Source organism: Bradyrhizobium huanghuaihaiense, from assembly GCF_007830635.1.
Taxonomy (GTDB): domain Bacteria; phylum Pseudomonadota; class Alphaproteobacteria; order Rhizobiales; family Xanthobacteraceae; genus Bradyrhizobium; species Bradyrhizobium huanghuaihaiense.
This window is the reverse complement of sequence record NZ_VLLA01000025.1, coordinates 1-57,671: the sequence shown is the minus strand read 5'-3', so window position 1 is coordinate 57,671 and position 57,671 is coordinate 1. Positions and strand designations below refer to the sequence as shown.

General features: G+C 60.7%; 42 protein-coding genes, 1 tRNA gene and 5 pseudogenes (1 of these 48 running past the window's edge). 42 read left to right on the top strand and 6 right to left on the bottom strand.

Annotation, left to right across the window (positions count from 1 at the left end):
• The 3 genes from IQ16_RS35745 to IQ16_RS35730 all read right to left on the bottom strand — a co-directional run.
• Positions 1 to 232 carry the beginning of a hypothetical protein gene (locus IQ16_RS35745; RefSeq protein ID WP_011084410.1) on the bottom strand. Its footprint begins 338 nt before the window's first position, so only the first 232 of its 570 coding nucleotides appear in the window; the start codon lies at positions 230 to 232; its stop codon lies beyond the left edge, outside the window.
• Positions 229 to 1,941, bottom strand: a complete 1,713-nt coding sequence (locus tag IQ16_RS35740) for an SIR2 family protein (protein WP_014498099.1) — start codon at positions 1,939 to 1,941, stop codon at positions 229 to 231. The genes IQ16_RS35745 and IQ16_RS35740 overlap by 4 nt, the downstream gene beginning before the upstream one ends.
• A gap of 873 nt (positions 1,942 to 2,814) precedes the next feature.
• A tRNA-Ile gene (locus tag IQ16_RS35730) sits at positions 2,815 to 2,890 on the bottom strand.
• A 680-nt stretch (positions 2,891 to 3,570) separates the two neighbouring features.
• Here IQ16_RS35730 and IQ16_RS35725 point away from each other — a divergent pair.
• The 17 genes and pseudogenes from IQ16_RS35725 to IQ16_RS35640 all read left to right on the top strand — a co-directional run bounded on the left by IQ16_RS35725 (position 3,571) and on the right by IQ16_RS35640 (position 26,609).
• Entirely contained in the window at positions 3,571 to 4,905 is a 1,335-nt protein-coding gene (locus tag IQ16_RS35725) for an NtaA/DmoA family FMN-dependent monooxygenase (RefSeq protein ID WP_038968054.1), read from the top strand.
• Between the two features lie 32 nt (positions 4,906 to 4,937).
• Positions 4,938 to 6,626, top strand: coding sequence for an ABC transporter substrate-binding protein (locus IQ16_RS35720; RefSeq protein WP_011084417.1), 1,689 nt, complete (start codon positions 4,938 to 4,940; stop codon positions 6,624 to 6,626).
• On the top strand, positions 6,623 to 7,585 hold the full coding sequence (locus tag IQ16_RS35715; RefSeq protein WP_011084418.1) for an ABC transporter permease: 963 nt from the start codon (positions 6,623 to 6,625) through the stop codon (positions 7,583 to 7,585). Before IQ16_RS35720 ends, IQ16_RS35715 begins: the two co-directional genes overlap by 4 nt.
• Entirely contained in the window at positions 7,582 to 8,463 is an 882-nt protein-coding gene (locus tag IQ16_RS35710) for an ABC transporter permease (RefSeq protein ID WP_011084419.1), read from the top strand. The genes IQ16_RS35715 and IQ16_RS35710 overlap by 4 nt, the downstream gene beginning before the upstream one ends.
• Entirely contained in the window at positions 8,460 to 10,187 is a 1,728-nt protein-coding gene (locus IQ16_RS35705; protein ID WP_014498066.1) for a dipeptide ABC transporter ATP-binding protein, read from the top strand. Before IQ16_RS35710 ends, IQ16_RS35705 begins: the two co-directional genes overlap by 4 nt.
• 288 nt (positions 10,188 to 10,475) lie before the next feature.
• Positions 10,476 to 10,658: a hypothetical protein gene (locus IQ16_RS46005; RefSeq protein WP_014498065.1), complete on the top strand. Its 183-nt coding sequence runs from the start codon at positions 10,476 to 10,478 to the stop codon at positions 10,656 to 10,658.
• 407 nt (positions 10,659 to 11,065) lie between these two features.
• Positions 11,066 to 11,359 (top strand): annotated as a pseudogene (locus IQ16_RS47815) (hypothetical protein); the annotation flags it as partial.
• Positions 11,360 to 11,409: 50 nt separating this feature from the next.
• Positions 11,410 to 11,559, top strand: a pseudogene (locus tag IQ16_RS46360) (TrbI/VirB10 family protein); the annotation flags it as partial.
• A gap of 821 nt (positions 11,560 to 12,380) precedes the next feature.
• Positions 12,381 to 13,217, top strand: coding sequence for a HAMP domain-containing protein (locus IQ16_RS35685; RefSeq protein ID WP_014498064.1), 837 nt, complete (start codon positions 12,381 to 12,383; stop codon positions 13,215 to 13,217).
• Positions 13,201 to 14,067: a PAS-domain containing protein gene (locus IQ16_RS35680; RefSeq protein WP_028175396.1), complete on the top strand. Its 867-nt coding sequence runs from the start codon at positions 13,201 to 13,203 to the stop codon at positions 14,065 to 14,067. The genes IQ16_RS35685 and IQ16_RS35680 overlap by 17 nt, the downstream gene beginning before the upstream one ends.
• A 1,070-nt stretch (positions 14,068 to 15,137) precedes the next feature.
• The gene (locus IQ16_RS35670) at positions 15,138 to 16,100 is read left to right on the top strand and encodes an ArdC family protein (RefSeq protein WP_014498063.1); all 963 of its coding nucleotides are present in this window, start codon (positions 15,138 to 15,140) and stop codon (positions 16,098 to 16,100) included.
• A gap of 105 nt (positions 16,101 to 16,205) precedes the next feature.
• A pseudogene (locus IQ16_RS35665) lies at positions 16,206 to 18,320 on the top strand (ParB/RepB/Spo0J family partition protein).
• Between the two features lie 184 nt (positions 18,321 to 18,504).
• Positions 18,505 to 22,812, top strand: a complete 4,308-nt coding sequence (locus IQ16_RS35660) for a strawberry notch-like NTP hydrolase domain-containing protein (protein ID WP_145832032.1) — start codon at positions 18,505 to 18,507, stop codon at positions 22,810 to 22,812.
• Positions 22,812 to 23,873, top strand: a complete 1,062-nt coding sequence (locus IQ16_RS35655) for a DUF7146 domain-containing protein (RefSeq protein WP_145832031.1) — start codon at positions 22,812 to 22,814, stop codon at positions 23,871 to 23,873. Before IQ16_RS35660 ends, IQ16_RS35655 begins: the two co-directional genes overlap by 1 nt.
• 330 nt (positions 23,874 to 24,203) lie before the next feature.
• A complete protein-coding gene (locus tag IQ16_RS35650) occupies positions 24,204 to 25,127 on the top strand; it encodes a DUF2493 domain-containing protein (protein ID WP_041957484.1) in 924 nt (307 codons plus the stop codon).
• 42 nt (positions 25,128 to 25,169) lie between these two features.
• Positions 25,170 to 25,748 (top strand): hypothetical protein, encoded by a 579-nt coding sequence (locus tag IQ16_RS35645; protein ID WP_244464103.1) that lies wholly within the window; start codon positions 25,170 to 25,172, stop codon positions 25,746 to 25,748.
• 543 nt (positions 25,749 to 26,291) lie between these two features.
• Positions 26,292 to 26,609, top strand: coding sequence for a DUF736 domain-containing protein (locus tag IQ16_RS35640; RefSeq protein ID WP_041957482.1), 318 nt, complete (start codon positions 26,292 to 26,294; stop codon positions 26,607 to 26,609).
• 55 nt (positions 26,610 to 26,664) lie between these two features.
• Here IQ16_RS35640 and IQ16_RS35635 read toward each other — a convergent pair whose 3' ends face one another.
• Entirely contained in the window at positions 26,665 to 26,901 is a 237-nt protein-coding gene (locus tag IQ16_RS35635; protein WP_041957481.1) for a helix-turn-helix domain-containing protein, read from the bottom strand.
• A 1,343-nt stretch (positions 26,902 to 28,244) separates the two neighbouring features.
• Between IQ16_RS35635 and IQ16_RS35625 the strand changes: the two genes are divergently transcribed.
• Both IQ16_RS35625 and IQ16_RS35620 read left to right on the top strand, forming a co-directional pair.
• The gene (locus tag IQ16_RS35625; protein ID WP_041957479.1) at positions 28,245 to 28,526 is read left to right on the top strand and encodes a helix-turn-helix transcriptional regulator; all 282 of its coding nucleotides are present in this window, start codon (positions 28,245 to 28,247) and stop codon (positions 28,524 to 28,526) included.
• 22 nt (positions 28,527 to 28,548) lie between these two features.
• Positions 28,549 to 29,430: a replication initiator protein A gene (locus IQ16_RS35620; RefSeq protein ID WP_145832030.1), complete on the top strand. Its 882-nt coding sequence runs from the start codon at positions 28,549 to 28,551 to the stop codon at positions 29,428 to 29,430.
• Between the two features lie 587 nt (positions 29,431 to 30,017).
• On the opposite strand, the gene IQ16_RS35615 is transcribed toward IQ16_RS35620, so the two are convergent.
• Positions 30,018 to 31,067: an IS110 family RNA-guided transposase gene (locus tag IQ16_RS35615; RefSeq protein WP_145832034.1), complete on the bottom strand. Its 1,050-nt coding sequence runs from the start codon at positions 31,065 to 31,067 to the stop codon at positions 30,018 to 30,020.
• A gap of 278 nt (positions 31,068 to 31,345) precedes the next feature.
• Here IQ16_RS35615 and IQ16_RS35610 point away from each other — a divergent pair, with 278 nt between their 5' ends.
• The 20 genes from IQ16_RS35610 (at position 31,346) to IQ16_RS35520 (ending at position 50,902) form a co-directional block, all read left to right on the top strand.
• Entirely contained in the window at positions 31,346 to 31,810 is a 465-nt protein-coding gene (locus IQ16_RS35610) for a DUF2840 domain-containing protein (protein WP_041957475.1), read from the top strand.
• A complete protein-coding gene (locus IQ16_RS35605; RefSeq protein ID WP_052435618.1) occupies positions 31,807 to 32,319 on the top strand; it encodes a S26 family signal peptidase in 513 nt (170 codons plus the stop codon). Before IQ16_RS35610 ends, IQ16_RS35605 begins: the two co-directional genes overlap by 4 nt.
• Before the next feature lie 2 nt (positions 32,320 to 32,321).
• Entirely contained in the window at positions 32,322 to 33,152 is an 831-nt protein-coding gene (locus tag IQ16_RS35600; protein ID WP_052435617.1) for a lytic transglycosylase domain-containing protein, read from the top strand.
• Positions 33,153 to 33,868: 716 nt separating this feature from the next.
• Complete coding sequence (locus IQ16_RS46355; RefSeq protein ID WP_200890034.1) at positions 33,869 to 34,180, top strand: transposase; 312 nt, start codon at positions 33,869 to 33,871, stop codon at positions 34,178 to 34,180.
• Entirely contained in the window at positions 34,177 to 34,932 is a 756-nt protein-coding gene (locus IQ16_RS35595; RefSeq protein ID WP_244464104.1) for a transposase, read from the top strand. The genes IQ16_RS46355 and IQ16_RS35595 overlap by 4 nt, the downstream gene beginning before the upstream one ends.
• 545 nt (positions 34,933 to 35,477) lie before the next feature.
• Positions 35,478 to 37,241: a relaxase/mobilization nuclease domain-containing protein gene (locus tag IQ16_RS35590; protein WP_041957472.1), complete on the top strand. Its 1,764-nt coding sequence runs from the start codon at positions 35,478 to 35,480 to the stop codon at positions 37,239 to 37,241.
• Positions 37,242 to 37,277: 36 nt separating this feature from the next.
• A complete protein-coding gene (locus IQ16_RS35585) occupies positions 37,278 to 39,263 on the top strand; it encodes a conjugal transfer protein TraG (protein WP_041957470.1) in 1,986 nt (661 codons plus the stop codon).
• A 6-nt stretch (positions 39,264 to 39,269) separates the two neighbouring features.
• Positions 39,270 to 39,695: a CopG family transcriptional regulator gene (locus IQ16_RS35580; protein ID WP_041957469.1), complete on the top strand. Its 426-nt coding sequence runs from the start codon at positions 39,270 to 39,272 to the stop codon at positions 39,693 to 39,695.
• Between the two features lie 135 nt (positions 39,696 to 39,830).
• On the top strand, positions 39,831 to 41,150 hold the full coding sequence (locus IQ16_RS35575; protein WP_041957467.1) for an MFS transporter: 1,320 nt from the start codon (positions 39,831 to 39,833) through the stop codon (positions 41,148 to 41,150).
• 227 nt (positions 41,151 to 41,377) lie between these two features.
• Positions 41,378 to 42,292 (top strand): P-type conjugative transfer ATPase TrbB, encoded by a 915-nt coding sequence (gene trbB / locus IQ16_RS35570; protein WP_041957465.1) that lies wholly within the window; start codon positions 41,378 to 41,380, stop codon positions 42,290 to 42,292.
• Between the two features lies 1 nt (position 42,293).
• Positions 42,294 to 42,617 carry a TrbC/VirB2 family type IV secretion system protein gene (locus tag IQ16_RS35565; RefSeq protein WP_038936972.1) on the top strand — a complete coding sequence of 108 codons (324 nt, stop codon included), beginning with the start codon at positions 42,294 to 42,296 and terminating at the stop codon, positions 42,615 to 42,617.
• Positions 42,617 to 42,880, top strand: a complete 264-nt coding sequence (locus tag IQ16_RS35560; protein WP_041957462.1) for a VirB3 family type IV secretion system protein — start codon at positions 42,617 to 42,619, stop codon at positions 42,878 to 42,880. The genes IQ16_RS35565 and IQ16_RS35560 overlap by 1 nt, the downstream gene beginning before the upstream one ends.
• A gap of 10 nt (positions 42,881 to 42,890) precedes the next feature.
• Positions 42,891 to 45,332, top strand: coding sequence for a conjugal transfer protein TrbE (gene trbE / locus IQ16_RS35555; protein ID WP_145832029.1), 2,442 nt, complete (start codon positions 42,891 to 42,893; stop codon positions 45,330 to 45,332).
• Entirely contained in the window at positions 45,329 to 46,060 is a 732-nt protein-coding gene (gene trbJ, locus IQ16_RS35550) for a P-type conjugative transfer protein TrbJ (RefSeq protein ID WP_041957460.1), read from the top strand. The genes trbE and trbJ overlap by 4 nt, the downstream gene beginning before the upstream one ends.
• Positions 46,060 to 46,431 carry a putative entry exclusion protein TrbK-alt gene (gene trbK-alt / locus IQ16_RS35545; RefSeq protein WP_041957458.1) on the top strand — a complete coding sequence of 124 codons (372 nt, stop codon included), beginning with the start codon at positions 46,060 to 46,062 and terminating at the stop codon, positions 46,429 to 46,431. Before trbJ ends, trbK-alt begins: the two co-directional genes overlap by 1 nt.
• A complete protein-coding gene (trbL, locus tag IQ16_RS35540; protein WP_041957456.1) occupies positions 46,428 to 47,654 on the top strand; it encodes a P-type conjugative transfer protein TrbL in 1,227 nt (408 codons plus the stop codon). Before trbK-alt ends, trbL begins: the two co-directional genes overlap by 4 nt.
• A gap of 92 nt (positions 47,655 to 47,746) precedes the next feature.
• Positions 47,747 to 48,430: a conjugal transfer protein TrbF gene (gene trbF / locus IQ16_RS35535; RefSeq protein ID WP_011084433.1), complete on the top strand. Its 684-nt coding sequence runs from the start codon at positions 47,747 to 47,749 to the stop codon at positions 48,428 to 48,430.
• Positions 48,427 to 49,461 carry a P-type conjugative transfer protein TrbG gene (gene trbG / locus IQ16_RS35530; RefSeq protein WP_014498060.1) on the top strand — a complete coding sequence of 345 codons (1,035 nt, stop codon included), beginning with the start codon at positions 48,427 to 48,429 and terminating at the stop codon, positions 49,459 to 49,461. The genes trbF and trbG overlap by 4 nt, the downstream gene beginning before the upstream one ends.
• Positions 49,458 to 50,660, top strand: coding sequence for a TraB/TrbI/VirB10 family type IV secretion system protein (locus IQ16_RS35525; RefSeq protein ID WP_011084435.1), 1,203 nt, complete (start codon positions 49,458 to 49,460; stop codon positions 50,658 to 50,660). Before trbG ends, IQ16_RS35525 begins: the two co-directional genes overlap by 4 nt.
• A 5-nt stretch (positions 50,661 to 50,665) precedes the next feature.
• On the top strand, positions 50,666 to 50,902 hold the full coding sequence (locus tag IQ16_RS35520) for a DUF2274 domain-containing protein (RefSeq protein WP_145832028.1): 237 nt from the start codon (positions 50,666 to 50,668) through the stop codon (positions 50,900 to 50,902).
• A gap of 112 nt (positions 50,903 to 51,014) precedes the next feature.
• Here the strand turns inward: IQ16_RS35520 and IQ16_RS46000 are convergent, their stop codons facing one another.
• Positions 51,015 to 51,209 (bottom strand): hypothetical protein, encoded by a 195-nt coding sequence (locus tag IQ16_RS46000; protein WP_162131539.1) that lies wholly within the window; start codon positions 51,207 to 51,209, stop codon positions 51,015 to 51,017.
• A gap of 4,243 nt (positions 51,210 to 55,452) precedes the next feature.
• On the opposite strand from IQ16_RS46000, the pseudogene panB reads away from it, so the two are divergent.
• The 3 genes and pseudogenes from panB to IQ16_RS35470 form a co-directional block, all read left to right on the top strand.
• Positions 55,453 to 56,339 (top strand): annotated as a pseudogene (panB, locus tag IQ16_RS35485) (3-methyl-2-oxobutanoate hydroxymethyltransferase).
• Positions 56,293 to 57,158, top strand: a pseudogene (gene panC, locus IQ16_RS47555) (pantoate--beta-alanine ligase). Before panB ends, panC begins: the two co-directional pseudogenes overlap by 47 nt.
• A gap of 338 nt (positions 57,159 to 57,496) precedes the next feature.
• A partial coding sequence (locus IQ16_RS35470) for a transposase (RefSeq protein WP_488226078.1) occupies positions 57,497 to 57,671 on the top strand: 175 nt, incomplete at its 3' end.

Sequence of the window (57,671 nt, the reverse complement as noted above, 5' to 3'; positions counted from 1 at the left end):
AGCCCATCATATCGAGGGCGCGGCCAGCTCCCTCGACGACCTGCTGCAATCGCGCGGGTGTTTGGGCGAGTGAATCTCCGACCACGATAAGATCCGGGATCGGCGGTTCACCCACGAAGGCCGCAGCCGCGTCTATCTCAATTCCACCAATTTTCAAGGGCGTAGGGACGCGCTTGAAGTGCGCCGCTTCAAGCACGCTTGCGACGCGCTCGACGGGAATCGTCGTAGTCATACAGCGATCTCCGCTCGAAGATTCTTCAAAATCTCGTCAAGACTGTTGGAAGCGCCAGACAATCTGGACAAGCTGATCTCCCGCCGCCTCCTTCGCAAAGTCCGACCAGGTGGTGAGGTCGGGTGTCGGGCAGCACGCGCAGGCGCCTCATGGCTATGCAAGATAATAGTATCACTATCCTCTGCCGCGTATCCACCGGCAATCAGTCGGCTCGCCGATTGATTGTTTGCTGCGAAGAAGACTTCTGCAGAGCGCACCGCGCCGGCGAGCCGCAGCGCCCCACCCCCGGGATCGCTCAGGCCGCTCACCCTGCATTCCCAGAATCCCTCCGTCGCTGCGAGTGCCACGAGGGCAATCCCCAGTGCAAGCTCTTGAATCCCCGAACTGGAAAATCCGGGCTCGTGTAGCGATTTCGGGACGCTCGACATCGAGAGCGGACTATACAGCCCAGCGGCCGCATTGATTCGCCGGCCATCCCGAAAAAAGTTCATAGCGCGTCCCGCGAGCGAGAGCGCAGTCACCATGAACTGCTCGTACTGGTCCGGCAAGGCAGTTGCCGCAACCCCATTACGCAAGGTTCTCAACGCCGATCGCAACCGAGACTTCTCCGCGGCCGTCAACCCGGATGCTGATCCTTCAAGGAATGTTTCGAGCTTCGAGCAGACGACATGTAGCCAGAGGGCTGGCAGCAATGATCGACTGTAGGCCCGGAGCAAGGCCGACTTTTCGATTTCCTCGGACTTCGCAACATAGTCTGTCTTATAGAAATTCTGCAGAAGACTGAGCTGATCAGCCCCGACGGAATTTTCTGAAAGAACAACCGCGGGAGGATGAGTTGGGAACGATGCCGGCAGACTCTGCTGCGCGACGACAAAGATGTTTTGAATATTCGTGTCCTGCGCGGACAGCCCCAGCATCAATGTTGATTTTGAAATCGCAAGATCCAGGAGTTTGCCGGCTATGACCTTGTTTTCTGCCTTGTCAGCCCAGCCGTGGATCTGCGAGGCGCGACCAACGATGCGCTCTCGGTATCGCGCCTCGTCCTCGCCTCCGAGGACGGCGCAGCCATGAAATTTGTAGAACCTGGCCCTTGCGCTACTGTCCCTGACGTCCTCGGGTAAAATCCGGACCTGAAGCAACCCCACCGGAGAGCCTGCGATTGCGACAATTGCTTTTTCGATGAGCGCGTCCCAATTGGCGCTAGCAACATCAGATGCGACGCCCTCTGCAATTAAGGCTGCCAAACCGAAATGTTCCGGGCCAGGCGTAATTGAAGGGTCGCCGTAGCGTTCAACGACCTTTACCGCGTCCCAGACAAGATAGTCTGGCAATTCTCCCTGCGGATGCTGGTCTAGCATTCGTGAATAAGCGCCGGTCAAATTCTTCTTGATCCGGCCGAAGATCTTCCAGTCTGTTGCCGACTTGGCGTAGTCAATCTCCTTCCAATCCTCGGGCGAAAGGATCAAGTTAAGAATGCGGTCTAGGCTCCGGCGAAACTTGCAGGCGGCGTTCGTAGAATCAATCCGAATGCGCAAATGCTCGAGCACTTCACCAGCGACGCCCTCAAGACCGGGAAGCTTTCCAAGCGAGACGCCCGCACCGAGCCAAATCGCGTATTGATCATGCGCGATCCCGGCCGCAAACTCAGCGAAATCACCATCCAACAGAGCAAGGGTTTCGACGATCGTTATATCCAGGGCCGTCGGCACGGTCAGATATCCATGTCTCGTGGTCGAGCAAACGCGCATTCCATCATCACCGCTAGATCTCTCCCTCCCGTGCCTGCTTCGTTCATTCGACTACCGCATCAGCTTGGCAACTTACCTCCTTGTTAGCAAACCTTTTTGTCCTTTGAAACTGATCCGGAATTGGCTCCTTGTAACGGCCGACGATTCATCGAGACCTTCGAACCAAACCAGCCAGTGCCCGAGCAGCGCGGACGATAAAAGCGGATCGATCTGAGAACATTTACTCCGCCGAACAATCGTCAATATCTTCCAAAATTGTGCTGCTATTCAGAGAAGCGTCAGACGTCGACGCATTCGTTAATGTTCGGAAGCGACGATTGCCTGGTTCGAGACTCTGAACGCGAGCTTCCATGTTGAAAAGTGATTCGGTCAGGTCGGTATCTAGATTGTCATCAGCACTGCAGAGGCAGGGCCTGAACCGCCTTCGTATTTCACGCAGTCGTAATGAAAACTTGGTCAAATTTGGTCGGGGGACGATCGTAGGTGACTCGCCCGCCGCCCGGCACTGCGTCTCTTTGGCCGTCGCAGCGGTCCTGACTGATGAGGTTCAAGCACAAATTCGATGCGGGTCTATAGGTATGTCTTTCGGTACGGGAAAATGGGCGTTGAATTTCTGAGGTTCATACGTTTCTTGATCAGCTTCTCCGTCGGAGCACCATCCAACCGATGAGTGAACGACGAATACATCCAAGATCAACCAAGTCGGTCCGGCGCCATCAGGTGGATTGCAGTGTGCGAACCCGCGTGCGAACGAAAAGTGCACGTATCTGGTGCGGTTTCTGGTGCGGTCGTCGCGCTGAGGGCAGCGGAGAGCAAGCAAATTATTGATATTCTTGGTGGGCCCGGCAGGACTCGAACCTGCAACCAGACCGTTATGAGCGGCCGGCTCTAACCATTGAGCTACAGGCCCCGCCGCTGAAAGGCGACCGCGCGGCGGCGCCGGGATCGTCTACAGGTTGGCCGGCATTCCGGCAATCCCATATCGCTTCAAGCGAAATAGGGACTAGCTCGCAGTCGGCATTCAGCTTTGCAGGTCAAAGCTCGCGAGCCGCCGACCGGTCGAGGATCCTGATCCCGCGTTGCGTATTGTCGCCGTCGGACGCAGAATTCCTGAATCGAAAGCCCGAAAACAAAGAACTTCGACTTTGGCTCTACCGCGGCGAGCCGAAACAGTAGCGCGCGCTCAATCGGTCAGGGAACAGGCGCTCGTAGGCGGCAACACACGAGGTGCAACCCTGCGATGGCGCTTGAATTCGGCGTCCGGGAGCTCGTTTTTGTAGCGCATTCGTGTCCACGCGACTCTGAGTTGGTCGCTGCGTCGGTCCGTCGATGTGATGCAAACCAGATAGATGGGGCTTCTCAGTCACGGAGTTTATCGTTCCGCGCCATGAGGCATTCCCAACAGAAATTAATTATCTGGCGGCACGAATTGAAACAGGCATTCTTATTTTTCCTCCGCGGTTGACGCTGGTCGGCTACTCTACAATGTTGGAGTGCCATGACGCGTTCATGGCTACCGAAAATTGAGAAGAGTGCGATGCCGTTTTTGACCTTTCGGTGCACCTCTACACGAACCGCATGTGCCGCGTGATGACGTCAGTGCTTGAACGTGAGCTTCACCTTGGCTTGAACCTGCATGGCGCTGGGGGACATACCGCAGCGTGGCGGTGGCCCGGAAATTCTCCCGGCGCATTTTACGATATTGAGCATTACGTACGAGCCGCGAAGCACGCCGAGCGTGGAAAGCTCGACGCGGTTTTCCTCGCCGACACGCCAGCGCTCGATCCAGCAATCGACAAACACCCGCCGCTCAACGGCATCGAGCCGACGATTACACTTGCCAGCATTGCCCGAGAAACAAAATTTGTCGGCCTGATCGGCTCGGCATCCACCACCTACAACGAGCCATATAACCTCGCGCGCCGATTCCAGTCGCTTGACGTTGTCAGTGGCGGCCGTGCGGCCTGGAACGCAGTTACGACGTCCAATGTCTATACGGCCAGGAGCTTTGGCGGCGACGAGCTGTCACGTGATGACCGCTATCGCCGCGCCGAAGAATTTGTGGAGGCGGTGCGAACCCTTTGGCATGGCTGGGGAGAAGGCGCTATTATCCTGGATCAGGCCGCGGGGCGGTTTGGTGATCCGAGCAGGCTGCGGACGACGAGGCATGCCGGCGAGTTCTTCGACATCAGCGGGCCACTGACACATCCCGGCTCAAGACAGGGGCAGCCGGTTATTTTCCAGGCCGGCGGATCGGATCAAGGGCTTCAGTTCGCGGCCCGAAGCGCCGATGCCGTGTTCTCATCGACAGGCGATTTGGAAATCGCCCTGCGCGAGGCCGATCGCCTCAGGTCGTTTGCTTCTCAACATGGACGACGGGCGCCCCTTGTGCTGCCGGGTATCGTCACGTTCGTCGGCGGAACCGAAGAGGAAGCAATCAAGCGCAAGGCGGAGCTTGACGATCTAATCAACTTTGACGTTGCCCTTGATGCGCTGGCCAGTCGTTTCGGCTTTCCTGCCGAAAGGCTGAAGATCAACGAGCCAATCGACCTCAGCTTACTGCCGGGACATGCGGACGCTGCTTTTTCCATTGGCCAGCATCGCACTGTGGAAGCTCTCGTGCGCTCCGGCAAAACAGTCCGCCAGATCATCGTAGAGGCGCCTGCTTACGGGCACCGAGTGCTGGTCGGATCGCCGGAACAGATTGCCGCATGCTTCGAAGAGTGGTTCCGGGCTGGCGCAATCGACGGGTTCAACGTCATACCTGATGTTCTGTCCGACGGTACGCCTGCGTTCGTCGATCACGTTGTTCCCGTTCTTCAGCGGCGCGGCTTGTTCCGCTCGGATTATCGCGGCGAAACGCTGCGCGAGCACCTCGGCATCCCACTGCAGGGCGAGCGCACCGACCAGGTCTCCGCCGCCTGAGTGCTTCTCCTTTATCACATTCGGAGCTTATCATGTCCAAGCCGGCTGCCGCTCATGCGGCGTTTCTTCTCAAAAGTCTGAATCGTCGTGTGAAGTCTCGCGCCGCAGTCATCGCCATCGCGATGTCTGGCCTTTCGATTGCGGATCCGGTGCACGCGGAGGGCGCTTCGGCTGGCAAGCCGCAATCGGGTGGGACTATCCGGTACGGACACTTCCAGGAGCCGCCGTGCCTCTATGGTGGTTGGGTGCAGCAGTGGTACCTTCAGCGTCAATTCAGCGACAATCTGGTCGCCAGGGCTGAAGACGGAAGGATCCTGCCTTGGCTTGCGACCGCCTGGACCATCTCGGATGACCGCAAAACTTACACCTTCCAGATCAAGCCCGATGTCAAATTCACGGACGGGACGTCTCTGGACGCCCAGGCGGTCGTCGATAATATCAATGGATGGCTGAGCGACAGTCCGGAGCTCGAGAACCCCACAGCCGGTCCTTATCTCAGGGGCATCTTCGAGTCCGCGGCGGTTGCCGACCCGCTGACGTTCAAAATCACGTTGAAGACGCCGTTCGAGCCGCTGCTGAATGTCTTTGCGCAGTCCTCGCAAGGCATCTTGTCGCCGACGGCGCTTAAGCGTGGCAAGGCCGTGAACTGCGAAAGCCCAGTTGGTTCGGGTCCGTTCATCGTAGAGAAATGGAACCGCGGCAGGAACGTCATATTCCGTCGAAACCCAAACTATAATTCGGCGCCGGCCACTGCCAAGCATCAAGGCCCAGCCTATGTCGAAGGAATTGAGTGGCGTTTTCTCGCTGACCCCACGATACGCTACGGCTCACTTCTGACCGGCGAATCCGACGTTGTCTATCATATCCCTGCCGTCAACTGGCAGGATGCCAATTCCCGGTTCAAGATCGTGCGCCACCTCACGGGTGGAACGCCGCTTCGGCTTGCGTTGTTCTCCGAGAGACCGCCGTTCGACGACGTGCGTGTCCGGCAGGCTTTTGCTTACGCCTCGGACCGACGTGCTGCCGTGCAAGCGGCGTTTCTTGGCTCACTGCCCTATGAGGGCAATTTCGCTTTGAGCCAAAGCTCGCCGGAATATGTCAGCGAGCTCTCAAAATCCTATTCCTATGACATCGAGAAGGCGAACAAGCTGCTCGATGAGGCTGGCTGGGCGGAGCGCGATGCAAACGGCATTCGCAGCAAGAACGGCAAAGCGCTGATCATACGCATCACCTACACCAATGCCTTTTCGCCTCCCGACGGCGATCAGGTCCTGCAGATCATCCAGCAGCAAGCGAAGGCCGCAGGGTTCGACGTGCGGCTCCAGCCGACCAACCAGGCTGATTTCTGGGCAGGAAAGAATCTTGGTCCAAATGACTATGAGGTCGTTCCACTGTATTGGGTTGCGCCTGGCGCCGAGATCTATCGTATTTCGTACAAGCCTGACCTGAATGGTGTCCGCAATCCCTTCAATCCATCCCGCTATCAGGATCTGCCCCTGTGGGACATCATTCAGAAGGCTGAACAGGCTGGTGACAAGGCGCAACGCACCGCGCTTTATCAGCAGGCGGAACGGCGGATTATCGAGAACGCGCCGTCCCTGAGCTACACGGTTTTGGACGTCACCCTCGCTTTAGCCGATAATGTGAAAGACATCTGGCTCGACAGCGGGTCGGTGGGCGAGCCCGTTTTCTCGGACGCATATTTCACCGACAAGAAATGAATGCGGTGAAGACGATAGGCCATCAAAGCCTTTGGCTAGCGCGCCGGCTCTTGTCCGGCCTGATCGTGGTTTGGGCCGCGGCGACATTCACCTTCTTTGTGCAGTTTCTGATGCCCGGGGAACGCGCCCAGATCATCTTCAATGCAAATAGCGGAAACGTGGGAGAGATTCCTCGGGACCAGCTACTCGCCATCAATGCCAAATATGGCTTCGATCAACCCGTCTTCGTGCAATACGGAAAGTATGTAAGGGATGTGATGCACGGAGACCTTGGGCAGTCCTACGTCCAATATCAACCTGTCACAGACCTGATTGCGCGCCAGATCGGACCAACGATTGCGCTCGCTTTTGCCGCCATGTTGACCGCCTGGATCATCACCATCACGACCACGGTTCTTTTCGCCGGGCGTAACAACATATGGTCCAAGGCGCTAGGCGGGTTTCAGGTCTTCCTGGCAACCCTGCCGCCCTATTGGCTGGCGACAATCCTGCTGGTCGTTTTCGCGATCCAGCTTCGCTTGTTTCCTGTCGTGGGCGGCAACACCCTCATGGGCCTCGTTCTGCCTACGATGGCCCTGGCCTTGGAAATCTACGGCTTCCTTGGTCAAGCGGTCTTGAGCGGATTCACGCGGGTTCTTGATCAGCCTTTCATCACCTCATCGAGAATGCGCGGCACAGGTGATCTCAGCCTCCGTCTACGTCACGCTTTGCGCCATGCGGCCTTGCCGGGGATCACCCTTTCCGGCTGGATCATAGGCAAGCTGCTGTCGGGCGCCGTATTGATTGAAGCGGTCTTCGGCCGTCAGGGGCTCGGCGGCGTCCTTGTCGCAGCATCGTCCACACGCGATGTCCCGGTCGTGTCAGGGGTGATCCTGGTTTCAGCTGCGCTGTTTGTCGCCGCCAGCTTGATCGTGGATCTCACGATACAACTCGTCGACCCGAGGATGAAAGAGGCATGAGTTTCGCCAATGGCTCCCCGGGACATACAAAAGCGTTCATCACTGCAAGAGTGCTGACGGGCGCCCGTATGTTTCCGGTTCCGGTCTATATCGCGACTGTCTTCACGGCCTTCTTCCTCATCGCGGCGATTGCGCCGAAACTGCTTCAGACGCATGATCCGTTGGCGCTGAGCTTGATGTCACCTCTCAGGGCCCCTTCATTGACGCATTGGCTGGGGACGGACCAGTCCGGACGGGATCTCTATTCCCGCATCGTGGCGGGGACAGGTCAGTCTCTCTCCATTGGGCTGGGTGCGACTGCGCTCAGCCTTGCCATCGCGCTCATACTCGGCGTGACGGCGGGCCTGTCTGGCGGCTGGATCGACAACGTGCTCAGCCGGCTCTTCGACGCCCTGTTCGCTCTCCCCACTCTGTTCCTTGCGCTTCTCTTCGTTTCGTTGTTGGGCACCTCGGTCTCGACACTGATTATCGCGGTCGGCCTTGGAACATCGCCAGGATATGCACGCATGGTGAGGGTGCAGGTTCTGAGGGTCAAAGCTACTGGTTATGTTGAGGCGGCAAAGGCGTTAGGCCACTCGCCCAGGGGCATCCTGTTCAAGCATATCCTCCCCAACGCAATCAGCCCGCTTGCGACAATGTTCACGCTCGGTATCGGGCAAGCCATCATTTGGGCATCCGGCCTTTCGTTTCTCGGCTTGGGAGTTGCGCCCCCGTCATCGGAATGGGGCGCACTGCTCAATGCCGGGCGCAACTACGTAATCTATGCATGGTGGCTCGAGGTCATGCCCGGGATCGCCATCGCTACCTTCGCGCTCTCAGTGACTGTCATCGGCCAGTACGTGCAGCAACGCCTGGAAGGAAGGATCGAGCTTCCATGAACGTGACCTATCCCGCAGCTTCCTTCCGGCAAAATGCCACAAAGCCCCCGGCTAGCGACCCGTTGCTCACCGTACAAAACCTCAACGTTTCCTTCGGGCCGGCGCATTCGCGGCGAGCTGTGGTCAAGGGGGTCTCTTTCAGGGTTGAGGAAGGCCGGTGCGTCGCGATCGTCGGTGAATCGGGATCAGGCAAAAGCGTTACGGCCCGGACGCTGGTTGGTCTGACCGGGGCGCGATCTCATGTCCAAGCTGACCGCCTGACTTTTCAGGGGAAGAATATCGATCGACTCGGTGACAGGGAATGGAGAGCCTTGCGCGGCAAGCGCATTGGCTTTGTGTTACAGGACGCGCTGGTGTCGCTCGATCCGCTGAGACCGGTTGGCAAGGAGATCGGTGAAGCACTAAGTGTTCACCGTGCAATCAGGACACGCGCAGACTTGACGGAACGGGTAGTTGAGCTTCTGAATCTCGTGGGCGTGCCCGAGCCGGCGGTCAAGGCGCGGCAGCTTCCACATGAGCTTTCAGGCGGGCAACGGCAAAGAGCCTTGATTGCGACGGCAATCGCACTCGATCCAGCTCTTTTGATCGCAGATGAGCCCACGACGGCGCTGGACGTTACGATCCAGGCGCAAATCCTGGATCTGCTCAGCGAAACCCGCCAACGCGGCAAGGCCATGATTCTCATCAGCCACAATCTTGCCGTGGTATCGCAGATGGCCGACGAGGTTATTGTGATGCGACACGGCGAAATCGTCGAGCATGGCTCATCAGAACAGATTTTTGGTGACCCGAGACATGATTACACGCGGGGCCTCCTCAAGGCGATCCCATCCGTCCGGTCACGCGGGAGCCGTCTTTCGTCCTCGACGGCGCCGCGCTTCATCTCGGCTGAAGGAGAGACCAGAGCGCTGACCCAGTCGAATATGGCACAGCGTTGTAGTCCCCTGCTTGAGGCGGAACGGCTCGTCAAGCGCTTTCGCGGACCGGATGGCAAGCTGCGTACCGTCGTCAATGACGTCTCGTTTCGCCTCGGCCATGGAGAGACGCTAGGCATCGTCGGCGAGTCAGGGTCTGGGAAGACGACCGTGGCACGCATGGCGCTCGCGCTCGAAAGGCCGGACCAAGGAGAGGTGACACTCGAGGGTTCGCCGTGGACTGCAGCGACTGAGAAAGAGCGCCGCCAGCGGCGATCGGATATCTCGGTCATCTACCAGGACCCACTAAGTTCATTCGATCCGCGTTGGACCATCGAGCGTGTCATTGATGATGCCTTGGCCAGACGTAGCGGAAATCCCCTCGACAGAGCCAGTCGACAATCGGAGGTCAGCGAGCTGCTTGATCTCGTGGGTCTGTCACCAAACTTCAGGACCGGGCGTCCACTGGAACTGTCGGGCGGTCAACGCCAACGGGTTGCGATCGCGCGCGCAATTGCTCCGCGCCCCAAGATCATCGTGTGTGACGAGCCGGTCGCGGCACTTGACGTATCCATTCAGGCGCAAATTCTCGATCTGCTTGGAGATCTCAAGTCGCATTTGCGTGTCAGCTATCTATTCATCTCGCATGATCTCGGCGTCGTGCACCACCTCAGCGACCGCGTTCTTGTCATGCACCATGGCGTGGCCGTCGAAGCCGGTGGAGCGGACGACGTATTTTTACGGCCTTGGCAACCCTATACGAGGAAGCTGGTCGCGGCCGTTCCACAATTGCACTTCCAGGCGGCATAAATTTCAGAGGCCAGCCGCACATGTCGGCTCAGCGGGAGGGTGACTGCGCGGGCCAGTGCTGTGGAAGGCAGGAATGTCGGGCCGTGTCCATGCAGCATCCGCGCTGGCTGAAACCCCGTCCCCCTGTTCGGACCATGCAAATGCCCGTCCTCGAAGGGCTCCACTGCGAGACGTCAATCCACAAGATGCGACGACCGATCAGCGCACCGGGTCAGGTGGGTCTGGCGTCGTTTGGGCGACTCACGTTACCCATCATTCCCGACCACATCACTGCACAATGGGAATGAAATGTTTGCAGCAACCCGTGAACTGCCGGCCTCTGGTTACGCACTTGAAGTGGATGGCCGACTCAAGGCCGAATTTGCAACCAGAGACGGCGCCAGGGCAGGCGGAGAAGAACTCAAGAAGCGCTTTCCCATGCTTCAGATCAGGATCTATGACGCGCAGACGCAAGCGCGCGAGGACATCTAGATCCGCGGACTGGCGGATTTTTCCGATTCGCGTGTGCGGCTTCCGCCGCACCGGGCTCTCGTGGACCGAGCTGCCTTGCGTCTCGGCCGCCGTGCGGCGTCGATCCCTCGCGCTAGGAGATGCGGAGCTCCCCGCCGGGGGCACTCGGGAAAGGGGCTCGCCTCTCGGCGATCGCTATCACTGCCCCGTTCCCGGGTGCCGCTATTGAACCGGTCTCGTCGCTGCACTCGGACCCGCGTGCCCCTTCGGGTCGCTATGCTCACGCTCTCCGGGTGCCATTTTGCCTTGAGGCGATGCGCCCTTGGCGCACGCCTGGTAGGTTTGGGCCCCAAGGCACCTAAAGGCCAAGTCCCGAAGAATGAAATAGAAGGCCGAGCGCGTCGCAGATTTTGCATTCTGTCATCTGTGTGCGTGCAGCGCGCTCGCTAACCGAACCACGCGGCCGCTTGGTCAAGTGGCGTCGCTTCCGTCCGAAGAGGCTGAGAATAAGAGTTTTGGCCGGGTTTGCCGTGACGGGTCACAGGCCGCGAGAGAGGCTCGCGGCGCCCGCCGCGGAGATCCGCGATGCCCAGACACTATCTTCGGGCGTGCACTGGCGAGGACCAGACAAGCCTTTAAGGCAAAATCACCACAAAATTATCGGCGAGCTTGAAGCCGGCCACGTGCCGTGGGTGCAGTCTTGGGGGAGCCCAGAGGCGACGGCGTGCTTGGCCATGCCGAGAAGCGCCACGACTGGCCGTCAACATAGCGGCCTCAGGGAGCAAGGCTCATCGGCGGGTACCACAGCCAGGTCGCTTTTGGCCAGTCGCGCGTTCTGCTGGACTGGACGAGGCTGATCATGCCGAACGGACGTTCAATCGTCTTGGAGCGGCAGCCCGGCAAGGATGCAGCAGGCTATTCTGAACACAGCAGACTGTTCGAACCCATCGGAACCGCGGCATTGATACCGCACATGCTGGCTGGCGCAGTCGAAAACGGTCGGTGCGAGTACGAAGTGGTCAACGCAGAGCCGGTCGGGCCCGGGAAACCCCTGGCGTTGATTCGGAAAGCTCAAGCTGAGCAAGCGTCAAGATGAGCGGTGGCCAACGGGCCCGCGCGGAGCGCAGACCTGTTGACAGGGGCTATGGAGCCCCAGTTTGCCTTCGCCTTCACATTCGAAGGAACGAGCACACCGTCGACGCGAGGTGAAATTGCCTCCTGGTCGGAACTACCCGAGAGAGACAAGGTCGCGATTGGCGCCCTCAGTGCCGCGCAAAGAGCTCGCCGAGCGTTGCCTTGCGTCGACCAGGGAATCCTACGCGCTATTCATGCAAATCCTCGGAAAGAACGCGTTTTTCCAGCGTGATTGTCTGATAGTTCACCACCTTATCTCTCAGTCGTTGCCTGTCCCGCGCCATCGCGGCTGCTCTTTCAGGTGACGTCGCCCACTTGCGCGCCTCAGCAGGCCGGCCACTTGCAAGCGGACCAGCAGCCGTTATCGCGCGCCGTTGGAGTGCCTTGTGCGTTCAGGCCATCATCCCTGCCTACGCCGGCTGCCCTTAGACTTTGATCGCGGGGGCGACATATCAACCGGTGCAGCCGCAGCGCAGCCTCCTCAGACCGTTTCGCGAAGAGATGCTCTGGCGCGTGGGACCTTCGAAAGATAAACCGAGGCGAGGCCGTGAAGTCTCCGCTAGCCCTGCGGGACCAATTCTCTGCCATTCTAGACCGGATAGGTGCATCATGAACGCAGTGACGGTGGGCTTTGGGGCGCAGACCGCGACCACGACGCTGCAAAGGTTTGTCCGCTTTGTGCGCGGCTCCGGTAGCCTGAGCGTGGCCGACAAAGTCTATTCCATCGCCGGATTTTTGACGATCGTCACAATGTTTCTGTTGGTGATGTCGGTCCAATGCGTGCGCCTGCAGACGAACTATCGGCACATGCAGATCGATTCGGCGTCGGCTGCCGTCAATATCGGGCGCGTCAACGCCCTGATCTACGCGATCGTGATGGAGTCGCGCGGGATCTACATGTCCACCGAACCGGCGAAAGTAAAGCAATTCGCGGACGAGTTGGTCAAGTGCAGCGGCGAGCTCACGGCGGTGATGATGCGCTGGGGGCAGACTGTCCATCCCGACGATCTCGAGCAATTCGAGGCGTTCAAACAGCGAGTGATGCAGTTCATCGACTTTCGGCTGGAACTGGTGCGGCGGGGGCTCGAGATCAGTCCGGCCGCGGCTCGTGAATGGGACGATAACCAGGCCAATCGCACCGTGCGCAGCAAGCTCAATGCTGACCTCGAGGCACTGCAGCGATCCTACGATAAGCGAGCCCGCGAAGCCGACCAGCTTGCTGACGAGAACCGCTATGCGGCCTGGTACCTGTTCATGCTTGGACTCGCGGCGCTGGTCCTTGCCGCGATCAACGTCCTCGTCATGCGCGACTCCGTGGTCGGGCGGCTCTCCGATATCGCGCAAGCAACCGACCGGATCGCCGCAGGAGACATCAAGAGCGAGGTGCCGCATCTGATGCGGCACGACGAGATCGGGCATCTGGCCCAACATGCAGCACTTCCGTGATGCCATGCAAAAGATTCCAGAGCTGGAGCAGCTCGAGTTCAACACGGCGCAGCAACGCGACGCCGCTATAACCCAGCGCGACCAGTTCAACGACAAGTACCAGGCCAAGAAGTGGCAGTTATCGGCGGCGATCAACAGCATGCCGCAAGGCCTCATCATGCTTGACGGCAGGGCCAATGTCGTCGCGATGAACAATAACTATCGGCGGATCTACAATCTGCCAGAGACGATCAGGGCTGGCTCTACGCTGGAGAAAATCCTGCAGCATCGTATCAAGAGCGGGCTCTTCAGCGACGACATCGCGAAACATCTCGCGGCGATTGTCGATCGAATCGCCCGGCGCGAGCCGACCGCCTATGAGATCGCGCTAAATGACGGCCGCACCATCAATATCTACGAGCGTCCGATGGATGGCGGCGGGTGGGTGTCCGTGCATGAGGACGTCACCGACCTGCGACATGGCCAGCGGATGTTGGAGAGGACTGAGCGTCTGCTGGCCACCATTGTCGAGAACGTTCACGAAGGCATCATCGCCAAGGACGCGCGCACCTTGCGTTACCTCTTCGTCAACAAGGCGGCGGAGAAGATGATCGGCATGTCGCGGGCCGAAATCGTCGGCAGGACCGCGCGCGAATTGTTCTCCCCGGAGGCGGCCGACTTGATCGAACGGCGCGACCGGCAGTTGCTTGCCCAGAAGCAACAGTTCGAACCCATTGTCGATACTATCGACAGCCCCGTTCGCGGACGGCGTGTGATCTGTGCGCGACGGCTGCAGATTGGCGGCGCCGGAGAGCAGCCGCACACCTTCGTGACTATGGTCGAGATGGGAGCGGATCGCGAACGTCAATAGGGCGATCACACGTCGCCCCTCCTGAGTCGACCGCGCCGGAACTGGACTCGCGGGTACAGTGGGATGCTGCTACCCCGAGGAGGTATCCGGCGAAAAACGCCGGCATTGTATGCATCTGCGCAGGATTTTGTCTCTCCAGCGCTGCTCATTGCATCATTCGAGATCAAAACCTGGCTACAGTCGCCGATTAATCGGGCGACGCAACGCGATCGAGCGTATCGCTTCGCCACGAGGGCGCACAAAGAGCCGAGCTCGTGCGCCCGGTGCCCGAAAATGCAGCCACATTTAGCAGAAACGGTGCCGCTCTTTACGTGCGGGCACGATGTTGCCGCACGAGCGTCCGCCAAAGGAGGCGAAAATGCAGAATAGCTCTCATAGCTCCGAAAACCGAGGGTGCTGTGCGGTGTGTGGTGGAAGGTTCGGGCTGATCCGCCATTACTGGTGGCGAACGGCCCTTTGCTCCAGGAAATGCGTCGATCGCTTCAACGCCCGGCGGGAGGCAGACCAGAAGTGGCTGCGCCGGCTGTTGGCGGCTCCTGCAGAATGCGAGACAAGCCCGAACGGAGCGCATTGCGTGCCATGCACACAGCAACCAGTTGCTTAACTGCAGGAAGCTGCGGTGGACTTCCGAAATGAACGACTAAAGTCCATCAGCGATGCGAGAGTTGCAGGGGCTCCGGCTCATGCCTGCGTTTCTTCGGATAAACGATGCAGCCCTGCATTGTGTGGTTGAGCTGACCGAGCATCTCGCGCTAGGCTTTGGAGCTCCTCGCCGGGGGCACTCGGGAAAGGGGCTCGCCTGCGGCGATCGCTATCACTGCCCCGTTCCCGGGTGCCGCTATTGAACCGGTCTCGTCGCCGCACTCGGTCTCGCGTGCCGCCTTCGGCGTCGCTATGCTCACGCTCCTGCGGGTGCCATCTCTCGAAGGCGATGCGCCCCTGGCGCACGCCTGATCAGGCCTGCAGCCTGGCAGATTGCGAAGAGTCTGAGAGTAAGAGTGCAGGCTGGGTTTTCGTGACGGGTTAGAAGCTGCGAGAGAGGCTCGCGGCGCCCGTCGCGGAGAACCGCGATGTCAAATCCTACTGTTCGCGCGCGCGCCGGCCAGGACCGGGCGAACCTCTATAACGAAATTACCGACAAGATCATTGTCGAGCTTGAGGCCGGACGCGTCCCCTGGGTTCAGCCGTGGGGTACGGCCGCGGCGAAAGCGCCGTTGGCCATCCCGAAAAATGCTTCGACCGATCGGTCCTACAGCGGGATCAACGTCCTTCTGCTCTGGGGAAGCACGATCGAGCATGGTTACAGCGGTCAAAGCTGGCTCACGTTTCGGCAGGCGCTGTCGCTTGGAGGCTATGTGCGCAAGGGGGAGCGTGGCACCGCGGTGGTCTACGCCGACCGTTTCGTGCCGCGCGATGAGAAACAGCGCGCCGCCGAGACCGGCGACGAAGCGCAGGCCATTCCATTTCTCAAGCGATTTACCGTTTTCAACACGGACCAATGCGACGGACTCCCCGGCGAGATCGCGACCGCGGCTCCGCCACCGCCGCCAGGTCTGATCGAGCCTACCGTGGAAACTTTGATCAGGGCCACCGGGATCACATTTCGGATTGGTGGCGATCGCGCATTCTACGCGCCGGCCGAAGACTTCGTGCAGGTCCCGCCGCCGCAGGCCTATTTCGAGCCGATCAATTGGCACCGCACCGCGCTGCATGAACTCGGCCACGCGACCGGACATCGCTCGCGCCTCAACCGCGATCTTAGCGGATCCTATGGCACCAAGAAATATGCCTTCGAAGAACTGGTCGCCGAGTTGAGCTCCGCGTTCAGCTGCGCGTCGCTCGGGATCGTCCCGACCGTGCGCCATGCCGACTATATTGGCTCCTGGCTCGAAGTCCTGCGCGAAGACAATCGGGCTATCGTGCGTGCCGCCTCACAGGCGAGCAAGGCCGCGGACTATTTGCTCGGCTTCATTCCCGAGCCCATTGAGCACGCGTCGCTGGATTCGGCTGTTGCCGATCACGAGACGGCTTGATGCTTGGCCTCCTGTCGCCGCGCAAGAGTGAGAGGAGGGGGCGCTATTCGCGACGGGTTGGAAGCCGAGAGAGAGTCTCACGGCCGCCCGTCGTGGAGAGCCAAAATGACGAAAGCCGTACAAAAGATCACGCTGTCGCCTTCAAGGGACATCCCCTTCAACAAGCTCGTGCTCAGCCAATCGAACGTTCGCCGCGTCAAGGCCGGCGTTTCGATCGAGCAGCTAGCCGAGAGCATCGCGCAGCGTACGCTTCTGCAAAGTCTAAGTGTCCGGGCCGTCGTTGATCCTGATGGCAACGAGACCGGCATGTTCGAGGTACCAGCGGGAGGCAGGCGCTATCGCGCTCTCGAGCTCCTGGTGAAACAAAAGCGGATGTCGAGGACGCAGGCGGTGCCGTGCGTCGTTCGCGAAGGGGGCCTTGCCGAGGACGATTCGATGGCGGAGAACGATGAGCGGGTCGGCCTGCATCCGCTTGATCAGTTTCGGGCCTTCCAGACGCTCCGCGATCTCGGCATGAGCGAGGAAGACATTGCCGCGCGCCATTTCGTGAACCCTGCGATCGTCAAGCAGCGCCTGCGCCTGGCGTCGGTCTCGCCGAAGTTGCATGACGTCTATGCCGAAGACGGCATGACGCTCGAGCAGCTCATGGCGTTCTCAGTTACTGCGGATCACGCCCGCCAGGAGCAAGTCTGGGAGAACCTCAGCCGTTCCGGTTATGACGAGCCATACCAGATCCGCCGCATGCTCACCGAGAACACAGTGCGCGGGTCCGATCGCCGGGCGCAATTCGTGGGCCTCGACGCCTATCAGCAGGCGGGTGGCGGCGTTCTGCGGGATCTGTTCGAGCACGACGACGGCGGTTGGCTTCAGGATATCGTGTTGCTCGACCGCCTCGTGATCGAAAACTCAAAGCCGAAGCTGAGACGATTGCTGCCGAGGGCTGGAAGTGGATCTCAGTCGCCGTAGAGTTCTCCTACGGTCACACACAAGGCCTCCGGAAAATCGAAGGAAAATCTGTCGATCTCTCGCCTGGGGAGCGGGCCACCATCGATGCCCTGAACACCGAGCAAGCCAAGCTTGAAACCGAATACCAGGATGCCGACGAATTGCCCGAAGAAGTCGATCAGCGCCTCGGCGAAATCGAGTCGGCGCTGGCGGCGTTCGAGAACCGGCCGATGCTTTACGATCCGGCGGAGATCGCCCGGGCTGGTGTCTTCATCAGCATCGATTCCGAAGGACGGCTCTGCGTGTATCGTGGTTACGTCCGGCCTGAGGACGAAGTGCCGGCAACCGATCCTGATATCGCGCAGGCCGCCGATCCGTCGTCGAACGAAGGGAAGGAGCCCAGCACTTCAGTCCAGCGCACGGTCATCGCAGTCGCGGGTAGTGCGCCTGATGCCGAAGAAGAAGATGACGACGCGGCCAGGCCTCTGCCGGATCGGTTGATCACCGAGCTGACGGCGCATCGCACGTTGGCATTGCGCGACGCGCTGGCAGAAAATCCTGCGATCGCGTTCCAGCGGTGCTGCACAACTTCGTGCTGACGGCCTTTTACCGGTTCGCGTCATCCGGAAGCTGTCTAGAGATCGGCCTTCGCACGCCGAACTTTCCTGCCCAAGCTCCGGGGCTGAGGGAAAGCGCCTCCGCCAAGGCTGTCGAGGCGCGGCACGAGGCCTGGAAGGCGCGGTTGCCGAAGAGGGAGAACGATCTTTGGGATGCGCTAACGGCTCTCGATGGTGGTGCACAAGCATCGCTGTTCGCCCACTGTGCATCTTTTGCGGTCAATGCCGTCTATGAGCCGGCCAATCGCTACAATCAGGCTCGCGTCTCAGCACACGGCGTCCGCACGCGTCTCGACCGCGCTGATGTGCTGGCGCGGGCGGTCGGGCTAGACATGGTGCAGGCAGGGTGGAAGCCCTCCGTCGACAACTATCTCGGCCGGGTCACCAAGCCGCGCATTCTGGAGGCCGTACGGGAGGCTAAGGGCGAGTCGTCGGCTCAACTGATCGACCATCTTAAGAAGGCCGACATGGCCAAGGAGGCCGAGCGCCTTCTGGATGGCTCAGGCTGGTTGCCGGAGCCGCTGCGTCTCGTCGATCCCGATGCAGCGCCAGTGGGGCAGGAGGGCGAAGCGGGCCGGCTGCCCGAATTCCTCGCCGACGATGAGGATCAGGAAAACGCCAGCGACGATGATCCGCACAGCTCGACGCGGCTGAATGAAATTAAGGAGCGGGATGGCACGGCCGTCCCGCAGTAGCGCGGGGGACCGGCGTGCGGCGCCGGTCCCTATTTTTATGCCCGAGGTCTGAGAGGGAGAGCGGGCCGGGAAGGGTTTGAGCCGTCCAGGTCAGAGGAGAGCGCCTGGCGGTTCGACCCCTTCCTGCTCTCCGAAAGAATTCCTGCCATGACCGAATCTCTCGTCGGCGGCGCTGCCGCCGCGCCGCTTTCGTTGCGCGCCGCTGCAACTTTCACCTCCGCCGCCGTCAGGGCAGCGCGACAGCTCCTGACCGAGTTCGAACGCGGTAGGGGCATCGATGCCGCTGTTCTGCGTAGCGCCATGGAGGCTGCGTTCGGCGCCTCCGACGCGGCCGGCGCCTGGAACTGGAAGACCGCCTATGACGTCTGCGAGGCGGCAACCGTTCTGTTCCTTCGTAAGTTCGGACCGGCCATACGGGCCAGGGCTGGCTCGACGGCCGCCATGCTGCCGATGCTGGCGAAAGTCGCGAACCGTCTGCCGACCCACACGCGGCGTTCCGAGGACAGTCAGGCGCTTCAGCAATTCTCGACGCCGATCCCGCTTGGGCTGATTGCATGCACCGCAGCCGCCATTACATCCGCCGATCGCGTTCTGGAGCCTTCTGCCGGGACCGGTTTGCTCGCCATCTTTGCCGAGCTCGCCGGCGGCGACTTGGTGTTGAACGAGTTGGCCGAGAGCCGGGCGGGATTGCTCGAGCATCTATTCGCGGATGTTAACGTCACGCGGTTCGATGCTGCTCAGATCGATGACCACCTCGACGCGAGCGTTGTGCCGAGCGTCGTTCTGATGAACCCGCCGTTCTCCGCGGTGGCGAATGTCGATCGACGAATGGCGGACGCCGCCTTCCGGCACATCGCTTCGGCGCTCGCGCGTCTTCGCGATGGCGGACGCCTCGTCGCCATCGCTGGCGCGGGCCTTGCGCCGGATAACCCGGCGTGGCTAGAGGCCTTTGTTCGCCTCCAGGAGCGCGGACGGGTCGTGTTTTCTGCCGCGATCGACGGCGCCGTCTACGCCAAGCACGGCACTCAGACGGACACGAGGCTGCTCGTCATCGACAAGTTACCCGCTGCCGATCCGAAGGCATTTCCCACCTCGCAAGGCATGGCCGGCGATGTCCCCGCCTTGCTCGAGTGGGTCACCCAGCATGCGCCCCCGAGGTTGCCCGTCACTGCGCCGGTCGTAGCCGACGTCATTAGGCGCCCTGCAATCTCCCGATCGGCCGGCGCCATTGCACCCAGCCCCTCATCCACTTCGGGGAGCGCGCCAGAAGGTGTGGAGCTTGCGTACAAGATCGTCGAATGGTCGCCGCCGGAAAGCGCCCGCCTCACCGATGCGCTCTATGAGGAGTTCGGATTGCAGTCGATCCGTATTCCCGGATCGTGTGCACATCCGACCAAGCTCGTGCAGTCGGCGGCGATGGCGTCCGTTGCGCCGCCGAAGCCGTCTTACCGTCCGCACCTGCATTCGACCCTGGTGCCAGATGGGGTTCTGTCAGACGCACAGATCGAGAGCATCATCTATGCCGGCGAGGCGCATTCCGAGTTTCTCGCGGGCTCCTGGACGGTCGATGCGACCTTTGATGTTGTGGCCGCCGCGCGCGACGACGCAGAGACTGCCGTCCGCTTTCGCCGCGGCTGGTTCTTGGGCGATGGCACCGGTGCGGGCAAGGGACGGCAGGTCGCTGGGATCCTGCTCGACAATTGGCTCAAGGGCCGCCGCCGGGCCGTCTGGATTAGCAAATCCGACAAGCTGATCGAAGATGCCCAGCGCGACTGGTCCGCACTCGGCATGGAGCGACTGCTCGTCACGCCCCTGTCTCGGTTTCGCCAGGGCACGCCGATTCGGCTTTCGGAAGGCATCCTTTTTGCCACCTATGCCACGCTACGCACCGACGAGCGTGGCGAGAAGCTTTCGCGTGTCAGGCAGATCGTTGAATGGTTGGGCTCCGACTTCGACGGAGTGATCGTATTCGACGAGAGCCATGCCATGCAGAATGCGGTCGGGGGCGAGGGCGAGCGCGGCGACCAGGCGGCCTCTCAGCAGGGGCGCGCAGGCCTGAGGCTCCAGCACGCTTTGCCCAATGCTCGCGTGGTCTATGTGTCGGCGACGGGCGCCACCACCGTCCACAACCTCGCTTATGCCCAACGCCTCGGCCTTTGGGGCGGTGCCGACTTTCCATTCGCCGAATTCGTCGAGGCAATCGAGCAGGGTGGGGTCGCGGCGATGGAGGTGCTGGCGCGCGACCTCAAGGCGCTCGGACTCTACGCCGCCCGCTCATTGTCCTATGAGGGCGTCGAGTACGAGCTCGTTGAACACCAGCTTACGCCGGAGCAGGTTCGCATCTACGACGCCTATGCAGATGCGTTCAGCATCATCCATAACAACCTCGACGCGGCGATGCGGGCCGCCAACATCACCGGCGAAACCGGAACGCTGAACGGGCAGGCGAAGTCCGCGGCCCGGTCCGCCTTCGAGAGCGCCAAACAGCGCTTCTTCGGTCATCTGCTGACCTCGATGAAGACGCCGTCGCTCATCCGATCGATCGACCGCGATCTCGACGCCGGCCATGCCGCTGTCATCCAGATTGTTTCAACGGCCGAAGCGCTGATGGAGCGCCGGCTCGCCGAGATCCCGACCGAAGATTGGGGCGACGTCCAGGTCGACATCACCCCGCGCGAGTATGTGCTCGACTATCTCGCCCATTCCTTCCCGGTCCAGCTCTACGAGCCGTTCACCGACTCTGAGGGCAACCTCGGCTCTCGGCCTGTCTATCGCGATGGCCAGCCGGTTGAGAGCCGGGAAGCCGTAGCACGACGCGGCCGCCTCATCGAGAAACTCGCCTCGCTGCCTCCGGTACCTGGCGCGCTGGATCAGATCGTGCAGCGCTTCGGCACCGACATGGTCGCCGAAGTGACCGGCCGCTCGCGCCGTATCATTCGTAAGGGCGACCGGTTGGTGGTCGAAAACCGCGCCGGTTCGGCCAATCTCGCTGAAACCTCGGCCTTCATGGACGACGTCAACCGCATCCTCGTGTTCTCCGACGCGGGAGGCACCGGGAGGAGTTACCATGCCGAGTTGTCGGCGCGGAATCGCCGCTTGCGGGTCCACTATCTGCTCGAGCCCGGCTGGAAGGCGGATGCTGCGATACAGGGGCTCGGCCGGACAAACCGGACCAATCAGGCGCAACCGCCGCTGTTTCGTCCCATCGCGACCGACGTGAAGGCCGAAAAGCGTTTCCTCAGCACCATCGCCCGCCGGCTCGACACATTGGGAGCCATCACGCGCGGCCAGCGCCAGACCGGAGGGCAAGGGCTGTTCCGGCCCGAGGACAATCTCGAAAGCCAGTACGGGCGTGACGCATTGCGTCAACTCTACACGTTGCTAGCGCGAGGCAAGGTCGACGGATGTTCGCTTGAGAAGTTCGAGGCTGCGACCGGCCTGAAGCTGACGGATGCCAATGGGCTCAGGGATGACCTGCCGCCGATCACGACCTTTCTGAACAGGTTGTTAGCGCTCACCATCGACCTGCAGAATATCCTGTTCACTGCCTTCGAGCAGCTCTTGACCGCCCGGATCGAGGGCGCTGTTGCGTCCGGCACCTATGACCTCGGGCTGGAAACGCTCCGTGCCGAAAGCTTTGTCGTCAGCGGCCGGAGGATGATCTATGTCCATCCGCGCACAGGCGCCGAGACGCGGCTGCTCACCATTGTCCAGCGCCAGCGTAACCATCCTGTTGGTTTGGACAACGCCCTTGCCCGCCTTTCCAATCATGCTGTCCTGCTGATCAACGAGCGCTCGGGCCGGGCCGCCGTGCAGGTTCCGGCCCCGAGCATCATGCTCGAGGATGGCGAGATCGAGCGCCGCGTCCGCCTGATCCGGCCTATGGAGCAGCACCAGGTCCCCTTGAACATGATGGCGGAGAGCCATTGGGTTGAAGCGGATCGCGAACGTTTTGCCGCGGCCTGGCTGGCGGAGCTTGCCGAGGTACCTGAGTTCACGGAAAGCACGATCCACGTCGTGGCCGGCTTGCTGTTACCCATCTGGAAACGATTGCCGAACGAATCGACCCGCGTCTATCGGCTCCAGACCGATGCGGGCGAACGCATCATCGGCCGCAAGGTTTCAGCCGCGTGGGTCGCAAACGTCGTCTCGGAGGACGCGCCCACGGTAACGCCGGATGCTGCCTTTGCTGCGGTGATGGAGGGACGTACCGTCCTCGACCTCGCAGAGGGGCTCCAGCTTGGCCGCGTCCGTGTCATGGGCGCGAATCGCATCGAGCTGTGGGGATTCGACGACACGATGCGCGATCGCCTCCGCGCTTACGGCCTCTTTGGTGAAATCATATCCTGGAAGCTGCGGATGTTCGTGCCCACGGACGCAAGCGGCGTCGGGATCCTGACAAAGGTGCTCGACACCTACCCGGTCGCGCGCGTCAGTGAGCGGGAGGCCGCGTGATGTCCCCCGCGCCTTCCGAACTGGCACGCCGCCTCGCGCGCGAGGCCGAGGCAGTGTGCCGATACTATCTATCCAATGGCAAGCGGGCGGGGCGGTACTGGGTGGTCGGCGACGTCCACAACACGCCCGGCCGCTCGATGTTCGTGCGGCTCCAGGAATCACCTAAGGGCCCCGCCGGCAAGTGGACCGACGCTGCGACCGGCGAGCATGGTGACCTTCTCGACATCATCCGCGAATGCCGGGGGTTGCGAGACTTCAGCGAGGTCGCCGAGGAAGCGAGGCGGTTTCTGAAGCTTCCTCGTCCTGATCCGCAGCCGGTCTCGAACCTCGGTCGTTCGATGGCGCCGGCTGGGTCGCAGGAAGCCGCCCGCCGGCTCTTTGCGATATCCAGCCCGATCGAGGGGACGGTAGTCGAAAAATATTTGCAGCGTCGCGGAATTGCTGTTGCCCACCATGGTGGCAGCCTGCGCTTCCACCCTCGTTGCTACTGTCGGCCGGATGAGCATTCGCCGACCGAAACCTGGCCGGCGATGATCGCCCGCGTCACGAACCTTGAGGGGCGGATCACCGGGGCGCACCGAACCTGGCTCGATCCAGACGGCTTTGATCGCATTCGTCTCGGCAAGGCTCCCATCGACACGCCACGACGGGCCATGGGCGACCTCCTTGGCAACGCCGTTCGCTTCGGCGCGGTGGACGACGTGCTCGCCGCCGGTGAGGGGATCGAGACCATGCTTTCATTGCGCTGTGTGCTGCCGACTATGCCTATGGCAGCGGCGCTCTCGGCCAATCACCTCTCAGCCATGATGCTACCGTCTGGTCTGCGTCGGCTCTATATCGCACGTGACGCCGATGCCGCCGGAGATGCCGTGCAGGCTACGCTCACCCAGCGAGCGGAAGCCGCCGGCGTTGAAGCGATTGCGTTGTCGCCGCGGCTGGGCGATTTCAACGAAGATTTTCACGTTTTCGGCCTTGAGGCCCTGCAGGCGGTCTTACATCTTCAACTCGTCCCAGAGGACGTCGTCCGCTTCCTGCACTGCTCGAACGTGCCCGCACGATAGCCCTGGTACTTCGATCAGTCCCACTAGGCCGGCTGCTGCGAATCCAGTCCGGAAAAGAGGACGCGACCACGGCCCTTCTAGAGGGCGATCGGACGGCAAGCGAACCGGGCCGGCAATGGCTGCGCCCGGCTATTTTCCGCCGCGCCCGCGATGAGAGACACAATATACATGTGGAGCTGCGCGCTTTGCATCGCGAAGCAAAATAGCCGGCCTTCGCCATCCTCCGCTGTCGCTCCGGCCCTTTCGGGTTCTGGCCCGTTCCGCCTGCCGTCTGAGTGATCGCCACGAAGGCCGCGATGGGCGCGGCCGTTCCGGCAAAGGATCCCAGACATGACCGACCATCACGACAGCGAACCGCAATCCACTGCATCTCCGATCAATCACTTTCTCACTGAACTCCAGCTTTTCGGCTATCGCCCCTTCGACGATGAGCCCGATCCGCGGCCGCTTCCCGAGGGCAAGCTCATCACCGGCGCCGTGGCCGACATCTTCGATGCCCTCGTTGCGACCTTGAGCGACACGCGACTCGAGCCGGACCTTGGCGATCTCCTCTGGTCGACCGTCAATCTGTTCCATCGTGCAGTAGACCGCATTGGGCGCCAACTCGATGACAACGAACAGGCGCAGCAGAAGAGCTCGCGCGAGCAGAACGGCTCGGAGGTCCGATCGGTCGAACTCGAGCGCCTCGTGGCGGAAGGCATCACCCTGATCGAACGGCGCCATTGCCTTGAGCTCTTCCGCGATCAGGCGATCGAGCGTTTCGAGATACATACGGGCTCATCCTGGCGACCCCGATCGGGATCCCTGGTGAACCATCGCACCCTCACCGCAGCCATGATCGACTCCCGCGACTTCATTGCAGCCAAGCGTCGCGCAGAAACCGAGGTCATGTTACCACCCGGACCAAAAATCGTACTCACCGGCGGGCTTGACTTCAATGATCACCATCTGATCTGGGATCGCCTCGACAAGGTCTGCGCCAAGCATCCCGACATGGTCCTGCTTCATGGCGGCTCGCCGAAAGGCGCCGAACTGATCGCTTCGAAATGGGCGACCAATCGCAAGGTGCCTCAGATCGCCTTCAAGCCCGACTGGACCAAGCACGCCAAGGCGGCACCGTTCAAGCGTAACGATGCCATGCTGGAGCTCCTCCCGATCGGGGTGATGCACTTTCCGGGCACGGGTATCCAGGACAATCTCGCCGACAAAGCAAAGCGCTTCGGCATTCCCGTCTGGAAGTTCGGCGGCGCGTGAGCGCCGTCCTGATGACGCCCGAACCACGAAACGGAGTTGTGCGTGCCGCAACTCCGCCTTGTTTGCGTCCAACGATTCGTGTGCGCCGCGGTGGTGGTGGAAGGCGCAACCCATAAACCTATGGAGGGAGCCACCACCATGCTCGCGCTTGGGCTTGTTCTCAATACGCTTGGCATCGGCTTGTTCTGCTGGGCGATCTTTGCGCTGGCGGTCCATGCTTTGCCGTTTTTCATCGCGTTGAATGTCGGGATGATCACATTCCAAGGCGGTGCCGGCCTCCTTGGCGCGCTTCTTGTGGGGACCGGAAGCGGAGCGCTCATGCTTGTGGTTGGCCAGTTCACCCTTGCCGCCGGCCGATCTCTGATACTGCGTATCCTCATCGCGACGGCATTCTCTATCCCAGCCGCGGTCGCCGGCTATCAGGTAGCGCTCGCACTGTCTCATATCGGCGTGCCATCGCCAGCCTGGCGTCAGGTCTTTGCCTGCATGGGCGCAGTTTGCACGTGCTGCACGGCGTGGGCCCGCTTGATGGCATTGGCGGAAACCTGCCCGCTCGAGCCGAATGGGCAAGCTGCCAAGCTGTCGCAACCAGCGCCTGCAACGGCCGGGCACAAACGATAGCCGGTTATGCCCTTCATCACCGGTTGGGCTCGCATAGATCGGCCCGCTGACAGGGCGATCGCCGGGCTTGTGCGAGACGTAGTTGCCGCACGTCGCGGGCGTCGTCAACCGGCCATGCGGATCATCGGGCATGTTGCGGCGGCGGACGGCTCCTTTATCAGTTGCTTGGAGACGAAACCGCCCCTTGCAGCAGATTGCTTCTCTTTGCACGCCCAATCATTGGGACCTCTTGTTCAGGAGAACCGGGATACGCAACGTCATCTCTGCATTGCGGTTCAGCACGCGGACTCACGTGGCCTCGTTGATGGCTCGGTCTGGCCGAGACCGGCTTCGCCTCGATCGTCTGAGCCGCAACGCCCTGGATTGAGACTTTCTTCCCCTGGGCTTGCGCCCATTCCTCGCGAGACAAGAAAGTCTCAACCAAGGCGTCCTCCGCTGCGCTACGGCCCTCAAAGCGAGGGTGCGTCGCCGATCGTCCCCGGCCTTCAGGTCGCCATCGAGGCCGCGGTGGTCGCGGGCTCGAAACACAACAGGAGAAGTGACATGGCTAACATCGGTTCTTTCAAGAAGGTCGGCAACGATTTCCAGGGCGAGATTATCACCCTGAGCTTGCAGGCCAAGGGCGTCCGCATCGTCACCGACGCCAACCGCTCAAACGACAATGCGCCGAGCCACCGCGTCTATGTGGGCCGAGCCGAGATTGGGGCAGCCTGGTCGAAGCGCTCCGAGGAAGGCCGCGACTACCTTTCGCTCAAGCTCGACGATCCCTCCTTCAACGCGCCGATCTACGCGAACCTGTTCGATGACGAAGGCGGCGAAGGCTACACGCTGCTCTGGTCCCGGCCTCGCAAGAGTGAGTGAGAGCGCCTGACCAAGCCCCGTCCGGTACGCCGGGCGGGGCCCTTCGCGGCAGGCTTCAGGCGGCTTTCGATTTGCTAAGCGGCGAGGCCTTTTTGAGCAGGTCCCCGGGGTCGACTCCCAATGCTTCAGCAATTTGCCCGAGCACCGTGACGCTTGCTGATACATCGCCGCGCTCGATTGCGCCGACGTAACAGGCGCTTAAACCCGCGCGCTCGGCCAGTTCCTCCTGCGTCATTTGTAGATCGTGGTGTTTCCGACGCAGGCTGAGGGCCATGATCTCTTTGATATCCATGGCGATAGGGGAACTGAGCCGGAACGATCGTTCTAGGATCCAATTCGCATCCAAATGTACTAATGGTGGTGATGCCGTGCGCGGCCGATCTTGGTGGCGTACCTTACCGAACGGATTCAAAAGAAATCCGCAATTCTACCGGACAACGCGGGTCTAGGTTGCGACCAGACCATGGCGTAGATTCTTCGCATTTCAAACCGGGTGTGATGCTGTAGCCATCCCTCGATCCAGAAATGGCGGACAGTGCGCCGAATGGCCGGCGCTTACGGGCGACACTTGTGTGCACCGGCTCGAAATAGAAGAAAGGCGTCGGCTGCCGACTTGCAGACAGAACCATTCTCTCTTTCTAACCAGTAGTCATTCCGGTGCTCCACGTGTGCCAAACTAGGGGCTTCCTACAACCGCGTCGTTCACCGGCGCAATCCTTTGTTGGCTGTGTGCAATAGGGCGGAAGCAATGCCTGAATTCGACGGGCGGTCCCGGAATCCTACAGGAGCCTACAAGACATCATGGGCATCGCTCGGGAATGTCCTCGCTGCAATGCGGACTATTGACGCGAATATGAGGTGATGATCGCCAGTAGTCAGATGGCAAAGTGACTGAGGAACAAGGAGAGGTGGGGCATCTGCTTTCGCCGGTGACCCGTAGAGCTCCTTCGACGAGCAGGCGATTTTTGGGGGCGCCCGAGGTTCTAGCAGCGGTCATTCGGGTCACGGTCGCCTCGACGGTCGATGGCAGTTCGACGTCCGCTGCTGGATTCTCTCAACCAGCCAGGTCCGCCATGGCCATCGACGGCTTGTATGCGGTGCTGCGCAGCAGGGCCGTAGATTCCCGTGTCTGGTCCAAAGTCCGGTACTGGGCGCCTCATACGCACCCAAATTGCTGTTTGATAACCATTTCGATGCACGTGCGCATCAAGTCCGACGGCCGTGGCGCGCCATGAATGGACGCGCGCCTAGCCCTGCATTTCCACACATTAATCAACCGGCGGCGCAACCGTCTGAGCGCCGCGAGGCGCGCCCTTGATGCGCACAGCGCTGGCGGCTGTTACCGCGTTATTACTGCAGCGCTCTTCGGCAAAAGCGCACTCACGCCCGCACCTGGAAGACGCATGAAGTGCCTAATAGAACGTCCGCCTTGGTGCAAGGCGGCCTCGCGTGGATACGCGGTTGTTACCGCAAACTCCTGCGGCCAGTCGCGAGGACGAGTAGCGCAGTCCCCTAGGGTGCCGCAAATCGTACCCCCAATATTCGGCATCCCCCTCCGAGAACTTGCTCCTCCATGATGACCGCACACACGCAGGCGCCGCCATACGCGGTGCACCGTCATTCTGGAGATCCCAAATGCCCGATCTGATGGCCGGTCTACCCTCGCGATTCCTGCGTACACCGGAAGCCGCGCGTTATCTTGGCCTCTCGGGACGCACGCTTGAGAAACACCGCACATACGGCACCGGTCCAACGTATCGGAAGATTGGCGGACGTGTCGTCTACGCATTGGATGATCTGAAAGCGTGGGCCGACCTCGGTGCTAAGACGTCAACGTCCGACCCCGGCAAGGGGACCGTGCTGCCTGCCAAGAAGCACCCGGCGCTGCGCCCGTATGCGGGCCAGGAACGTCGCTGATTGCCGCGCGAGAGCAATAATCATGCGGCGCAATCGCCATTCCGAGCGCGACCAGCTTGAGCTCTTTCGGGCGTTGCCCGGCGATCTCGCGCCGCGCGATGCGCAGGATCTGATGGCATATCCGTTCTTCTCGCTTGCAAAAACAAAGCGAACTGTGCCGATCGATTTCCGTGCCGGGGCGATCGCAATTCGTGCCGAGGCCGTGCCGGAACACGGCATGGCAACCATCTGGGATGCAGACGTTCTGATCTGCGCTGCTTCTCAGATCGTCGAAGCTCGTGACGCAGGTCTCAAGACGTCGCGTCTGATGGCTGCAACGCCTTACGAGAACTTGACGTTCGTCGGCCGCGGCAGCAGCGCACGCGACTATGACCGGATCAAGGCGGGCCTAGATAGACTTCAGTCAACGACGGTGCTGACGTCGATCCGCCAGCCAACGAAACGACGAGGGCATCGCTTCTCCTGGATCAACGAGTGGAAGGAAACGGCCGATGCAAATGGTCGCGCATTTGGGCTCGAGCTAATCCTGCCGGACTGGTTCTACGCGGGCGTAATCGATGACGCGCTCGTACTGACGATTGATCGCGCTTATTTCCATCTGACGGGCGGACTTGTGCGGTGGCTCTACCGGCTCGTGCGAAAGCATGGTGGACGCCAGGATGGCGGCCGAAGTTTTGACCTTGTGCATCTCCATGCCAAGTACGGCATCCTCTCGCCGCTCAAGCACTTTGCTTACGACGTACGTAAGATCGTTCAGTGTCAGACATTGCCCGGCTACCAGCTCGTGCTCGCGCGCGGTCCTGATGGCACCGAGCGACTGAACTTCGGACCACGCCTATTGATGCCCCTGACGGCTCGCCTTCGCCGGCGCGGTCTCATTACAAATTCGGAGGACAACCTGTGAATCAGCTCGTGCTATCGGGGACCGCAACCCCCGTGCTATCGGGGACCCAATCCTCGTGCTATCGGGGATTGGAATCGACCTTAAGAGCTTGTTTCTCCGAGCTTTCCAGCCGCTGTAACTTTACTAACATACTGACACTAACTTCTTGTTGTGAATCAGTACGTTGTGAACAAGTCGACCGCGCGTGCAACGAGGATGCCTCATGCATCCACTCTCTCATGCGCAGAGCCTCGCTGCAATGCGATTCTTGTCGCCAATGCACGCGCGCCAACGCCATCGCGCGCAAGTCTGCGCGATCGCTGACGTCAACATCATCGCCTGGTGCGCGTCACGTCCTTGTGCGGCAGCTCGCTCGTCGAGGAGAACTCGCTAACATCCGTGGTTGGCACGACGGCCACCACAAGCCGGAATCTGAGGAATGGGCGGTCAGGCTAACCAGCGCCGTGCGTGATGGCTTCAAAATTCGTCATGAAGTCGCCGGCAAGAAAAGTTGCGATCTCACCCAAAACCCCGTCTCCCCGGGAGACGCCGCTCCGCCGTGGCGGAAGGAAAAGGCGCGCGTGGAAGCGGCCGGGTCGCGGAGGCCCTTACTTCGCCGCAGCGACCCGGCCGCGCTTGCCGCCGGCGCCAAACCGGAACGTTGTGCCGTCGGTCCAGATCTTGTGCAGCAGCACGGCGAGCGCGCGCGCCACCGCGGTCGCCGCGCGCTTCAGACCCTTCTTCCTAGCCAGCCGCAGGCCCCACAGCCGCAGCTTAAAGTTCTTATGGATCCTCGTCAGGATCGCGATCGCCGCCTCGTACAGCATCGCCCGCGTCAGCTCATCGCCGCATTTGGAGATGCTGCCGATCCGATCGGTCTGGCCGGATTGATAGCGCCGCGGCGTCAGGCCAAAATGAGCGCCGACATTGGTCGATTTCTTGAATCGCGCCGGATCGTCGACGGTGGCGCGGAATGTCAGCGCCACCAGCGCGCCGACACCGGGCACCGTCATCATCCGTCGCACCGCGCTGTCGCTTCGCGCTGCCGTCAGGGCCAGGCGGTGCAGTTTTGCCAGCTGCAGCCGCATCGCATTGCGGGCGTCCAGCAACGGCGTGACGATGGCTTCCAATTCCTTCTTCCCGGCCACGATCTCGTGCACCCGAGTTGCAAAGCGGCCGACCGAGATCTCGCCGACCTTCAGGCCGAATGGCTTGAGCAGGCCGCGGATCATGTTCTCCATGTCGAGCACCTTGCCAAGCAGCGCCTTGCGCCCGACCAGCAGCGCCCGCAGCGTTTGCGCGGCCTCCGACTTGACATGGACCGCGCGGAACCAGCCGGTCCGCATCATCTGTGCGATGCCTTTGGCGTCGTTGCGGTCGGTCTTGTTCAGCATCGCGTTCAGTGCTGCTTTGGCATGCCGGGTCTCGATGCAGATCACCGGGAGCCCCTTTTCGGCGAGCGCCGTGAACAGCCAGGCCGAGTACGAGAACGCCTCCAGCCCGACGCGCTTGAGGTGAATGCCCCATTCGGCCAAAAACAGCTCGATCGCGTCCGGATCGGTCTCGAGTTTCGCCTCCCGCACCACCTTGCCGTCGCCATCCACCACGCAAATGTTCGTCGCCTCCAGCGACACGTCGAGCCCTGCATAGAAGTCCATCATGCGCCTCCACCGCCAATCGCCGGCACGCACCGCGCGTTCCGTTCGCGAATCGTTGCGAGGCATTTTCGCAGCAGCACGGCCGGCGAGGGGGCACCGGTCAGTACCCCGGCTAACCAGAAATCTTTCGGATTCCCTCTAACGGAACAAACCCCAAGCCGCATCGCAGCCAACTGGCAACGGCGCGCCGCCAATCCTGCTTGTGCGAAGAAGCCGCACAGGTGTTTCGCCGTCGCCAAAGCTTACGTCGCCCTTTTTCAGTCTTGGGGACCGGCGGCATGAGCGATCTCACCGAAGTGGAAGTGCTGTGGCTCGAGAAGCGCATCGAAAACCGGATTCGGTTCGGTCGTATCGTCAAGGAACGGAAGCTTGATCGCCATCGGCGCGTCCTCTCATTTGCGCCCGGCAGCATCTTTGGCTTCGTCCGATGGACCTCCAACGACTTTGGGACAATCATTTCGCGCATCGACATCTTGCGCGCGGTCGCTCCGGGACAGCGCTGCTCGACCGTCCCTTATGTGACACCCGGCGGGGAGATTTTGCTGCGTCTGTCCGGCTGGCCGAAGGTCGAGCGAGTACTACAAATAACCGAGGCCGTTGAGGCACTCGGCATCGATCCAGCTGTTGTCGCGCCTGATCATTGGCATCACGTTCATAACCGCCTGTCCGTCAACGAAAACCCGCGTCAATATACGGAAGCGCGCCATCAGGCCTGGCTTCGTCGCCAAAAGGTGATCCGATGACGGGCCGCCTAATGATGCTGGCCGTGACGATTGGCGTGGCTGCTGCGCTCATCGGGACGATCGTCCTGGAGCCGCTTCCGCTTTACATCTGGAACGCATCCGCGAGCGTGCCGATTGGTCTCTACCGCCTTTTACCGGCGGACCAATTCCAAGTCACTGAATTGGTCGCCGTGCAGCTGCCCGAGCCGCTCGCGACCTTCCTCGACCTTAACGGCTATTTGCCCATTGGCGTCCCCATGCTGAAGCGCGTGCTTGCCCTTCCGGGGCAGAGTGTTTGCAGAACCGGTCTCACGATTTCGGTCGACGACGTCGCGGTGGGCGAGGCGAAGGATCACGACAGACGAGGCAGGCCGCTGCCGAAATGGCAGGGCTGCCGCGTCGTCGGAGACGGCGAGCTGTTTCTGATGAACTGGCAGTCGGACGACTCTCTTGATGGCCGCTATTTTGGATGTCTTCCGGCATCTAGCGTGATAGGCCGTGCGATGCCGGTGTGGACGTGGGAGGAGTAATCGTGCGTATTCGACGTGTTCTCCTTGCCATTCTGTTATTCGATCGATTGCGGGATCATACCTCCATCTCGATCGGTGTCTGCAAGGCTGGCGCGAGCCCGACCGGGTGCTTGGGTCGGTTGGGCACGCGCGTTTGTGCTGCCTTGCCCCTGATGCTTCTGCTGACCGCGTTCGACAGTGTTGGTTTGGCCCAGAGCGGATCAACCGCCCAGCCGGCGATCAGTCAGGCCCCTCGTTCGTTTGCCGGCTTCATCAATGAAGCCTCGCAACGCTTTGCGATTGCCCCGAACTGGATCCGATCAGTCCAAAGCATCGAGAGTGCTGGTGACGTGCACGCCAGATCGTCAAAAGGCGCAATGGGCCTGATGCAAATCATGCCGGCGACTTGGGCGGAACTTCGCGAGCGCTACAATCTGGGGAACGACCCCTACGACCCGCACGACAACATTCTGGCTGGCACGGCCTATCTGCGCAAACTGCTCGATCGCTATGGCTCGCCTGGCGTGTTTGCCGCGTACAACGCGGGACCATCTCGCTATGAAGAGCATCTCGCAGGCGGCTCTCTGCCAGACGAGACGCGAGCATACGTCGCAAAGCTTGCAAATCTGCTTGCCATTGAACTGCCGCCGAGGTGGACGTCCAGGGGACAGTCATCAGCAGCCGCGACGCTTTTCGTCACGCGATCCGATCTCATGAAAACGCGCGATCGGTTGCTGGCGGTCATGCCGTCGAGCGGTGTCACGACCGCAATCTCGGCGTCCGATGTTTCGCCCATGGTCCCCCAGCATATTGGCGTGTTCATCCCTCGATCGCATTCAGAATTATCGCAATGACCAAGTGTGCGGGTTCGCAGGCCTTGGCGTGCTTCACCGAGCAAATGGCGGAAGAGGGAGAGCAGTTGGCAAACACGACGTAAGCCTTCGCCGGCTGCACATCGGGCAGCTCGTGCTATCAGCCGTTAGTTTCCAGGTTCGCTGGCGCCCTGTGACGGACATTCGGTTTGCATTCGAGACGCTGCAACACGATCATGACGCTAAGACTTTCGAGTTTGCTACTGAAGAACCCTTGGTCACGCGGGCAAGAGTGCGCGGGGGAGTGGGACAATAACGTGCTGATGGCACACGGGCGATGCCTTCGGCCCGCGCTCTACTCGTCGCTCCGCCCCTCACCAAGCCACCCTGCGGGTGCCTCGACCGTTCGGGGAGCGATCGCTATCGCAAACGCGGGCAAACAGCGTGGGCTTTTCAAGTTGGCTGCCGAGTCGCGGTGGCTCTTTCGCAATGAATCGGCCGCCAGCCGACGTATTCGGGCAGGCGGGATGGAAGGATCTACCGCAATGACCCGAGCTGCATTTTGTCGCAAATCGCCACGAGCACCGAGTTGGCTTGGAAGTTGGACCGCGGGAATCAGCGGCCGGGGAACCACGACGGCAGGACGGCTCTTCAAATCGGGCTTCGAGAAACCAGTGCACGGGGATAGCTGCCCGTGTGGTCGAATCCGGAGCTCGCTGCAACGACTTAGGTGGTCGTTGCCACACAGGAGAGCTCCGATGAAATTCTACGTTGGATTGGACGTCGTTCTTGAGGAAACCAGTCTTTGCATCGTCGATGGCGAGGGTCTCACCGTTCGCGAGGTCAAGGTTATGACCGAGCCAGGGGCGATCCGCTCCGCAGTAGAGGGCTACGCGGATCGCCTAGAGAGAGTGGGAGTCGAGGCGTCATCGCTTGGCATCTGGCTGTGTCGCGAACTACAGCCCGCGGGGCTTCCGATCATTGTCGTCGAAGCGCGTCACATGCGCGTTTCGCTGTCGACAATGCGGAACAAGAACGACCGGATGACGCGCGCGGCCTCGTGCAGATGATGCGGTTGGGCTGGTATCGCACCGTTCATGTCAAGAACATCGACGTGCAGAAGATGCGCACGCTGCTGGCCAGCCGGAAGCTACTCAAGCGCAAACTGATCGACATCGAAAACCACATTCGTGGAGCACTGCGGGCCTGTGGTTCGCTCGTCGGAGCCGTCGCCCGCGGTGCCTACGAGGCCCGCGTCCGCGAGCTGCTCGAGCGCAGCGATCCGATCTTAATTATGACCATCGAGGCCATGCTGGATGCGCGCCGAGCCATCCTAGAGGGATACGATCGGCTCCATCGTGCGCTGCTGCAGGTGGTCAAGCATGATGCTATCTGCCGACGCCTGATGACGGTTCCAGGCGTCGGTCCCGTTGCGGCCCTGTCGTTCAAGGTCGGCGTCGACGATCCCCGGCGCTTTACCAGATCGCGAACGGTCGGCGCGCATTTCGGCTTGGTGCCGAGGCGGCACCAGTCCGGCACGTCGATCGATTACGAAGGGCGCATCAGCAAACAGGGCGACGTAGCCGTGCGCGAAGCGCTTTGCGAGGCGGCCGCAAGCCTGCTTGCTGGGGGTCAGGAAATGGTCGGCATTGCGAGCGTGGGGCCTGCGGATCGCCAAACGATCGAGCATGTTGTGCGCAATCACCGCGGTCGCGCGGAAGCTCGCAAGCATTCTGCACCGAATGTGGATCAGCGAGACCGACTTGCACGTCGGATTCGGCGCCAGATCAAGCAGCGGCTGCGGTTGAGACCTGCACAGTAGCCGCGGTGCAGATAACGACGGATTAGCACTGGGTTTGCGCCCAGCACGTTGAGGAGGAGCGAAATTAGAGATCCGCGCGCGCGGTGAGCGTCCCCTGGCGGGGCCGCGAAACGGGGAATGTCCGCTATCTCTTGCCTGCTGCCGCCCTTCAGGGACGAGAGCGCCGGACTGCTTGGACAGCCCTGTTTACGAACCTGATGAAGAGCATGCGACGGCCCAAGTGCTGAACGCGAAGGAACGCATGGACCCCGCCTGGTGAAGGCACGTGGCGTACGCGGCTGTGGTGAAGTTGCACGTTGTTGGTGCAGGGAGTCGGTCATGGTTGGAGTTCGAAGAGTCGAAGAAAAGCGCAGGAATGAGTTGACGTTGCCCGCCCGATTAGGAAGGCGAGATAAAAGGGGCTCGCCGGTCGAACCGCAAGCCATTGGCATGGCTTGGGTTCTGGCGTGCCGGTCGGTCGGGGCGCGTGCCGCGCCTCGCATTTTTACGAATGCAATCAAAGGCGTTTTCGGCACTGTGCGTGCTTTTAATCGTTTGGAAGCCCCGTGAGCGTGGGCGATAGCGACCTGCGTATTCGGCCTGGGCGCATCCGCAATACCCGCTCGCCGAAGCAGAAGAGCTTCATCAACCAGGTGCTGCGGGCGGCAAAGAAGGCCGGGCACACCTCTGGTCAGTCTGCGGCTGGCAGGAGTTCCACGGCTTATGGCCGCTCGACGTTTGGCCGCGGCAGGCTTGCGTTCAGCCGCAGCCGGTTGTTCAGCCCGACGCGGCGCGTCGTGGTGAAGGCACGTGTTGTCCGGCACAAAGGACGAGCATTCCGCTCGGCGCCTCTGACGGCCCATCTTTCATATCTGAAGCGCGATGGCGTGACCCGAAGCGGTGAGCGTGCCGTGATGTTCGATGCCGGCAGTGACGGTGCCGATAGCGCGGCTTTCGCTGAACGATGCAAGGACGACCGGCATCATTTTAGGTTCATCGTCTCGCCTGAGGATGCCGGCGAGATGACCGACCTCAGGACTTTCACCTGCGACCTCACCAAGCAAATGGAGATTGATCTCGGCACGCGGCTCGATTGGGTTGCTGTCGATCATTGGAATACCGACAATCCCCACGTCCATCTTCTCGTTCGGGGAGTAGACGAGGAAGGGGCAGATCTCGTGATCTCCCGCGACTACATCAGCCAGGGCCTGCGGTCACGCGCCGAGGAACTGGTCGCCATAGAACTGGGTCCAAAACCGGAGCACGAGATCCGCAATTCGCTGGAGAGGGAAGTCACGGCGGAACGATGGACGCGGCTAGATCGGGAGATCCGGTTGGCAGCCGATGAGACCGGCACTATCGATCTTCGCCCCGAGAACCCGAGCAAGTCCGATCCCGAGATCCGGCGCCTGATGATCGGTCGTCTTCAACATCTAGAGAGGATGGGCCTTGCTACCTCCGCTGCACCAGGCGAATGGATAGTCGGGCTCGAGGCCGAGCGCAGCTTGCGCGATCTCGGCATGCGCGGCGACATCATCAAGACCATGCACCGCGCCTTCACCGAGCGTGGGGAAGCGCGCGGCGTTGCCGACTTCGTCATTGAGAGTGGACGGCCGACGGCCCAGATTATCGGACGGCTGGTCGACCGCGGATTGCATGACGAACTGACCGGGGAGGCCTATGCCCTGATCGACGGAACAGACGGACGCGCTCACCACGTGCGCTTCCGAGGGCTCGAGGCGTTCGAATATGCACCGCCAATGGGCGGCATCGTCGAAGTCCGGAGTTTCGGTCCACCCGGCGATCCGCGCCCCACCGTGGTGCTCGCGGCCCGTTCCGATCTCGATCTTGGTGGTCAGGTCAAGGCAAGAGGGGCAACTTGGCTCGACCACAGGCTGGTCGAACGCGACCCCATGCCGCTTGCCATGGGTGGATTTGGCCGCGAGACCCGCGACGCCATGGAGGCCCGGACCGAGCATCTGATCCAGGAGGGCTTGGCGCGGCGGCAGGGCCAACGCATCACCCTGCAGCGAGACCTCCTGAAGACGTTGCGTCGACGCGAACTGGACGAGGTTGCCGCAAAAGTCTCGGCCGACATCGGCCTGCCTCATATGAACGCTGCCTCCGGGGAGCATGTGGCGGGCACGTATCGCCAGCGGCTGACGCTCACCTCGGGACGCTTCGCCATGATCGATAATGGTCTCGGCTTCCAGCTCGTGCCCTGGTCGCGCGAACTAGAAAAGAGGCTCGGCCAACACGTCACCGGGTTCGTGAAGGACGGCGGTGGTATTGAATGGGGCTTTGGTCGCAAGCGCGACCTCGGCCTCTAGCTATCTCACCAATTCAGTTGCGGAAGGACGCTCGGAATGTCCGGAACCAAAATACTCTGGGGGCAGGTGATCGTTGTCGGCCTGATCGTCTTGCTGGCCATCTGGGGAGCAACCGAGTGGACGGCCTGGCGACTTGGCTATCAGCCCGAGCTTGGGCGGCCCTGGTTCGAACTGTGGGGTTTCAAGATCTATTATCCGCCGATCTTCTTCTGGTGGTGGTTCGTCTACGATGCCTATGCGCCGCAGGTCTTTGTCGAGGGGGCCTTCATCGCAGCATCAGGGACCGTCGTTTCGATCGCGGTGGCGATCGGCATGTCGGTGTGGCGGGCGCGCGAGGCCAAGGACGTTGAGACTTATGGCTCGGCGCGCTGGGCTGATGCGGAAGAGGTTCGAGCGGCCGGGCTTCTCGGTCCGGATGGTGTGGTGCTTGGCAAGCTCGACCACGTTTACCTGCGCCATGACGGGCCGGAGCACGTCTTGTGCTTTGCCCCCACTCGGTCCGGTAAGGGTGTTGGCTTGGTCGTTCCTTCGTTGCTGGCCTGGCCGGGCTCGGCCATCGTGCACGACATCAAAGGTGAGAATTGGCAACTGACGGCCGGTTTTCGCTCGCGGCATGGTCGAGTTCTCTTGTTCGACCCAACCAATCCAAAGTCCACTGCGTACAATCCGCTGCTCGAGGTGCGGCGCGGGGAATGGGAGGTTCGTGACGTCCAGAACGTCGCCGATGTCCTGGTCGACCCCGAGGGCTCGCTCGACAAGCGGAACCATTGGGAGAAGACCAGTCATTCGCTCCTGGTCGGCGCCATACTCCATGTTCTCTATGCCGAGGCAGACAAGACCTTGGCTGGCGTCGCAGCTTTCCTGTCCGATCCGAAGCGGCCGATCGAGGCGACGCTGAAGGCGATGATGACCACCGCGCATCTTGACGCGAAGGGCTCCCATCCCGTGGTCGCCTCGACGGCGCGTGAACTCCTCAACAAATCCGAGAATGAGCGGTCGGGCGTTCTGTCCACCGCGATGTCGTTCCTAGGTCTTTACCGCGATCCCGTCGTAGCCCAGGTGACCTGCCGCTGCGACTGGAGGATAGCCGATCTGATCGCAAACAGCCGCCCTACGACGCTTTACCTCGTGGTGCCACCCTCCGATATCTCGCGGACCAAGCCTTTGATCCGCCTGGTGCTAAACCAGATCGGCAGGCGGCTGACCGAAGATCTGCACGCCCGCGACCGCCGGCATCGAGTCCTGATGATGCTCGACGAGTTCCCGGCGCTGGGACGTCTTGATTTCTTCGAGTCCGCGCTCGCCTTCATGGCGGGGTACGGCATCAAGAGCTTCTTGATCGCGCAATCGCTCAATCAGATCGAGAAGGCCTATGGGCCCAACAATGCGATTCTCGACAATTGTCACGTGCGCGTCAGCTTCGCGACAAATGACGAGCGGACCGCCAAGCGGGTGTCCGACGCGTTGGGTACGGCGACGGAGATGCGTGCGATGAAGAACTATGCCGGTCACAGGTTGAACCCCTGGCTTGGACACCTGATGGTCTCGCGCCAGGAGACGGCGAGACCGCTGCTAACCCCGGGCGAGGTCATGCAGCTATCGCCGATGGACGAGATTGTTATGGTAGCGGGCACACCGCCGATCCGGGCGAAGAAGGTTCGCTATTATGAGGATCGGCGGCTTACCGAGCGGATCTTGCCACCGCCCGATCCGACGGTATCCGGTCCATCATCAGGAACGGACGGATGGTCAACGCTTGAAACGCTGAAGCCTGCGCCGCATCCAACCGACAGGGGGCAAGCAGAGGAAGACGCCGCGAACAGTGGTCTCCGTCGCGAGCCCGAACTCCCCGATCACGTCGCGATAGCCAAGGAAACAACCGAGCCGGCCCCAGCCGAGGAATTCGCCGTGGTTCTTGACGACGATGAGGACGCGGTCCGCCAATCTCGACTGCTTCGTCAGCAGATGCGTGGCGCCGCCCGCCAGGTTGCCATGGATCCGAATGACGGCATGGAGCTCTGAGGCAATATGCGCGATCGGATGAACGTCTATTTCCCGCCCGAGCTTCTGAAACAGATCTCGGACCTCGCGGATCGCAAAAACCTTTCCCGGTCTGCGATCGTGGAGGCAGCCGTTGCCTCGTTTTTGTCACCGGACGGAGCGGACAGGCGAGAGGCAGCGTTTACCCGTCGTCTCGATCGCCTCTCGCGACAAATGCAGCGGATGGAGCGTGATATCGGTCTAACGGCAGAGACCTTGGCCCTATTCATCCGCTTCTGGCTGACAATAACGCCGCCATTGCCCAATGACGCGCAGACGGCCGCCCAGGCAAAGGGTCGGGAGCGCTTTGAAGGATTTGTCGAGGTGCTCGGGCGCCGTTTGCAGAAAGGGCAAAGCTTTCTGCGCGAGATTCCAGAAGATATCCGCCGCCAGGAAGCGGCCGAAGAATCTTGATTGAACCATGTAGCAAGACCGTTTCGCCGGTCCCTTCTTTTTCTTCGCTAACCTACGCCCGCAGCGATTTAGCTGAACTGACGAAAAGCTGGTCGCGCTATCGGCTCGTACGAGCTGACAGCAAGAGGGGCCAGCATGCAGATTTCAGGGGCATGGCGCCTCACAGCGCGCGTATTTCTCCCGTTTGCGGTTGGATACTATCTTTCGTATCTGTTTCGAACGATCAACGCTTTGATCGCCAGTCATCTCAGCTCGGATGCTGGGCTTGGGCCTGCCGACCTCGGGTTGCTTACCTCGGTCTATTTCCTCGTCTTTGCGGCGGCGCAGATCCCCGTCGGCATATTGTTGGACCGCTTTGGTCCGCGGCGCGTCCAGAGTGCTCTGCTCTTGCTCGCAGCAGTGGGCGCCGGACTCTTCGCGGTATCGAGCGGTTTCCCGTCACTCTTGATAGCGCGTGCAATGATCGGGCTTGGTGTCGCGGCGGCGCTGACGGCCGGACTGAAGTCCATCATCCTCTGGTTCCCTAGCGAACGCGTCGTTTTGCTTAACGGCTACATGATTATGCTGGGGTCGCTAGGAGCGGTAACGGCTACGGCTCCTGTCGAATACCTGCTCGCTTGGATGGGCTGGCGGCTGCTCTTTGGGATCCTGGCAGTCGCTACCGGTGCGACGGCCATTCTCATCTATGTCGCGGTGCCCGAACGAGGCATTGTTCCATCAACGGCGCGCGCCACCCTTGGCTCCGTTTTCAGCGATCGGCGCTTCTGGCGAATGGCCCCACTGTCGGCGACTTGTGTTGGATCGGCTTGGTCTCTGCAGGGACTGTGGGCATCACCGTGGCTGACCGACGTGGAGGGGCTTGATCGCGCAAGTCTCGTAAGACAGCTGTTCACCATGTCGATCGTCTTGAGCTTCGGCGCGTTGTTGTTCGGGATGACTGTCCATTACGTCAAACGAAGGGGAATAGGGGCGGAGACGGTACTGGCGACGGTTGCGGTGCTCTTTTTCGCAGCCGAGCTAGCTTTGATCCTGCGAGTGCCTGTGCCGTCCATCTTGCCCTGGTCTGTTGTCGCAATTGCCGGAACGGCAACCGTGGTCAGCTTCGCGGTAATAGTAGATTACTTTCCGCCGGCGCTTGCCGGTCGTGCCAACGGCGCCTTGAACGTCTTGCACTTTGGTTGGGCGTTTCTGGCACAATGCGGGACAGGTCTTATCTTGGAGCAATGGCCCGCGAATGATGGCCATAGGGCCGTCCATGCCTATCAAGTAGCGTTCGGCGTCAACGTAGCAGTGCAGATCGCGGCGTTGATCTGGTTCATGCTGCCTTGGCGCCGATCTATCGTTTCCTGGATGAGTTCACTCCTATTCTTCAAGCCGGCTGATGTTTCGTACGTTGTCGAGTCGTATGAGGATTCGGTCTTACTCGTGCCCGCGGATGACGATGCGGAGTGGTGAGCGGTAGCTCGCCGAGTACGATACGAATGAGTAGACCTCAAACATCAGTTTTCAGTGTTTCTTTTTCTACGCCAGTCTACGATCACTGAAGCCGCTTGTTGCGCCAAGTCCGTGGGGCCTTTTTTAATGATCCCCATCTGAGGGCGCCCTTTGGGTGCCCTCATTCGGTGGGGCGAACGATGGCAATCCATTCTATTCAATCAGACGCGAGCTCGCGCGGTGCGCGAATGCTGCGCAGCGCGCTTGGGGCCGCGATTGCCGGCTATCTCGAAGACGAAGCGATCATCGAGGTGATGCTCAACCCGGATGGCCGGCTATGGATCGACCGGCTGTCGAATGGCCTCATGGACACAGGCGAAACTCTGTCCGCTGCCGATGGCGAGCGCATTGTTCGCCTAGTCGCGCATCACGTCGGTGCCGAGGTGCATGCCGGTTCGCCACGGGTCTCGGCCGAATTGCCTGGGACCGGCGAGCGCTTCGAAGGTTTCTTGCCTCCGGTCGTTGCAGCACCGGCCTTTGCTATCCGTAAGCCCGCCGTCGCCGTGTTTACGCTCGACGACTACGTCGTAAGGCGCATCATGACCTCGGAGCAGGCCAAGATCCTGAGGGGCGCGGTCGACGCACGGAAGAACATCCTCGTCGCCGGCGGAACATCGACCGGCAAGACAACCTTGACGAACGCGCTCCTGGCCGAGGTCGCGAAGAGCTCCGATCGGGTCGTGCTGATCGAAGATACGCGCGAGCTACAGTGCAGGGCGCCCAATCTCGTTGCGCTTCGGACCAAGGACGGTGTGGCCACACTGTCGGATCTTGTTCGCTCGGCCCTCCGACTGCGTCCTGATCGCATCCCGATCGGCGAAGTCCGAGGTGCCGAAGCACTCGACCTCCTCAAGGCCTGGGGCACCGGCCATCCCGGCGGCATCGGTACCATTCATGCGGGGACGGCGCTCGGCGCGCTGCGACGGCTCGAGCAGCTCATCCAGGAAGCCGTCATCTCGGTTCCGCGCGCCTTGATCGCCGAGACCATCGACCTCGTCGCCGTGCTGGCGGGACGCGGCGCCGACCGCCGCCTCGCCGAACTCGCCACCGTCTCATGCCTCGGTGCCACGGGCGACTACAGCATTTCAACAGCAGGAGACTGACATGCGTCAGCAATTTCGCTTTCTTCGAGGTGCATCGTTGGCCGCTTTCGGCACGGTGCTTTTGGCGTCGGCATCGGCGTGGGCGGCTGGCTCGAACATGCCGTGGGAGCAGCCACTCAATCAGATTCTGCAGTCGGTTGAAGGTCCAGTCGCCAAGATCATCGCCGTCATCATCATCGTCGTGACCGGGCTCACGCTCGCGTTCGGGGACTCGTCAGGTGGTTTCCGCAGGCTGATCCAGATCGTGTTTGGTCTGTCGATCGCGTTTGCCGCCTCGAGCTTCTTCCTGTCGTTCTTCTCCTTCGGCGGCGGCGTGGTGATCTGATGGATGAACCGGTCAAAGGCTTTTTGGTGCCCGTTCACCGCGCGCTTACTGAGCCAATCCTGATGGGCGGCGCGCCGCGGTCGGTTGCGATCGTGAACGGCACGCTTGCGGCAGCCCTTGGGCTCGGACTTCGGCTCTGGATCGCCGGTCTCGTCCTCTGGTTCATCGGCCACATGGCCGCCGTCTGGGCCGCCAAGCGCGACGCTGCCTTTGTCGATGTGGTGCGCCGGCATCTGCGCATCCCCAGCCATCTCAACGCCTGAGCTCATGTCCATGATGAACCTTGCCGAATATCGCCATTCTAATGCTCGTCTCGCCGACTTTCTGCCTTGGGCCGCCTTGGTCGACGAGGGAATCATCCTGAACAAGGACGGCTCGTTCCAACGAACCGCGAAATTCCGCGGCCCCGATCTCGATAGCGCAGTGCCGGCTGAACTTGTCGCCGTCGCCGGCCGTTTGAACAACGCCGTGCGTCGCCTGGGATCGGGTTGGGCCGTGTTCGTTGAGGCGCAACGTCACTTTGCGGGGGCGTACCCGCCTAACTCCTTTCCGGACGTCGCGTCCGCGCTGGTCGACGCGGAACGCAGGGCTCAGTTCGAAGAGGCAGGTGCCCATTACGAGTCCAGCTACTTCCTGACCTTCCTCTATCTGCCTCCAGAGGAGGGAGCGGCTATGGCGGAGAGATTGCTCTATGAAGGTCGCGACCGCACCGTTGGAGCAGATGCCCGGGAGGTGCTGCGCGGATTTATCGACCAAACCAACCGCGTGCTCGGCCTGCTTGAAGGGTTCATGCCGGAATGCACCTGGCTCGATGATCAGGACACGCTGACTTATCTGCACTCGACGATCTCGACCAAGCGTCATCGAGTTCGAGCACCTGAGATTCCCATGTACATCGATGCTCTGCTGGCCGACCAGCCGCTGACCGGCGGACTCGAGCCGATGTTGGGCTCAGCCAATCTTCGGGTCCTGACAATCGTCGGCTTTCCTGGCGCGACGACCCCGGGAATCCTGGACGACCTGAATCGCCTGGCGTTTTCGTATCGCTGGTCGACCCGCGCGATCATGCTCGACAAGACCGATGCCACCAAGCTGCTGACAAAGATTCGGCGGCAGTGGTTCGCCAAGCGAAAGTCGATTGGCGCCATCCTCAAGGAGGTCATGACGAACGAGGTGTCGGCGCTGCTCGATACCGACGCCCACAACAAGGCGCTTGATGCCGATGCGGCGTTGCAGGAACTGGGGTCCGACCAGATCGGACAAGCCTTTGTCACGGCGACCATCACTGTCTGGGACCGCGATCCTAATGCCGCCGATGAAAAGCTCCGCCTGGTCGAGAAGGTCATTCAGGGGCGCGATTTCACCTGCATGATCGAGACGGTGAACGCCGTCGAAGCCTGGCTCAGCAGTCTGCCGGGGCATGTCTATGCGAATGTGAGGCAGCCACCGGTATCGACACTCAACCTCGCCCATATGATTCCGATGTCGGCCGTCTGGGCGGGCGAAGGCAGGGACCTGCATTTCAGGGGCCCGCCGCTCCTGTTTGGTAAGACCGAGGGATCAACGCCGTTCCGGTTTTCGCTCCACGTCGGAGATGTCGGCCATACCCTTGTGGTGGGACCGACCGGTGCCGGAAAGTCGGTGTTGCTCGCTCTGATGGCGCTGCAATTCCGGCGCTATCCGAACTCGCAGGTCTTTGCGTTTGATTTCGGCGGTTCGATCCGGGCGGCCGCGCTCGCCATGGGCGGCGACTGGCATGATCTCGGCGGTGCGCTGTCTGAAGGGGACGAAAACCCCGTCGCGCTGCAACCTTTGGCCTGGATCGACGATTCCGCCGAGCGCGGATGGGCCACGGAATGGATCTGCGCGATCCTGGCGCGGGAAAAGGTCGAGATCACGCCGGAGGTCAAGGATCATCTGTGGTCGGCGCTCACCTCTCTCGCTTCGGCGCCGAGGGAGGAGCGCACCCTCACGGGCCTCTCGGTCTTGCTGCAATCCAATTCCCTGAAAAGGGCCCTGCAGCCCTATTGCCTGGGCGGTCCCTCCGGGCGCCGGCTTGACGCCGAATTCGAGCGCCTTGGCGAAGCTTCGGTTCAGGCGTTTGAGACTGAAGGGTTGATCGGAACGAGCGCTGCCCCAGCGGTTCTGGCTTACCTCTTTCATCGGATCGGAGACCGTCTCGACGGCCGGCCGACACTTCTCATTGTCGACGAAGGCTGGCTTGCCCTCGACGATGAAGATTTTGCCGGTCAACTCCGGGAATGGCTGAAGACGCTCCGGAAGAAGAATGCGTCCGTCATCTTCGCCACCCAGTCACTGTCGGACATCGATGGCTCCGCGATCGCGCCAGCGATCATCGAAAGCTGCCCAACGCGCCTGCTGCTGCCGAACGAACGGGCGATCGAACCCCAGATCACCACGATCTACCGCCGCTTCGGACTCAATGATCGCCAAATCGAACTTCTGAGCCGAGCAACGCCAAAGCGCGACTACTACTGCCAGTCGCGTCGGGGCAATCGGATGTTCGAACTTGGGCTCGGTGAAGTCGCGCTCGCCTTTACCGCAGCCTCTTCCAAGGCAGACCAAGCCGCGATCACGCAACTCCTCGCCGAACATGGACCTGACGGCTTCGTGCCGGCCTGGCTCCGGCACCGCGGTGTCGCCTGGGCCCTAGACGTCATCCCCAATCTCGTCAATCTGGAGAAATCCCTATGAGGCATCTTGGCCTATTGGCGGCCGCTGCCACGGTCGCGCTGATGCTCAGCGTCACGGTGTCCGCGCGAGCGCAGTGGATCGTCTTTGATCCCAACAACTACGTGCAGAACGTCCTAACAGCTGCGCGGGAGCTCCAGCAGATCAATAATCAGATCACCTCGTTGCAGAACGAGGCGCAGATGCTGATCAATCAGGCGAAAAACCTAGCAAACCTGCCGTACTCGTCGCTGCAGCAACTGCAATCCTCGATCCAGCGGACTCAGCAATTACTGGCCCAGGCCCAGCGCATCGCCTATGACGTCCAGCAGATCGATCGCGCGTTTTCGACGAGCTATGCGCCAGCTACAGTCAGCCAGTCGAACCAGTTGCTGATCTTCAACGCCCAAACACGTTGGCAGAATTCCTATGCGGCAACGCAAGACGCGCTGCGAGTTCAGGCGGGCATCGTTGGCAATCTCGACACCAATCGCATCCAGACGTCCGCGCTCGTAGCGTCTAGCCAAGGCGCAAGCGGCGCTCTGCAGGCAACCCAAGCTGGCAATCAGATTCTGGCATTGAACGCGCAGCAACTCGCCGACCTCACCGCTGTCGTGACGGCGCAGGGCAGGGCGCAGAGCCTCGAAGCGGCTCAGCGCGGCTCGGCTCAGGATCAAGGACGAGAGCAACTCAGGCGATTCCTGACGCCAGGAGAGGGCTATCAATCCTTCAACGTGCAGATGTTCCACTGATGACCGACCTAAAGGCATTCAAGGCGCTGTCGCTGCTTACGACAATCGGCCTAGTGGCCGTCGCTGCCTGCACGATTCAGCTTCGTGGTGGTGTCGAGTCGCCCGCGCCGCCGAAAGCGGAGCAGATGACAGACGCAACCAGCTCAGACCTCGCGCGCTGCCGCAGCGTCGCTGCGGAGCAAGCAGAGGGTTTTGAGCGTTGCAAGCAAGTTTGGGCCGAAAACCGCCGTCGCTTCTTTGGCAAGAAAGACCGTGCCGCAACTCCTGTTCACGACGCTTCCGCCCCCGGCGTGGCGCTCGCTCCAAAGGATCAAAGCCGGATCCCGCAGGGATATCCGAACCTGGTGACACCTGAGGCAAGCAAGCCATGACTGGTACGGGGATCATTGACCAGTTCCTGGAAACGTTCACGCGTTACATCGACAACGGCTTTGGGCTGCTGGGGAGCGATGTCGGATATCTCGCAACGACCCTTGCTGCGATCGACATTACGCTCGCAGCGTTGTTCTGGAGTTGGGGAACTGATGAGGACATCACCGCGCGTCTCGTCAAGAAGACGCTCTTCGTAGGGGTCTTCGCCTACCTCATCGGTAACTGGAACAGTCTGGCGCGCATCGTCTTCGAGAGCTTTGCCGGTCTTGGCCTGAAAGCATCAGGCGCAAGCCTCTCCGCATCGGATTTCCTGAGACCTGGAAAGATCGCTCAAGTCGGACTTGATGCCGGCCGACCGCTCCTCGATTCGATCTCCAACCTGATGGGCTACATCAGCTTTTTCGAAAATTTCGTCCAGATCGTGGTTCTTCTGTTCGCGTGGGTCGTGGTGCTGCTCGCCTTCTTCATTTTGGCGATCCAGCTCTTCGTCACCCTGATCGAGTTCAAGCTCACGACACTGGCCGGGTTCGTGCTCATTCCCTTTGGCTTGTTTGGCAAGACCACCTTCGCGGCGGAGCGCGTTCTGGGCAACGTCATATCTTCCGGCATTAAGATCCTGGTCCTGGCCGTCATCGTCGGCATCGGCTCCACCCTGTTCTCGCAGTTCACCGCAGGTTTCGGCGGTGCACAGCCAACCATCGAAAACGCGATGACGCTGGTGCTCGCGGCGCTTTCCTTGCTGGGCCTCGGTATCTTCGGTCCGGGTATCGCAAACGGCCTGGTGTCGGGCGGCCCCCAACTCGGCGCCGGCGCCACGATTGGAACAGGCCTTGCTGCTGGCGGCATTGTTGCGGCTGGCGCGGGACTTGCCGCTGGCGGTGCCGGTCTCGCTGGTGGTGCGATTGCTGGCGGCGCGCGCGGTGGCGGCGCTGTCATCAGCGGAGCAACAGCCGCCTATCGAAGCGGCGGCCTTGCCGGCGTCGCGGAGGCTGGCGCTTCGGCTGCGACGAGTCCTTTGCGTCGAGCAGCGGCCGCCTTCGGAGGTAGTCAAGCGGGCGAGCAGGGCGCGAGCGCACCGGCCGAAGGGCAGCCCGATTGGGCTCGCCGCATGAAGCGTGCTCAGACCATCCGGCATGGTGCCTCGGCCGCTGGCCACGCCGTCCGCTCGGGCGATCATGGTGGTAGCGGTTCCTCCGTCGATTTGTCCGAGGGAGAACGTTGAGACGCACCCCGCATCTCTGCCGCACACCAGCGCCGCAAACCCTTCCATCGCACGACTTGAAACCGATCACTCGATATCAGGGGCAACCATCGATGTTCAAACGGCCATCAGTTCACTACGGGCGCATGCCCGAGCCGATTACGCCTTATCAAAAGGCCGCGCAGGTTTGGGACGAACGCATTGGATCAGCGCGCGTGCAAGCCAAGAGCTGGCGCCTGATGGCTTTTGGCTGCCTGATGCTGTCAGCCGGTCTCGCAGGTGGCCTTGTCTGGCAATCGAGTCAGGGCTCGATCACGCCGTGGGTGGTCGAAGTCGATCATCTCGGTCAGGCTCAGCGGATTGCGCCGGCTAACATTGAATATCAGCCCACTGATGCGCAGATCGCTTATCATCTGGCACGCTTTATCGAGGATGTCAGAGGCCTACCGGCCGACGGGATCGTTCTGCGCCAAAACTGGCTGCGGGCCTATGATTTTACGACTGATCGCGGCGCCGCTGCGCTCAACGACTACGCGCGCAGCAACGACCCCTTTGCCAAGCTGGGTAAGGCGCAAATCTCTGTCGAGGTCTCGAGCGTCATTCGTGCGTCGTCGGAAAGCTTTCGGGTCGCATGGACCCAGCGCATCTACGACAATGGCGCCTTGAACTCGACCGAGCGCTGGACTGCAATTCTTACAATCGTGATCGAGACGCCGCGCGAAGCCGAGCGCCTACGTAAGAATCCTCTTGGCGTCTATGTCCGCGCCATCAACTGGTCAAAGGAGTTGGGTCAGTGACCAAGACGCCGTCTGACGTTCATTCGAAATGTTCCATTCAGCAAAACGGACTCAATTCGACTTGGCGCGGGTTCGTGAGCGCGAAGCGTGCACTTCTGTCCGCTCTTATGCTTTGCTCGTCCGTGCTCGGTGGGTGCGCGACATACATTCCGCCGGAGATCAGCTATGACACTGAAGTTCCTCCGCTGCCGGCGACGCCCGTGGCTCTCGACGACAGATTGCGACCGCTTCACGTTCCGCCGCTCTGGAAGCCGGCTCTCGGAGGCAAGTCGGCCGGGAAGGAAGAGGTCGAACCGGTGAGCCGGGTTGAGACGGCAAACAATGCGGCCAGGGTCGAACCGCGCAAGCGGGGGTATTTCAATGCGGCGCAAATCTACGCCTACAGTCCCGGGGCTCTCTATCAGATTTACGCCGCGCCGGGGCAGATCACAGATATCGCGCTCGAGGAGGGAGAACAGTTGACGGGATCAGGGCCGATCGCGGCCGGAGATACTGTACGCTGGGTCGTGGGCGATACCGAGAGCGGCAGCGGCGATACACGGCGCGTCCATGTCTTGGTCAAGCCGACCCGAGCTTCGATCGAAACCAACCTAGTGGTCAACACTGACCGGCGCACCTACCTGATCGAACTCCGATCCCGCGAACGGCCATACATGCCGTCTGTTGCCTGGTACTATCCTGAAACCGCACGGGAACGATGGCGTTCGGTCGCTCTGAAACCCGCTCTTCCGAACCCGGCGCAGCGCATCTCCCGCTATGCCATCGAAGGGGACAGTCCTCCCTGGCGACCGCTCGCCGCATATGACGATGGCCGCAAGGTCTATGTCGAATTCCCGCAAGGCATCGTGCAGGGCGAGATGCCTCCGCTCTTTGTCATCGGTCCAGACGGCAAGACCGAACTCGTCAACTATCGCGCTGACGGCAATGTATTGATCGTCGATCGGCTGTTTGCTGCCGCCGAACTGCGGCTTGGTGGTGAGCACCAGAAGAAGGTCAGGATTGTCAGAACCGGCGGGAGGCCGTCGTCATGAACTCTCGGAATGTAAACGAGCAAGCTATTCCGCCGGAGACACAAGTGGAGCCATCCGAGAGCTTCCGCTTGAGAGCAGAGCACACGCGCGTGACGCGGTTGTCGCGGAAGGTCTTGGCCGGCGGGAGCGCGGTTGCCCTGCTTGTCATCGGCGGAGCGGTGCTGTGGTCGCTGCAGAACAATCGCTCCCGCAATCAAGCGGCCGATGAGCTTTACAGTACCGACCACCACAATGTTGCCGACGGTATTACGACGCTGCCGAAGGACTATGCTGGCGTTCCGCGCCAGCCAATCCCGCAGCTTGGTCCGCCGCTTCCCGGCGACCTCGGTCGACCAATACTTGCTGCTCAAGGCCAGTCGCCGACGATCGGCACTGATCCAGACCAGCAGCGCCGGGATCAAGAGACTGAGGCAGCCCGCATCAGCCATTTGTTCGCTGCGACCAATGAAGGAGCGCGTCCGCCCACCGCTGCGGCGGTTGGAGGCGACCGCCTCGCATCACCAAGCGCAACGAGCACTGGCGAGGATAGATCTGCGCAAAACGGCCAGGACCGCAAGCTTGCCTTCGTGAATGCCTCCGTGGACCGTCGCATGGTAAGCCCTGACCGTGTCATCAGGCCCGCTTCACCATACATCGTGCAGGCCGGGACGGTGATTCCAGGGGCGCTGATCACCGGGATCCGATCGGACCTGCCAGGCCAAATTACCGCGCAGGTAACCGAGAATGTTTTTGACACGCCGACCGGTCGCTTTCTGCTCGTGCCTCAGGGAGCGCGTCTAATCGGCATCTACGACAGCCAGGTCACTTTCGGCCAGTCTCGCGTTCTGCTCGTCTGGACCCGGCTAATCATGCCGAATGGACGTTCTATAGTTCTCGAGCGGCAGCCTGGCGCTGACACCGCTGGCTATGCTGGCCTAGAAGACCAGGTGGACAATCACTGGGGCGAACTCTTCAAGGCTGCGGCACTATCGACGTTTCTCGCCGTCGGAACGGAACTGGGTGCCGGCTCGGACACTAACAGCAACGACAGCGCAATTATCCAGGCGTTGCGTCACGGCGCCTCGGACTCTCTAAACCAAACTGGACAGCAGGTAGTTCGGCGCGGTCTCAATATCCAGCCCACGCTGACGGTACGTCCTGGCTTCCCGATCCGCGTGATCGTGAATCGCGATCTGATCCTTCAGCCTTACGCGAGGTAGATGTTGTGTCGAAGTTGAAAATTGCTGCCGTTCTAGATGACAAACCGGTAAAGATCACTGCGGAGCTACCCGCAAGCGTACATCGCGATCTGCTTGCTTATGCGGATTTACTATCCGCCCAAAGTGGACAGATGGTTGACCCAGCGAAGCTTATCTCGCCCATGCTCTTCAAGTTCATGGCAACCGACCGCGGCTTCCTGAAGTCGCGGCGGCAGACTCGGCGGCTCGTAGAGAACGGATAGAGCTTCGCTAGATGACGTCATGGTCCCGGTCGCATCATCGTATGGCCAGTGTTGAAAAATGAGCTTCAGGCGACTGGCGGTAGTCGGGCCCTCTTCGTCGCGGCTCTATCATTCATGGCACAAAAACGGTCATATTCGTTGGATCAGATGAAAGACGAAACGCGTAGCTTAATCGCCAACGCCGCTGTAACAGCTCGGATCTTAGACTGGCCACCCGCAACAAGGTCTGGTACGGCGCATCGGCGCCGACGAAGTCGATAAGCGATTGGAGCGTCTCGCCGACATCCTCGTCGACTGCGTTGCCCACGGCGCCTCAGTCAGCTTTTTTGCCAGCGCTATCTCGACGACGTGCGTTGGCGTATTTGCGTAGCTTCGCAGCTCTTGGGCCGTCAGCGGGCAGCCGGCCGGGGCGACTTGCCGCTGAGCTAGGGCAACGGCTGTTCCTTCAGGTCGCCGTCGATCATGCGTTCGATGGTGGCTTCGTCGCAGCGCCGGTAATGTGGGTAGGCGCGCAGCATGTCGCTTCAGCGCGCCAGCGAACCGGCCGCGTACAAACCCGTGGCTTTCGATGCGGGTCACGGTGGTCTTGCCGCCCCGATAAGGCCCTTGAGGCCGATAACGATCATGGATAGAGGCTCCGATTGGGAGCCATACGGTCTCAATTGGTATAGATGCTTTCGAGCGTGTTTCGGTCGCACTTGGCGCCGCCCGATGACGAACGGACGAAGACATCAATTTCAGGCTCAAAAATAGCCGACCGGATTTTTTTCCTGAGCAGGCCCACCCCTGGGTTCCACGCCGATCCGAGAACAGAAAGTGCCTTTTGAAATTTTATATCTAGCAAAGTCGAGTGGTCGCGGGTCCACCCGCGTAGGGGGGCCCGGAAGGACCCGCCGCTGCAAGAAGTTCGAGACCCGCGAAGGGGTAGAGATGCACTTCGTCGGACCGAGGGGGGACGCCATCTTTCCCAATGAAGACGCCATCGTGCACCTCAACTGCGGATCATGCTCGAACAGAACGAGGAATGCGCCGTCCAGCACGCCCGTTTCACGACGCTGGAAACAATCGCACCGTTCAGCGATGATCCAAGAGTCAGCCTTGCGGCTAACGCCCTCCGCTTGATCGGCGAGCTGCCCAAAGTCTTGTTGCCGTTCTTAACTCGGGCGGCTTCATGACGGCAGGACATCCCTGCTCGCCATCCGCGTTGTGACGAAATGCTGCGGCTGGCCAACGCTGTAGGGTGCGCTCGGTCTTTTTTCCTTGCGGCAGCTGAAACAGAAATATGGGGAGAAAGCGGCGCCCCTGGCGCCGCCTGATCGTTCTGGAGCACTAGGCACTGAACTCGCTTGGTCTTCAAGTTTGACCAACAGTTTCTCGATTAAGTGTGTATGACCACCAATGCTGGTAGGTCTCCCGAGGCCGCCTTGTCGCTAAAGTCCCGCTGTACCCTGAGGCGACGGGCCTCACGGGAAAGCCGGGTGGCTAGCCTTGTGCTCCCCGAGGCTGACTACTGTGCCAGCGGCGCTTGATAGGGACAGCGCCTTCCTTCCTCCATGGGAGGTGCCGAGTCATGTCGCTCCTGGCTCGCCGGCGAAGCGGATGCGGCAGAGATAGCGCATTTGTCCACCCTCCCCGGATGGATATGGGCGCCGAGCCGCATCCGCTGCTTTCCGTTCGCTTTGCGCCTCGCTGATGGGCCTGATGGAGCTTGGTAACGCATTTTGAGAAACGGGCACAATCGTCTTCAATACGACAAACCAACGTGGAGCTTGACCAACTGAACGCCACGGGCGTTTAGCGCGGAGCGGTTGCCGCTGATCGCAAGCGCGCCGAATGGCTATTGTCTGAGGCGTAAACGTCGTAATTGCTCTCAACTGCCAGCGGCCACATAGGCCGCCTTTCGTTGTAAATTGCTGCGCAGGTCTGTCAGCTTTCGGTAAGCCAGGCTCGATAAAGAATCGTTGGGTTTAACGGGAGCGTGGCAGGGACAGCGCATGAGCTGAAGGACCACCATGTGCTGAGTTACGCTTCCGTTAAGCTCATTGCAGTGCGGATGCGGCAGGGTTAGTGCCTCATGATGCCCCAGGCCGTCAGGCGCCGAACCGCGTTCGCACTGCTTCCAACTCACGAGTTAGTTCTCGTTTTTTGGCGGTTTCACTCGGTCCGCTGGCGATAAGCTCCCGATCAGCTTCTTGCCGCCGCTTGAAGCTGAGTTTGGAGCAGGTTAGCTGCAGGGACAGAGCGCTGCCCCTGTGTGTCCGCGGGGAGATAAGCGCCGAGCCAAGTTCTGCTAAGTTCAACTGGCGGGCGGGTAGGGACAGCGCCTGCTCCAGCGCAACCAAACGGCACCGGGTCGCGCCCGCACTGCTTCCGATCAATCATCAGCAATACTTTGGAAGGGAAGAAGACTGCGTGGCTGAATCCCCTCCACCCTTATCTTCGTGCCATTCTCTCCGCCAGGCGTGCCGACGAGCGACGCCGGCAGCGTCGCCCATTTTTCAACGAGGTACTCCTCATCGCGGTCTACGAGGGTCTCGGATAACTTTCCAGCGGCTTTCTATCGTGCTCCGCCTCGATTGACTCTGCCCACATACTTGCGTCGCTCATGTGCGATTGGCATGTTTTCTTGTTCATGCAACGTGCATGTGTCTGGTCGTGCTGGTGTCTCCAATTCAAGGCAAAAACTAGCTTAGAGAGTCGCCGACGAGGAGGGGAGCCAACGATTTTGGTAGGTGCCCCTTGGTACTTCTCGAAGATACAACTTTGTAGCCCTTTAGAATTGGAGCCTCTTGGGAGCAAAGGTGGCCAGCCCCAGTCTTTGCGACCGGGTTGGCCACCAGCGCTCGCGACATCATGCCCACAGGGCAGCTACAGGCCAACGAATGCATATATTCGAGCGGCATATTACGTCCTTGCGGCCGCAAGCGCTTGCGGTGCTTGCAGCCAATCGGGTCCGCGCCCCCCATCGGTCTCTGGGACTATCAGATCGCAGGGCGGCCACATTTAACGTCGACGAAGTTCTGGCGATGCTGGCCATACTCGATTGCGTGGAACCCAACCTGCGGCCGAAAAGCGCGACAGATCGCTGCGCGCATACGCGCGCCTCTAGAGGGGCCGCATGGGGGGGCAACCAGTTCGGGTAGGATGTCTGTGAGACCATGAGGTGTGAGCTTTCAGTAGGTTGTCCATCCGGTCCTGAACGAGGAAGCAACCTGCCGAAGCTTTAGCCTACCCCTTAAGGATCGGATGAACGCCCCCAAGAATGCGCCATTGACGCCGAAAGGCCATGGCGCCAATCTTGATCGAGGCTGGCCTAACGAAGGCTGCAGTGCGCTGCAACTCGCCGTTTTCGGCGAGGACGGTCGCCAAGTTTAAGCGTTCGGCGAGGAAGGAGTGGATGGACCGTGATCGCTCCACAAGACCTCTTTTATCCAAGCCAAATCCTGCCTTCCCATGCGCAGAAGCCGGAACGTTGGGACGACAGCGCCACAGGTCAAACAGATCTCAATCGAGGCCGGTAGTGTCGCCGGCGACCTTCAGCCCTATCCGGCGCCGGCTGGGATTAAACCGATTGCGCAACCTGGGCCCGGCTGAGCCGGAGCGACGCTATGAACGTGAGCATTCCGGCGGACCCGATCCGGGTCGGTATCAAAAAGCTCGGCAAGGTGACCATATAGGCCAGCGGTTAATGGACCGGACAGGACAGAGCAGCCTGCGGGGGAGGACTGCCGAGACGGACGCCTCGGTCTCAAGCACATCGGTACAAAACTCTATAGGAGCTCTTTACCGATCAATCGGCTCAGAAATACAATCTGTTGCATGCCGCCTTATGCTCACCTCGGTGGATTTAACACTGGAAAAAATCGATGCATCAAAAGTGCGCTGTAGAAGTAAACCCGATCGGTCCGACGCGACAGCCGGCCCGCGAATCGGCCGAAGCCGAACACGCCCGCAAGACCTACAGCAAGCGAAGGAAGCCTTCTGGCGTTGATGACGCAACCAAAAGGAATTTTCACCATCTGCGGGTGATTTCCGAGAGGGTCTTTCCTTTCTTCTTGGCGGGTCGACAGATTTCTTCCGCTCTCACAGGGAAGTCGCGGGTGCGCAAAACACTTGGCGAGAAAAGTAGTCGCTGCGAAGGATGTGCTGGAGGCCAATCTTCATTGTCGCGGTTCCGCCACCCTCGATCCACATCCTTATTTCGAAGTGGCCATTCCACCGATGGGCTTGTGGAGATATGGAACAAGAACTCCTATGGGCGACTTCGACCTATGTCATTCTCGCGCACGTGCCTCGCGATGGTGTGTTCTCAACGGCGCTGGTGCGCGGATCCACCAAGCCCATACGCAACTCACTTTTTGCCCTTTGTCCTTCTTGGACAGCGACGAAGAGCGGATTGACGCTGAAGAATTGTAGCAACCAGACTGCTGATCGCGTGGGATACTCGATCAACTCGAGCGCTGGGGATCGCTATAACTTTGCAATAGGCGGCGAGTTGGTTGAAGTTCAAAGCTTTGTCAGTTCGCAGCTAAAAATCGAACTGAGTTCAAATGAGTCGCGTTTCGGAGCAACCGGTCGACCGCATCACAATTCCCCTCCTGCAGCGGTGGAAGCAGGACGGCCGGCGTCTAGTCATGACGACTGCCTACGACGCGGTTGCGGCGCCTATCCCGGATCCTTCCATCGATATCAGTCTCGTCGGTGACAGCGGGGGTAACGTCTGCCTTGGATTCGAAAACACGCCTCCAGTAAGTGTTGCGATGATGAACCATCACCTCGAAGCCGCCGTACGCAGCAAACCGCGTGCCTTGCTCGTCGCCGATATGTCCTTTCTTAGCTTCCACGTCAGCGTTGAGGAGACCATACGAAATGCTGGCGGATTTCTGCAGCGAGGAGCAGCTGCGGCGAGACTCGAGGGCGGTGGCAAAAGAATCGAGATGGTGCGTGCCATTGTCGATTGCGAGATTCCCGTGATGGGTCATCTCGGTCTTGTTCCGCAGAGCGTTAATGTCATGGGCGGCTTCAAAGTGCAGGGCCGCAAAGTGGATGAAGCGCTGCGTTTGCTCGATGATGCTCATCGTCTGCAGGAGGCCAGCTGTTTCGCTTTGGTATTGGAGGGCACTCCGGCTGAGCTTACTGCTCGAGTAAGCGATTCCTTGACAATACCGACGATCGGAATCGGCTCGGGCCCAGACTGTTCAGAGCAGGTGCTCTGTTTCATGACGTGCTGGGCCAAACCGAAGGTCATCGCCCCAAATTCGTTCCCGCCTATACGGAAGGCTTTCAGCAGTTCCATGATGCGCTTTCGCGCGGGGCAGCGGATGTCCGCCGTGGCGCGTTCCCCGGCCCGCAAGAGTCCTATCGGCTTCCCGAAGGCGTTGGGGAGGCAATTGCCAACTGGGCGCCATCCACCTCAAATTATCACGAGCGTCGCTGAACTTCGCCGCACTCTCGCAAAATCCCGCAGTGCCAATCAAAGGGCCGGATTGTGCCGACGGTGGGCTATCTCCACGATGGCCACCTGGCGCTGATCGCAGCGAGCCAAGCAAAATGCGATGTGACCGTCGTCAGCATCTTCGTTAACCCCACTCAGTTCGGAGCAAATGAAGATCTCAGCACCTATCTGCGCGACTTCTTGCGCGATGAAGAACTGTGCCGGGATCTGGTGTTGCGATCCTCTTCGCGCCCGATGCACAGGAAGTCTATCCGAGCAATTTCGAAACCTTTGTTGGACCTGGCGACCTCGCGAAACCTCTATGCGGCGCTTTCAGGCCCGGACATTTTCGCGGTGTGGCGACTGTCGTCTGCAAGTTGTTCAACATGGTGCAGCCCCACGTCGCTTTTTTGGCCAGAAGGATGTTCAGCAATGCGTAGTCGTGCGTCGCATGGTGGTTGATCTCAATGTCCCGATCGAGATCGTCACCGTACCGACGGTTCGTGAAAAGGATGGGCCCGCCATGAGTAGTCGCAATCGCTATCTCAGCTAGGAAGCGCGCAGCAGGCCCTTGCAATCAACCAGGGGCTGCCCGCGGCGCTCGATGATTTTCGGTCTGGAGAGTGCAACGTACAAAAGCTGATTGCGGCTGCCAAGGCATTTGGAGGCGGTTGACACATTGCAGTATCTTGACTTATCGACGGTGACACGCCCAAAACCGCCGATAGTCCACTGCGACTCCCCGCGGCGCTATGTACGGCCGCCTACGTTGGCTCAACGCGTCGGATCGACAAAGTGGTATTGGCGTTGCCAACTCGGTAGCGCAAGGCGTGGACAAGCCAGAGCGCAGCTTATTGAGCTGACAGAAACGCTCAAAGCACTGTTCCGAGAGGCATATCGAACTGGCAGCAGAGGGCAAGCCCCGAGACGGCTTTGTTCGGCGAGTTAGCGAAGCGATAGCGGGCGCGCACTGAATATGCGGGGCTAAAAAGTCGTCCGTGAAGAAGGACTAAGCCACTGATCGGGAATCTCGATTTGGGCTAAGGGGCATTTCCAGATTGCAAGGTTTTGATGCTTTGGGCGTCAGAACCTTGCGATTTGGTTTTCGTGGATTCCCTCGAAGCGGGAAGCATGATTCCTTGTCTGCATCGGAGGGAACGATGCGGCCGAAGAAGCACAAGACGACGGGATCGAACGATCTGTTCCGGGCTCGGCTCGACCAGATCATCAATATGAAGCACGAGCTGGTTCTGCTCGCCGGCAAGGTCGATTGGGACTGGATCGACGGCGAGATCGCGCCGCTCTACAGCGAGAACGGCAGGCCCGGGATCGAGA

Excerpts from the sequence above, each read along its gene's own strand:
- IQ16_RS35725 (WP_038968054.1), top strand. The coding sequence starts at position 3,571 with ATGACGTCAGTGCTTGAACGTGAGCTTCACCTTGGCTTGAACCTGCAT.
- IQ16_RS35720 (WP_011084417.1), top strand. The coding sequence starts at position 4,938 with ATGTCCAAGCCGGCTGCCGCTCATGCGGCGTTTCTTCTCAAAAGTCTG.
- IQ16_RS35715 (WP_011084418.1), top strand. The coding sequence starts at position 6,623 with ATGAATGCGGTGAAGACGATAGGCCATCAAAGCCTTTGGCTAGCGCGC.
- IQ16_RS35710 (WP_011084419.1), top strand. The coding sequence starts at position 7,582 with ATGAGTTTCGCCAATGGCTCCCCGGGACATACAAAAGCGTTCATCACT.
- IQ16_RS35705 (WP_014498066.1), top strand. The coding sequence starts at position 8,460 with ATGAACGTGACCTATCCCGCAGCTTCCTTCCGGCAAAATGCCACAAAG.
- IQ16_RS46005 (WP_014498065.1), top strand. The coding sequence starts at position 10,476 with ATGTTTGCAGCAACCCGTGAACTGCCGGCCTCTGGTTACGCACTTGAA.
- IQ16_RS35685 (WP_014498064.1), top strand. The coding sequence starts at position 12,381 with ATGAACGCAGTGACGGTGGGCTTTGGGGCGCAGACCGCGACCACGACG.
- IQ16_RS35680 (WP_028175396.1), top strand. The coding sequence starts at position 13,201 with ATGCAGCACTTCCGTGATGCCATGCAAAAGATTCCAGAGCTGGAGCAG.
- IQ16_RS35670 (WP_014498063.1), top strand. The coding sequence starts at position 15,138 with ATGTCAAATCCTACTGTTCGCGCGCGCGCCGGCCAGGACCGGGCGAAC.
- IQ16_RS35660 (WP_145832032.1), top strand. The coding sequence starts at position 18,505 with ATGACCGAATCTCTCGTCGGCGGCGCTGCCGCCGCGCCGCTTTCGTTG.
- IQ16_RS35655 (WP_145832031.1), top strand. The coding sequence starts at position 22,812 with ATGTCCCCCGCGCCTTCCGAACTGGCACGCCGCCTCGCGCGCGAGGCC.
- IQ16_RS35650 (WP_041957484.1), top strand. The coding sequence starts at position 24,204 with ATGACCGACCATCACGACAGCGAACCGCAATCCACTGCATCTCCGATC.
- IQ16_RS35640 (WP_041957482.1), top strand. The coding sequence starts at position 26,292 with ATGGCTAACATCGGTTCTTTCAAGAAGGTCGGCAACGATTTCCAGGGC.
- IQ16_RS35635 (WP_041957481.1), bottom strand. The coding sequence starts at position 26,901 with ATGGATATCAAAGAGATCATGGCCCTCAGCCTGCGTCGGAAACACCAC.
- IQ16_RS35625 (WP_041957479.1), top strand. The coding sequence starts at position 28,245 with ATGCCCGATCTGATGGCCGGTCTACCCTCGCGATTCCTGCGTACACCG.
- IQ16_RS35620 (WP_145832030.1), top strand. The coding sequence starts at position 28,549 with ATGCGGCGCAATCGCCATTCCGAGCGCGACCAGCTTGAGCTCTTTCGG.
- IQ16_RS35615 (WP_145832034.1), bottom strand. The coding sequence starts at position 31,067 with ATGGACTTCTATGCAGGGCTCGACGTGTCGCTGGAGGCGACGAACATT.
- IQ16_RS35610 (WP_041957475.1), top strand. The coding sequence starts at position 31,346 with ATGAGCGATCTCACCGAAGTGGAAGTGCTGTGGCTCGAGAAGCGCATC.
- IQ16_RS35605 (WP_052435618.1), top strand. The coding sequence starts at position 31,807 with ATGACGGGCCGCCTAATGATGCTGGCCGTGACGATTGGCGTGGCTGCT.
- IQ16_RS46355 (WP_200890034.1), top strand. The coding sequence starts at position 33,869 with ATGAAATTCTACGTTGGATTGGACGTCGTTCTTGAGGAAACCAGTCTT.
- IQ16_RS35595 (WP_244464104.1), top strand. The coding sequence starts at position 34,177 with ATGATGCGGTTGGGCTGGTATCGCACCGTTCATGTCAAGAACATCGAC.
- IQ16_RS35585 (WP_041957470.1), top strand. The coding sequence starts at position 37,278 with ATGTCCGGAACCAAAATACTCTGGGGGCAGGTGATCGTTGTCGGCCTG.
- IQ16_RS35580 (WP_041957469.1), top strand. The coding sequence starts at position 39,270 with ATGCGCGATCGGATGAACGTCTATTTCCCGCCCGAGCTTCTGAAACAG.
- IQ16_RS35575 (WP_041957467.1), top strand. The coding sequence starts at position 39,831 with ATGCAGATTTCAGGGGCATGGCGCCTCACAGCGCGCGTATTTCTCCCG.
- trbB (WP_041957465.1), top strand. The coding sequence starts at position 41,378 with ATGCTGCGCAGCGCGCTTGGGGCCGCGATTGCCGGCTATCTCGAAGAC.
- IQ16_RS35565 (WP_038936972.1), top strand. The coding sequence starts at position 42,294 with ATGCGTCAGCAATTTCGCTTTCTTCGAGGTGCATCGTTGGCCGCTTTC.
- IQ16_RS35560 (WP_041957462.1), top strand. The coding sequence starts at position 42,617 with ATGGATGAACCGGTCAAAGGCTTTTTGGTGCCCGTTCACCGCGCGCTT.
- trbE (WP_145832029.1), top strand. The coding sequence starts at position 42,891 with ATGATGAACCTTGCCGAATATCGCCATTCTAATGCTCGTCTCGCCGAC.
- trbJ (WP_041957460.1), top strand. The coding sequence starts at position 45,329 with ATGAGGCATCTTGGCCTATTGGCGGCCGCTGCCACGGTCGCGCTGATG.
- trbK-alt (WP_041957458.1), top strand. The coding sequence starts at position 46,060 with ATGACCGACCTAAAGGCATTCAAGGCGCTGTCGCTGCTTACGACAATC.
- trbL (WP_041957456.1), top strand. The coding sequence starts at position 46,428 with ATGACTGGTACGGGGATCATTGACCAGTTCCTGGAAACGTTCACGCGT.
- trbF (WP_011084433.1), top strand. The coding sequence starts at position 47,747 with ATGTTCAAACGGCCATCAGTTCACTACGGGCGCATGCCCGAGCCGATT.
- IQ16_RS35525 (WP_011084435.1), top strand. The coding sequence starts at position 49,458 with ATGAACTCTCGGAATGTAAACGAGCAAGCTATTCCGCCGGAGACACAA.